The 44,392-nt window shown below is 69.1% G+C and carries 42 protein-coding genes; 10 read left to right on the top strand and 32 right to left on the bottom strand.

Features of this window, described 5'->3' with window-relative positions; all coding sequences use genetic code 11:
- Positions 1-68: 68 nt before the first annotated feature.
- Positions 69-668, bottom strand: coding sequence for a class I SAM-dependent methyltransferase (locus ACLFRB_RS05700; protein WP_411068040.1), 600 nt, complete (start codon positions 666-668; stop codon positions 69-71).
- A gap of 143 nt (positions 669-811) precedes the next feature.
- Here ACLFRB_RS05700 and ACLFRB_RS05695 point away from each other — a divergent pair, with 143 nt between their 5' ends.
- On the top strand, positions 812-1,768 hold the full coding sequence (locus tag ACLFRB_RS05695) for a transposase (protein ID WP_411068039.1): 957 nt from the start codon (positions 812-814) through the stop codon (positions 1,766-1,768).
- 22 nt (positions 1,769-1,790) lie between these two features.
- Here the strand turns inward: ACLFRB_RS05695 and rfbA are convergent, their stop codons facing one another.
- Together rfbA and rfbB are read right to left on the bottom strand one after the other, a co-directional pair.
- The gene (gene rfbA / locus ACLFRB_RS05690; protein ID WP_411068038.1) at positions 1,791-2,672 is read right to left on the bottom strand and encodes a glucose-1-phosphate thymidylyltransferase RfbA; all 882 of its coding nucleotides are present in this window, start codon (positions 2,670-2,672) and stop codon (positions 1,791-1,793) included.
- Positions 2,673-2,738: 66 nt separating this feature from the next.
- Complete coding sequence (gene rfbB, locus ACLFRB_RS05685) at positions 2,739-3,812, bottom strand: dTDP-glucose 4,6-dehydratase (protein WP_411068037.1); 1,074 nt, start codon at positions 3,810-3,812, stop codon at positions 2,739-2,741.
- 536 nt (positions 3,813-4,348) lie between these two features.
- Between rfbB and ACLFRB_RS05680 the strand changes: the two genes are divergently transcribed.
- On the top strand, positions 4,349-6,244 hold the full coding sequence (locus tag ACLFRB_RS05680) for an ATP-binding cassette domain-containing protein (RefSeq protein ID WP_411068036.1): 1,896 nt from the start codon (positions 4,349-4,351) through the stop codon (positions 6,242-6,244).
- 85 nt (positions 6,245-6,329) lie between these two features.
- On the opposite strand, the gene ACLFRB_RS05675 is transcribed toward ACLFRB_RS05680, so the two are convergent.
- The gene (locus ACLFRB_RS05675) at positions 6,330-6,782 is read right to left on the bottom strand and encodes a YaiI/YqxD family protein (protein ID WP_411068035.1); all 453 of its coding nucleotides are present in this window, start codon (positions 6,780-6,782) and stop codon (positions 6,330-6,332) included.
- Between the two features lie 77 nt (positions 6,783-6,859).
- A complete protein-coding gene (locus ACLFRB_RS05670; RefSeq protein WP_411068034.1) occupies positions 6,860-7,741 on the bottom strand; it encodes a diacylglycerol/lipid kinase family protein in 882 nt (293 codons plus the stop codon).
- Positions 7,742-7,916: 175 nt separating this feature from the next.
- Between ACLFRB_RS05670 and ACLFRB_RS05665 the strand changes: the two genes are divergently transcribed.
- Positions 7,917-8,615: an HAD family hydrolase gene (locus ACLFRB_RS05665; RefSeq protein WP_411068033.1), complete on the top strand. Its 699-nt coding sequence runs from the start codon at positions 7,917-7,919 to the stop codon at positions 8,613-8,615.
- A gap of 13 nt (positions 8,616-8,628) precedes the next feature.
- On the opposite strand, the gene ACLFRB_RS05660 is transcribed toward ACLFRB_RS05665, so the two are convergent.
- Positions 8,629-9,804 (bottom strand): NAD(P)/FAD-dependent oxidoreductase, encoded by a 1,176-nt coding sequence (locus ACLFRB_RS05660; RefSeq protein ID WP_411068032.1) that lies wholly within the window; start codon positions 9,802-9,804, stop codon positions 8,629-8,631.
- A gap of 166 nt (positions 9,805-9,970) precedes the next feature.
- Between ACLFRB_RS05660 and ACLFRB_RS05655 the strand changes: the two genes are divergently transcribed.
- Complete coding sequence (locus ACLFRB_RS05655) at positions 9,971-12,067, top strand: molybdopterin-dependent oxidoreductase (protein ID WP_411068031.1); 2,097 nt, start codon at positions 9,971-9,973, stop codon at positions 12,065-12,067.
- Positions 12,068-12,071: 4 nt separating this feature from the next.
- On the top strand, positions 12,072-12,944 hold the full coding sequence (locus ACLFRB_RS05650) for a hypothetical protein (protein WP_411068030.1): 873 nt from the start codon (positions 12,072-12,074) through the stop codon (positions 12,942-12,944).
- 23 nt (positions 12,945-12,967) lie between these two features.
- On the opposite strand, the gene ACLFRB_RS05645 is transcribed toward ACLFRB_RS05650, so the two are convergent.
- The 3 genes from ACLFRB_RS05645 to ACLFRB_RS05635 all read right to left on the bottom strand — a co-directional run bounded on the left by ACLFRB_RS05645 (position 12,968) and on the right by ACLFRB_RS05635 (position 15,867).
- On the bottom strand, positions 12,968-13,540 hold the full coding sequence (locus ACLFRB_RS05645; protein WP_411068029.1) for a hypothetical protein: 573 nt from the start codon (positions 13,538-13,540) through the stop codon (positions 12,968-12,970).
- The gene (locus ACLFRB_RS05640) at positions 13,537-14,598 is read right to left on the bottom strand and encodes an AI-2E family transporter (RefSeq protein WP_411068028.1); all 1,062 of its coding nucleotides are present in this window, start codon (positions 14,596-14,598) and stop codon (positions 13,537-13,539) included. The genes ACLFRB_RS05645 and ACLFRB_RS05640 overlap by 4 nt, the downstream gene beginning before the upstream one ends.
- Before the next feature lie 69 nt (positions 14,599-14,667).
- Positions 14,668-15,867 (bottom strand): diguanylate cyclase, encoded by a 1,200-nt coding sequence (locus ACLFRB_RS05635; RefSeq protein ID WP_411068027.1) that lies wholly within the window; start codon positions 15,865-15,867, stop codon positions 14,668-14,670.
- Between the two features lie 173 nt (positions 15,868-16,040).
- Between ACLFRB_RS05635 and ACLFRB_RS05630 the strand changes: the two genes are divergently transcribed.
- Positions 16,041-16,772, top strand: a complete 732-nt coding sequence (locus ACLFRB_RS05630) for a DUF3108 domain-containing protein (RefSeq protein ID WP_411068026.1) — start codon at positions 16,041-16,043, stop codon at positions 16,770-16,772.
- A gap of 27 nt (positions 16,773-16,799) precedes the next feature.
- Here ACLFRB_RS05630 and aat read toward each other — a convergent pair whose 3' ends face one another.
- The 20 genes from aat to ACLFRB_RS05530 form a co-directional block, all read right to left on the bottom strand.
- Positions 16,800-17,531: a leucyl/phenylalanyl-tRNA--protein transferase gene (aat, locus tag ACLFRB_RS05625; RefSeq protein ID WP_411068025.1), complete on the bottom strand. Its 732-nt coding sequence runs from the start codon at positions 17,529-17,531 to the stop codon at positions 16,800-16,802.
- 82 nt (positions 17,532-17,613) lie between these two features.
- Entirely contained in the window at positions 17,614-19,884 is a 2,271-nt protein-coding gene (clpA, locus tag ACLFRB_RS05620) for an ATP-dependent Clp protease ATP-binding subunit ClpA (protein WP_411068024.1), read from the bottom strand.
- A 6-nt stretch (positions 19,885-19,890) separates the two neighbouring features.
- A complete protein-coding gene (clpS, locus tag ACLFRB_RS05615) occupies positions 19,891-20,211 on the bottom strand; it encodes an ATP-dependent Clp protease adapter ClpS (RefSeq protein ID WP_411068023.1) in 321 nt (106 codons plus the stop codon).
- A gap of 53 nt (positions 20,212-20,264) precedes the next feature.
- Positions 20,265-21,071 (bottom strand): 16S rRNA (adenine(1518)-N(6)/adenine(1519)-N(6))-dimethyltransferase RsmA, encoded by an 807-nt coding sequence (rsmA, locus tag ACLFRB_RS05610; RefSeq protein ID WP_411068022.1) that lies wholly within the window; start codon positions 21,069-21,071, stop codon positions 20,265-20,267.
- 7 nt (positions 21,072-21,078) lie between these two features.
- A complete protein-coding gene (gene pdxA, locus ACLFRB_RS05605) occupies positions 21,079-22,083 on the bottom strand; it encodes a 4-hydroxythreonine-4-phosphate dehydrogenase PdxA (RefSeq protein WP_411068021.1) in 1,005 nt (334 codons plus the stop codon).
- Positions 22,080-22,349 carry a S4 domain-containing protein gene (locus ACLFRB_RS05600; protein WP_411068020.1) on the bottom strand — a complete coding sequence of 90 codons (270 nt, stop codon included), beginning with the start codon at positions 22,347-22,349 and terminating at the stop codon, positions 22,080-22,082. The genes pdxA and ACLFRB_RS05600 overlap by 4 nt, the downstream gene beginning before the upstream one ends.
- Before the next feature lie 110 nt (positions 22,350-22,459).
- Positions 22,460-23,791, bottom strand: coding sequence for a peptidylprolyl isomerase (locus ACLFRB_RS05595; protein ID WP_411068019.1), 1,332 nt, complete (start codon positions 23,789-23,791; stop codon positions 22,460-22,462).
- Positions 23,792-23,844: 53 nt separating this feature from the next.
- On the bottom strand, positions 23,845-26,013 hold the full coding sequence (locus ACLFRB_RS05590) for an LPS-assembly protein LptD (RefSeq protein ID WP_411068018.1): 2,169 nt from the start codon (positions 26,011-26,013) through the stop codon (positions 23,845-23,847).
- Between the two features lie 142 nt (positions 26,014-26,155).
- The gene (locus ACLFRB_RS05585; RefSeq protein WP_411068017.1) at positions 26,156-26,917 is read right to left on the bottom strand and encodes a hypothetical protein; all 762 of its coding nucleotides are present in this window, start codon (positions 26,915-26,917) and stop codon (positions 26,156-26,158) included.
- A 107-nt stretch (positions 26,918-27,024) separates the two neighbouring features.
- A complete protein-coding gene (gene lipA / locus ACLFRB_RS05580; RefSeq protein ID WP_411068041.1) occupies positions 27,025-27,933 on the bottom strand; it encodes a lipoyl synthase in 909 nt (302 codons plus the stop codon).
- 70 nt (positions 27,934-28,003) lie between these two features.
- Positions 28,004-28,696 carry a lipoyl(octanoyl) transferase LipB gene (gene lipB / locus ACLFRB_RS05575; protein ID WP_411068016.1) on the bottom strand — a complete coding sequence of 231 codons (693 nt, stop codon included), beginning with the start codon at positions 28,694-28,696 and terminating at the stop codon, positions 28,004-28,006.
- The gene (locus ACLFRB_RS05570) at positions 28,653-28,928 is read right to left on the bottom strand and encodes a YbeD family protein (RefSeq protein ID WP_411068015.1); all 276 of its coding nucleotides are present in this window, start codon (positions 28,926-28,928) and stop codon (positions 28,653-28,655) included. The genes lipB and ACLFRB_RS05570 overlap by 44 nt, the downstream gene beginning before the upstream one ends.
- A complete protein-coding gene (locus ACLFRB_RS05565) occupies positions 28,925-29,806 on the bottom strand; it encodes a D-amino acid aminotransferase (RefSeq protein WP_411068014.1) in 882 nt (293 codons plus the stop codon). Before ACLFRB_RS05565 ends, ACLFRB_RS05570 begins: the two co-directional genes overlap by 4 nt.
- 4 nt (positions 29,807-29,810) lie before the next feature.
- Complete coding sequence (locus ACLFRB_RS05560) at positions 29,811-30,959, bottom strand: D-alanyl-D-alanine carboxypeptidase family protein (RefSeq protein ID WP_411068013.1); 1,149 nt, start codon at positions 30,957-30,959, stop codon at positions 29,811-29,813.
- A gap of 156 nt (positions 30,960-31,115) precedes the next feature.
- Positions 31,116-31,850, bottom strand: a complete 735-nt coding sequence (locus tag ACLFRB_RS05555; RefSeq protein WP_411068012.1) for a septal ring lytic transglycosylase RlpA family protein — start codon at positions 31,848-31,850, stop codon at positions 31,116-31,118.
- A 162-nt stretch (positions 31,851-32,012) separates the two neighbouring features.
- Positions 32,013-33,098 (bottom strand): rod shape-determining protein RodA, encoded by a 1,086-nt coding sequence (rodA, locus tag ACLFRB_RS05550; protein WP_411068011.1) that lies wholly within the window; start codon positions 33,096-33,098, stop codon positions 32,013-32,015.
- The gene (mrdA, locus tag ACLFRB_RS05545) at positions 33,098-34,918 is read right to left on the bottom strand and encodes a penicillin-binding protein 2 (protein WP_411068010.1); all 1,821 of its coding nucleotides are present in this window, start codon (positions 34,916-34,918) and stop codon (positions 33,098-33,100) included. Before mrdA ends, rodA begins: the two co-directional genes overlap by 1 nt.
- A gap of 66 nt (positions 34,919-34,984) precedes the next feature.
- Positions 34,985-35,464 carry a rod shape-determining protein MreD gene (gene mreD / locus ACLFRB_RS05540; protein ID WP_411068009.1) on the bottom strand — a complete coding sequence of 160 codons (480 nt, stop codon included), beginning with the start codon at positions 35,462-35,464 and terminating at the stop codon, positions 34,985-34,987.
- Positions 35,461-36,336 carry a rod shape-determining protein MreC gene (gene mreC / locus ACLFRB_RS05535; RefSeq protein WP_411068008.1) on the bottom strand — a complete coding sequence of 292 codons (876 nt, stop codon included), beginning with the start codon at positions 36,334-36,336 and terminating at the stop codon, positions 35,461-35,463. The genes mreD and mreC overlap by 4 nt, the downstream gene beginning before the upstream one ends.
- 39 nt (positions 36,337-36,375) lie before the next feature.
- Entirely contained in the window at positions 36,376-37,422 is a 1,047-nt protein-coding gene (locus ACLFRB_RS05530; protein ID WP_411068007.1) for a rod shape-determining protein, read from the bottom strand.
- Between the two features lie 342 nt (positions 37,423-37,764).
- On the opposite strand from ACLFRB_RS05530, the gene gatC reads away from it, so the two are divergent.
- The 3 genes from gatC (at position 37,765) to gatB (ending at position 41,236) form a co-directional block, all read left to right on the top strand.
- Positions 37,765-38,052, top strand: a complete 288-nt coding sequence (gatC, locus tag ACLFRB_RS05525) for an Asp-tRNA(Asn)/Glu-tRNA(Gln) amidotransferase subunit GatC (RefSeq protein WP_411068006.1) — start codon at positions 37,765-37,767, stop codon at positions 38,050-38,052.
- Between the two features lie 81 nt (positions 38,053-38,133).
- Positions 38,134-39,591 carry an Asp-tRNA(Asn)/Glu-tRNA(Gln) amidotransferase subunit GatA gene (gatA, locus tag ACLFRB_RS05520; protein ID WP_411068005.1) on the top strand — a complete coding sequence of 486 codons (1,458 nt, stop codon included), beginning with the start codon at positions 38,134-38,136 and terminating at the stop codon, positions 39,589-39,591.
- Between the two features lie 199 nt (positions 39,592-39,790).
- Entirely contained in the window at positions 39,791-41,236 is a 1,446-nt protein-coding gene (gene gatB / locus ACLFRB_RS05515; RefSeq protein WP_411068004.1) for an Asp-tRNA(Asn)/Glu-tRNA(Gln) amidotransferase subunit GatB, read from the top strand.
- 182 nt (positions 41,237-41,418) lie between these two features.
- On the opposite strand, the gene ACLFRB_RS05510 is transcribed toward gatB, so the two are convergent.
- Positions 41,419-41,832, bottom strand: coding sequence for a globin (locus tag ACLFRB_RS05510; RefSeq protein WP_411068003.1), 414 nt, complete (start codon positions 41,830-41,832; stop codon positions 41,419-41,421).
- A gap of 299 nt (positions 41,833-42,131) precedes the next feature.
- Between ACLFRB_RS05510 and ACLFRB_RS05505 the strand changes: the two genes are divergently transcribed.
- Positions 42,132-42,797: a protein-L-isoaspartate(D-aspartate) O-methyltransferase gene (locus ACLFRB_RS05505; protein ID WP_411068002.1), complete on the top strand. Its 666-nt coding sequence runs from the start codon at positions 42,132-42,134 to the stop codon at positions 42,795-42,797.
- A 114-nt stretch (positions 42,798-42,911) separates the two neighbouring features.
- Here the strand turns inward: ACLFRB_RS05505 and ACLFRB_RS05500 are convergent, their stop codons facing one another.
- Both ACLFRB_RS05500 and ACLFRB_RS05495 read right to left on the bottom strand, forming a co-directional pair.
- Positions 42,912-43,721: a hypothetical protein gene (locus ACLFRB_RS05500; RefSeq protein WP_411068001.1), complete on the bottom strand. Its 810-nt coding sequence runs from the start codon at positions 43,719-43,721 to the stop codon at positions 42,912-42,914.
- 280 nt (positions 43,722-44,001) lie between these two features.
- Positions 44,002-44,392: TIM barrel protein (locus ACLFRB_RS05495; RefSeq protein WP_411068000.1), on the bottom strand; the 391-nt coding region annotated here is incomplete at its 5' end.

The following is a 44,392-nucleotide window of genomic DNA, read 5'->3' as shown; positions in this document are numbered from 1 at the left end:
TCTCGAGCATGTAGACCACCCATTCCCCGCTCAAAGGCAGCTCCAGGAAGGCGCGGCCCAGGGGGCGCCTAGCGCCGGCAGCGGTAGACGAAGGCCGGGGGGAGGTTGCGCCACACCACGGGGCTGCGCTCCACCCGGGAGAAGTACTCGGGCAGCAGGCGCTGGAAGCGGTGCGCCCCGGGGACAACGAAGCCGCTCAGGTAGGCGAAGGTGGCGAAGTAGCCGCCCTCGCGCAGGACCCCCGCGGTCTGCTCCAGGAGGCGCCGCTGCAGGTCGGGGGGGAAGCTGGCCCAGGGCAGGCCGCAGATGACCGCGTCGAGCCCCTCCAGGCCCTCCCGCTCGCAGAGGGCCGCGATGTTCTCCACCGAGTCCCGGTACAGGGGGGTGCCGGGGAAGCGTTCCCGGAACCGCCGCGCCAGCCCCGCATCCCGCTCCACGGCGAAGAAGCGGTCCTCCTCCCCCAGGCGGTCCAGGATCTGGGGCGTGAAGGCCCCGGTCCCCGGTCCGTACTCCGCCACCCGGTCCACCTCGGACCAGTCGATCCACGTCACCATGGCCCGCGCCAGAGCGGAGGAGCTGGGCGCCACGGCGCCCACGGCGGACGGGTCGGTGGCGAACCGGGAGAAGAACCGGATGGACTCGGCAAGGGGCGTGGGCTTCGTCTGCATGGTCCCCGGCGGGCTCCTGATGCGGTAAATGATTACTGGGCTTAGGGACCGCCCTAATGTACCGAATTTTCCGCCCGAACCGCCAGCCATGGTCTTGACGTCGTGCTTTTACGTGCCGCTAACGGCCCTGCTAGCTTGGGTCTATGGCCAGGACACCCCGTATCCACGTTCCGGGTGGGTTCTACTACGTCACGCTTCTCGGCAACGGGGAGCAGACGGTGGTGGCCGACGAGGCGGAGCGCGCCCACCTGGAGGATCTGGTGGGCGAAGGCACCTATCGCTTCGGGCACCGGATCCACGCCTACTGCTGGGAGCCGAGCCGGCTCCACCTGCTTCTGGAGGTGGACGAGGTCCCCCTGCCCAAGATCATGCAGAATCTTTCCTTCCGCTTTACCCGCCGGGCGAACAAGCACCGCGGCCGCTCCGGCCACCTGTTCCAGGGCCGGTACAAGGCCCTGCTACTGGACCCGGAGGCCTACCTGCTGCAGATGGTCCGCTACATCCACGCCCGTCCGGCAACCGCCGGTCTGGCCACGGATCCGGCCTCCTATCCCTGGAGCGGACACCGGGCCTACCTGGACGAGGAGCAGGTGGGGTGGCTGACCCGGGAGCGGGTGCTCGCGGAGCTGGCGGACCGGCCGGGGCGCGCGCGGCGGGAGTACGCGCGCTTCGTCGAGGAGGGCCTGGCGGGGCCGCAGTGCTCCTGGTCGCCCCTGGAGGCGGCGCAGGGGGGGTGTCTGGGGGGCGCGGACTTCCGGACCCGCCAGGGCGATCCCCCGGAGCCTCCGCAGCCCCTGGCGGGACGCATCGCTGCCGTGGAGGCGGCCGTGTCCGGGTATTTCGGCCTGTCGGTGGAGCGCTTGCGCTCGGGGGACCGGGGGCACCTGGCCAGCCGGGCCCGGGCGGTGGTGGCCTATCTGGCCATCGAGACGGGGGCCTCCACCCTGAGCGAGGCGGCGGAGCGCATGAACCGGGACGTGGCCACCATGAGCAATGCCGTGGGGCGGCTGCGGGGCCGACTGGCCTTCGACCCGAGGTTCGCCGCGGAGGTGGACCGCCTCCGGGAGCACCTCCACCAGGCCGCCGGGGAGGAGGCCTGAGCCCGGCCCCTCCCCTCGCTGCCTAGAAGATCCGCTCCTCGACGATGTCCAGGAGGTAGCGTCCGTAGCCCGTCTTGGTCAGGGGCCGGGCCAGCTCCCGGACCTGCTCAGCGTCGATGAACCCCATGCGGTACGCGGTCTCCTCGGGGGCGCAGACCTTGAGCCCCTGGCGCTTCTCCAGGGTTTCGATGAAGGTGCTGGCGCGCATGAGGGCCTCGTGCGTTCCGGTGTCCAGCCAAGTGGTGCCCCTGCCCAGCGCCTCCACCTGCAGGCTGCCCCGTTCCAGGTAGGCGCGGTTGAGGTCCGTGATCTCCAGCTCGCCCCGTTCCGACGGCTCGATCTCCCGGGCCAGCTTCACGGCCTCGGTGTCGTAGAAATACAGGCCGGTCACCGCGTACCGGGAGCGGGGAACCGCAGGCTTCTCCTCCAGGCTCACCGCGCGACCCTCCTCGTCGAAGGCGACCACGCCGTAGCGCTCCGGGTCGCTCACCGGGTAGGCGAAGACCGTGGCCCCTTCGGTTCGCTCCGCGGCCCGGCGGATCAGGGGGCGCAGGTCGTTGCCGTGGAAGATGTTGTCCCCGAGCATCAGGGCGCTGGGGTGGCCGTCGAGGAAGTCCTCGCCAACCAGGAAGGCCTCGGCGAGGCCGTTGGGCTCCTTCTGCACCGTGTAGTGCAGCCGGATCCCCCACTGGCTGCCGTCGCCCAGCAGGTTCCGGAACAGGGGCGTATGCTCCGGGGTGGAGATGATCAGGATGTCCCGGATGCCGGTGAGCATCAGCGTGGACAGGGGGTAGTAGATCATCGGCTTGTCGAACACCGGCAGCAGCTGCTTGGAGACCGAATGGGTCACCGGAAAGAGCCGTGTGCCGCTGCCGCCGGCCAGGATGATGCCCTTGCGTTCCATGGTGCCGCTTCTCCCGGCTCGGTGCATTGAGGCCGTCCGGTTCGCGCCGAACGGGTCCGGTCGTCCTCAGCCGGTGGCCTCCCGGCCATAGGCCTCCCCGGCCGCCCACCGGTCGGGGGGGCCGTGCAGAACCCGCTCCATCCAGTCCCGGTGGTCCAGGTACCACCGCACGGTCTGGGCCAGGCCCGACTCGAAGGTCTCGGCGGGACGCCACCCCAGCTCGCTGGCGAGCCGGGTGGCGTCCAGGGCGTAGCGGTGGTCGTGGCCGGGCCGGTCCGGAACGAACCGGATGAGGCGCTCGTAGGAATATTCCGGGTGCGGGGCCAACCGGTTCAGCTGGGCGCACAAGGCATGAACCACCTCCAGGTTGGTGCGCTCGCTGGCGCCGCTGACGTTGTAGCTGCGGCCCGGCCGCCCCCGGGCCAGGACGTGGCGGAGGGCCCGGGCGTGGTCCTCTACGTACAGCCAGTCCCGGCTTTGCTCGCCGGTCCCGTAGACGGGCAGGGGCTCCCCCCGCAGGGCCTTGTGGATCACCAGGGGGATGAGCTTCTCGGGATACTGGTAGGGGCCGTAGTTGTTGGAGCAGTTGGTGAGCAGGACGGGCAGCCCGTAGGTGCGGTGCCAGGCCTGGACGAGATGGTCGCTGGAGGCCTTGGAGGCGGAATAGGGCGAGCTCGGGGTATAGGGGGTGTGCTCCGTGAAGGGCGGGTCCTCGGGCCCCAGGTCGCCGAACACTTCGTCGGTGGAGACGTGCAGGAAGCGGAAGCGTTCGCGCTCCGGGCCGGTCAGGTCCTCCCAGTGGACCCGGGCGGCCTCCAGCAGGTTGAAGGTGCCCTGGATGTTGGTCCGGACGAAGGCCCCGGGGCCGGCGATGGATCGGTCCACGTGGGATTCCGCGGCCAGGTGGATCAGGGCGTCCGGGCGGTGCTTTTCGACCACGCGCCGCATCTCCTCCGGATCGCAGATGTCCGTGCGCTCGAAGGTGTGCCGCGGATGGAAGCGAACCGCGGCGAGGGATTCGAGGTTCCCCGCGTAGGTGAGCTTGTCAACGTTTATGACGGTGCTGTCCGTCTCGGTCACCAGCTGGCGGACGAGGGCGGAGCCGATGAAGCCCGCGCCGCCGGTTACCATGATCCGCATGTCAGGCCTCTCTCGGCAGATGGAGGATGTGGCGCCGCCCGGGCGGACATCCGGACGGCGCGCCGGACCGGGCCGGGGTCCCGAAGGCTCCGGAGGGCCGCCATCCCGGTGGTCACGGAAGGAACCGCAAGAAGGGTGCCAAGGTCCGAGGCCGGGGAAGGGGGAATGGTAAGTACCCTATTGGCAGGGGATATCGGCCCCCCTCGCACCGGAGGCGGGGAACGGCGGCATGCCGAGGGCCGGACGGGGCGGGCGTCCTGTAAAGAAATGCCCCGGCGAACGGCCCGGGAGCGAAGGGCCCCACCCGGCTCGCCTGCCCGGGGGGATGGTGTGAGTTTGTTAGAAAAAACAGGTTATTATGTTGTATGCGAGAGGCGCTGAGGGCGGCCATCCCGGCCGTTTCGCATGTAAATTCTGACAATGCCCGGTGCCGCTTTCGGCGAATTCGGGAAAAGCGGGTACCATGCCCTCCCCGGTGCCTCGGCCCGCGGGGAGGCGCGCCCTCCGACACCTTGGCTGCACAACGGTATTGCCCCATGTCCCTGATCACGCTTACGAACGTCGAGGTGAACGTCGGCGGCCCCTATCCCCTTCTCGAGGGGGCCGACCTGGCCGTGGAGGCCGGCGAGCGGGTCTGCATCGTGGGTCGCAACGGGGCCGGAAAGTCCACCCTGCTCAGGGTCCTGGCCGGGGAGGTGGAGCCGGAGGAGGGGGAGGTGCGGCCCCGGCCCGGCCTGCGGATCGCCAAGCTCACCCAGGAGGTGCCCCAGGGCACGGAGGGCACGGCGTACGACGTGGTGGCCGGGGCGCTGGGGCATCTGGGCGACCTGCTGGCCGAGTTCCACCGCCTCAGCCAGAACCTGGCCACCGCCGAGGACGCCGAGGCCCTGGGACGGGTACAGGCGCGGCTCGACGAGGAGAACGGCTGGGACGTCAGCTCCCGGGTCAGCGAGGTGGTGACCCGTCTGGGCCTGCCCGAGGACGCCGACTTCGCCACCCTGTCCGGGGGCATGAAGCGGCGGGTGCTGCTGGGCCGGGCCCTGGTGCAGGGGCCGGACCTGCTGCTGCTCGACGAGCCCACCAACCATCTGGACATCGACAACATTCTCTGGCTGCAGGACTTCCTGAAGGGCTTCGGCGGGGCGCTGGTGTTCGTTACCCACGACCGCAGCTTCCTGCGTGCCCTGGCCACGCGCATCGTGGAGATCGACCGCGGCGAGATCACCAGCTGGCCGGGGGACTACGACAACTACCTGCGCCGCCGCGAGGAGCGGCTGAACGCCGAGGCCCAGGAGCGGGCCCGCTTCGACAAGAAGCTGGCGGAGGAGGAGGCCTGGATCCGCCAGGGCATCAAGGCCCGGCGCAAGCGCAATATGGGCCGGGTGCGCCAGCTGCAGGAGATGCGCAAGGAGCGGGCCCAGCGGCGGGAGCAGCAGGGCAGCGTGCGCATGGAGGCCTCCCGGGCGGAGAAGACCGGCAAGCGGGTGGTGGAGGCGGAGGGGGTTACCTTCGGTTACGAGGGCCAGCCCATCGTGCGGGACTTCTCCACCATCATCGGCCGCGGCGACCGCATCGGCATCGTCGGCCCCAACGGCTCCGGCAAGACCACCCTGATCCGCCTGCTGCTCGGCGAGCTGGAGCCCCAGCAGGGAACCGTGGAGACCGGCGCCAACCTGCAGGTGGCCTACTTCGACCAGCAGCGCGCCCAGCTCGACGAGGGCGCCACCGCCGCCGACAACGTCACCGACGGCGGCGAATACGTGACCGTCAACGGCAACCGCCGCCACGTCATCGGCTACCTGCAGGACTTCCTGTTCACGCCCGACCGGGCCCGGGCCCCCATCACCCGGCTATCCGGCGGCGAGCGCAACCGCCTGCTGCTGGCCCGGCTGTTCGCCACCGACTCCAACGTCCTGGTCATGGACGAGCCCACCAACGACCTGGACATCGAGACCCTCGAGCTGCTCGAGGACCTGGTGGCCAACTACGAGGGCACGGTGCTGATCGTCTCCCACGACCGCGCCTTCCTCGACAACGTGGTCACCAGCCTGCTGGTGATGCGGGGCGACGGCCGGGTGGACGAGTTCATCGGCGGCTACAGCGAGTACCTGGAGCGCCGGCCGCAGGAGGAGACCGCCCCGGCCAAGGCCAAGAAGGACAGCGGCGCGAAGGCCCCCAAGCCCCAACCGGCGCGGGAAAGCCCCGAAGACCGCAAGCGGCTCAGCAACTGGGAGCGCAAGGAGCTGGCCGAGCTGCCCGAGCGCATCGAGGATCTGGAGGGGCGCATAAGTGCGTTGACCGAGCGCCTCGCCGACCCGGCGATTTACCAGGATCCGGCGGTGGACCTGAAGGCCCTCAACGACGAGCTGGCCGCCGCCCAGGAGGAGCTGGAGGCGGCCTATCGGCGCTGGGAGGAGCTGGAAGCGGGCTGAACGGCGCCTCCATGAAGGGATAGGGGGCCTGGGGGGGAAGCGCGGCGGGGACCGCCGCTCCTGCCGGAGTCTGTACCGGGGAAGCTCAGTCCGGACCTTGCTGGGCCAGCCAGCGGTCCAGGGCGTTGGCGAAGGCTTGGCGATCGCGGTTGCTCTGCGGGGCCGGGCCGCCGCCGGCGAGACCCGCGCCCCGCATCTGCTCCATGAAGTCGCGCATGGAGAGCTTTTGGCGGACGCTTTCCGCGGTGAAGGTCTCGCCGCGGGGCGACAGGGCCGTGCCGCCGTTTTCCACCACCTCGGCCGCCAGGGGCAGGTCGGCGGTGACCACCAGGTCCCCTCGCGCCATGTGCTGGGCGATGTAGTTGTCGGCCACATCGGCCCCCGCCCCCACCCGCACCGTGGAGGCCTGGGGCGCCTTGGGCTCGGGCAGCTCCCGGTTGGCCACCAGCACCACCGGGGTCTCCGTGCGCTTGCTGGCGCGCAGGACGATCTGGCGGATGTCGTTGGGGCAGCCGTCGGCGTCGATCCAGATGGTCATCGGGGCGCTCTGCTGGGGATGGACGCGGCCATTCTAGCAGGCCGCGCGAAGGGGGGCGGCCCTTCGGCCGGCCCGTTTCAGGAGGGTCCGGCCACGAAGCGCAGCGCCCCGGCTCGCGCCCGGAAGCGGACCTCCATCTCCCGGCGAGACTCGCCGTCGGTGCTGAACAGGATCCCCCGGTCGCTGGATACCTCCACCGAGCGTGCCCTGCGGGTCGCCACCAGCTCGCTGTTGGTGTAGTCACCGGCCAGCAGCCGGAGCACCAGCGGGACCAGGTCGGGACGGGGTGCGTTCTGGACCGTGACCACCTCCAGCAGGCCGTCGCGGGGATCGGCCTGCGGGGCCACCATGATGCCGCCGCCGGCGGTTCGGCCGTTGGCGACGATCAGGTTCAGGGCGTCGTAGCGCCGGGGGCGCTCGTCCTCGAAGCGCAGGGCGATCTCGTGGCTGGGCAGCTCGGTGGCCGTGCCGGCGGCCTGGCGCAGATAGGCCAGGGGCCCCCAGGTCTGCTTATCCCCGCTGTCCACGGCCTCGGTCACCTCGGCGCTGAAGCCGCCGGCGCAGACGTTGACGCCGTACCAGGTCTCGGTTGGGGAGGTCACTTCCAGGAGGTCCAGGGGTCGGGGGGTGCCGGTGAGCGCCAGCTCCAGCGCCGCCCGCGGGTCTCCGGGGAGGGCGAGGGTGCGGGCCAGGTCGTTCCCCGTCCCGAGGGGCAGGAGGGCCAGGGCCGGGTGGCGGAGGTCCCCGGTCATGCCGTTGACGACCCGGTGGACCGTGCCGTCGCCGCCGGCGATGATCAGGCGGTCGCACTCCTTCCGGGCCGCGCCCAGGAGGCGGCGCAGCTCCGCCGAGTCGCCGGGGCTGAAGACCTCCACGCCCTTGCGCCGGAGGTCCGCGTCGAGGTCGGCCAGCCGTTGGGCCGCCCCGGAATGGGGGTTGGTCAGCAGCCAGAACCGCATGAGGGACTCCGGGCGCGAGGGGACCCCGCGGGCTGCGCCGGGGGACCTCTCCCTTTAAAGCACGGCAAGGCCGGGGAGGGAATTGGGGAAAGGGCGGGGCCTTCTCCTAGTTCGGGGAACCCTCGGACCCGCAGCCCCTCCAAGGAGCAGCCCGCAATCGCCGCAAAGCGGAGTCATGGAACAGCCACCACGCGCATTGACCTTCGACCTCGACGAGACCCTCTGGCCCTGCGAGGACGTGATCGCCCGGGCGGAGGGGGCCGTGTACCGCTGGCTGGCCGGGCACTGCCCGCGGATCACCGCGGAGTTCGACCAGGAAGAGATGCGGGCCGTCCGTCTGGAGATGGCCGAGCGCCACCCCGACCTGGCGGCCGACATGACCGCCCTGCGCGTGGCCTCCCTGCGCTGGCACGCGGAGCGGGCCGGCTATTCCCCCGGCGTGGCCGAGGCCGCCATGGAGGTCTTTCTCGCCGAGCGCAACCGCGTCACCCCCTTCGAGGAGGTGCCGGGGATTCTGGAGCGCCTGGGCGCCCGGTACCCCCTCGTGGCCCTGACCAACGGCAACGCCCACGTCCCCCACACGCCCCTGGCGGGGGTGTTCGATCTGGTCCTCTCCGCCGCGGACGTGGGCGCTCCCAAGCCCCATCCGGCCATGTTCCGGGCCGCCTGCGGCGAGCTGGGCGTCCCCGCCTCGGCCGTGGTGCATATGGGCGACGACCCGGTGCGAGATGTCCAGGCGGCGCGGGACGCCGGGGCCCGGGCCGTCTGGGTCAACCGCGCCGGGGCCCCCTGGCCCGCAGAGCTGCCCCGGCCCCACCACGAGCTGTCCTGCCTGCGCGGGCTGCCCGCCCTGCTGCAGGGCGGGGGCGCCTGAGCGTCACCCCCCGCTAGACCGCCTCCCCCGCGGCGTGTCCGGAGGCCCAGGCCCACTGGAAGTTGTGCCCGCCTAGGTGGCCGGTAACGTCCACCACCTCCCCGATGAAATAGAGCCCCGGGACCCGTTTCGCCTCCATGGTCTGCGAGGAGAGCTCCCCGGTGTCCACGCCGCCCCGGGTCACCTCCGCCGTGGCGTAGCCCTCGGTGCCGGCGGGGGTGAAGGTCCAGCGGTGCAGGTGGTCGGCGGCCTGCTGCAGGTCCGCCCGGGAGAGCTGGCCCAGGGGCTTGTCGGGCACCCGGTGGGCGCACCAGTGCTGGGCCAGCCGTCGGGGCAGGAAGTCGGCCAGCAAGTTCCTCAGGCGGAGGTTGGGGTGGTTGCGCCGGGCCGCGGCCACGGTCTCCTCGAGGTCCAGGTCCGGCAGGAGGTCGATGGTTACGGGCTCCCCGGGCGCCCAGTAGGAGGAGGCCTGGAGGACGGCCGGACCGGACAGGCCCTGGTGGGTGAACAGCACCGCCTCGCGGAAGCTCGTCCCCCCGCAGCGCACCTCCGCTTCCAGGGAGATCCCGGATAGCTCGGCCAGCTCTTCGCGCAGGCCTCGCGGCAGGGTGAAGGGCACCAGGGCGGGCCGGGGCGGCTGCACGGCCAGGCCCAGCCGCTCCGCCAGCTCCAGGCCGAAGGCCGTGGCGCCCATGCGCGGGATGGACAGCCCGCCGGTGGCGATCACCAGGGAGTCGGCGGTGAATTCCCCCAGGTCGGTGGCGAGCCGGTGGGGGGTGTCCACGGTGAGGTGCCGCACGGCGCACTTGGTGCGGATGGTTACTCCGCCCGCCCGGCATTCCTCCAGCAGCATGCCAAGGATGTCCTTGGCCTTGCGGTCGCAGAACAGCTGGCCGGCCTTCTTCTCGTGGTAGGGGATGCCGTGCCGCTCCACCAGGGCGAGGAAGTCCCACTGGGTGTAGCGGGCCAGGGCGGACTTCATGAAGTGGGGGTTGGCGGAGAGGAAATGCTCGGGACCGGTGTGGAGGTTGGTGAAATTGCAGCGCCCGCCGCCGGACATGAGGATCTTCTTACCCACCTTGTTGGCGTGCTCCACTACCAGCACCCGCCGGCCGCCCTGTCCGGCGGTGGCGGCGCACATGAGCCCGGCGGCGCCGGCGCCGATGACGACCACGTCGTAGTGGGGCAAGCCTTCCTCCGACCGTGTGGGGAGTCCGCTCCGGGAGCGGTCGAGAGGATACCACGGCCCGTGGCCCGGAATCCGGCCCGCCCTCTCGCACGGCGGCCGGATATGCCAGAATGCCCGCCTTTTTGGATCGGGCAAACGGCACCCCCTTTCGCGAAGGGGGGTATCCATGGAAAGGGAGGTCATGGGGGCGGACGGAACCACCTGGAAGCGCACCACCTGCTACGAATGCGACGCCAACTGCGCCTTCGACGTGGCCGTCGACGGCGCCGGCCGGGCCGTGGACCTCAGCGGTCCCGACTGTCCCCGGGGGGCCGCCCAGCTGGAGCGGCAGTACCACCCGGAGCGGCTGCTCCAGCCGCTCCGGCGGGTGGGCCCCAAGGGCAGCGACCGCTTCGAGCCCATCTCCTGGGACGAGGCCCTGGACACCATCGCCGCCCGGCTGGCGGAGATCCGTGAGCGCCACGGGGGCGAGCAGGCGGCCTTCTTCGCCGGCTACACCAAGGAGGCGCGGCCGCAGCTGCAGCGCCTGGCCCACGCCTTCGGCTCGCCCAACTACCTCACCGAGTCGGGCTGCTGCTTCTCCGCCACCCTGGCGGCGGAGAAGCTGACGCTGGGCTATCGGCTCAAGTCCGCCAGCCTGCTGGAGGCGGAGCAGACCCGCTGCCTGCTGGTGTGGTCCACCAACCCGCCGGCCTCGGTGGTGCCTTTCGAGGCGCACCACGTGGCCCGGCCCAAGGACGGCCGGGCCATGGTGGTGGTGGACCCGCGGCGGACCGAGACCGCGGAAGCCGCGGACATCCACCTGCAGATCCGTCCCGGCACCGACGGCGCCCTGGCGCTGGCCTTCCATAACCTCATCTTCGAGAACGGCTGGGCGGACGAGGCCTTCCTCAAGCGCTGGGCCCTGGGCTGGAACAGCCTCCGCGACTACGCGCGGGAATTCCCGCCGGAGCGGGTGGCGCGCATCTGCGGGGTGGACGCCGGAGCCATCCGGCGAGCCGCGGAGCTGTACGCCATCTCCGGGCCGGCGCAGATCGCCCTGTCGCCCACCGCCACCGTCCAGCACAGCAACGGCTTCCAGAACCACCGGGCCATCGTCGTGCTGCCGGCGGTCACCGGCAACCTGGACATTCCCGGCGGCAACCGCTTCTTCCTGGACAAGGTGCGGCCCCGGCCCATCGATCTGTTCCGCGAGACCATCGACGAGCTGCCCCCGCGCCTCGGCGAGGAGACCTACCCCATCTGGACCCGCTACTGGCCGGCGGGCCAGAGCATGCTGCTGCCCGACGCCATCCTTACCGGCGAGCCCCAGCCCATCCGGGCGCTCTTCGCCATCGGCATCAACGCCTCCATGTGGCCCAACAGCGGCCGCATGCGCGCCGCCCTGGAGGCCCTGGAGTTCTTCGCCTGCTCGGACTTCTTCCTCACCGAGACGGCCAAGCGGGCGGACGTCGTGCTGCCCGCGGCCACCAACCTGGAGCGGGAGGCGCTGGTGGCCTATCCGGGCTGCCAGTTCCGCGGCGAGGTGCGCCATCGCCATTCCGTGCTGGCGCCCCGCGGCGAGGCCCGCTCCGACGCCCAGGTGGCCCTGGACCTGGGGGTGCGCCTGGGCATGGCGGAGCGCTTCTGGCACGGCGACCTGGCGGCCTCCTGGGCGGAGGCCGCCGAGGGGCTGGCCCCGGAGGTGCGCCGCCAAGCCTACGAGGATCCGGACGGGGCCATGGTCTTCGCGGACGCCCTCGACGAGGAGGCCTTCGAGGGCGAGCGCCTCTACGAGGTGCGGGGCTTCCCCACCGCCAGCGGCAAGATCGAGCTCGACTCCCAGGAGCTGCGCGAAGCCGGTTATGACGGCCTACCGGTCTATCGCGAGCCGGCGGAGAGCCCCCTGGCCACGCCGTCCCTGGCGGAGGAATATCCCTTCGTGCTCACCAGCGGCGGCCGCAGCAAGTACTACACCCACTCGCAGCAGCAGCGGTTTCCCTCCCTGGCGGCCCGGGATCCGGTCCCCCGGGCCCAGCTCCACCCCTGGGACGCCGCGCCGCTGGGGATCGCCGACGGCGCCCCGGTGGAGGTGCGCACGCCCCGGGGGGCGGTGGCCTTCACCGCCGAGGTGACCGAGGCGGTGAAGCCCGGGGTGGTGCACTGCTTCCACGGCTGGGCCGGGGCGGACGTCAACCGCCTCACCGACCACGCTCATCCCGATCCCATCAGCGGCTTCCCGCCCTTCAAGTCGGGGCTGTGCGCGGTGGAGCCCAAGGAGTAGGCCTGTGCCCTTCCATGGCGTCTCCCCCGAGCGCCGCTTCCTGTTCGCGGCCGCCGAGCCCGCCGCCGACATCGGCGTCAGCGACGGCGCGGCGTGGCGGCTCAATCCCGCCCACCGCTGGGTCTACAACAAGCTGGAGCTGGCCCTGTCCCAGGGCCTGGTGGCCGCCCCGGCGGGGGTGGAGCCCGCCGAGCTCGGCCTGGGGCCCGAGGAGCCGGTGTTCGTGCGTCCCATCACCAACCTGGCGGGCATGGCCATTGGCGCCCACCGGGCCCAGGCGGGCGGGATGGCGCACGTTCCGGGCACCTTCTGGTGCCAGTACCTGGAGGGGGAGCAGAGCAGCACCGACTGCCTGGTGCGCGACGGCGAGGTCCTCTGGTTCGCCCACACCGTGGCCGGCGACGAATGGGAAGACGGGCGCCCCGTGTTCTGGCGCATCGGCGTGGCCCGCCCCGCCAACGAGCGGGTGCTCACCGACTGGGTGGCGGCCAATCTCCGGGGCTATACCGGGATCTGCAACTTCGAGCTGATCGGCGGGACCATCATCGAGGCCCACCTGCGCGGCTCCAACGGCTTCTTCGACTTCTACGGGCCGGATTTCCTTCGGGCCTGGGTGGCCCTGGTGGACGAGGGCGTCTGGCGGGATCCGGGCCCGCCGCCCGGAGGATACCTTTTCTCCCTGTTCAGCCGCAGCGGGGAGGCGGTGGCCCTGGATCTGGGCGCGGTCCCGGGCGTGGGCGAGGCGGGCGTTACCGTGGCCCTGGACCTGGATGGCACCGGGCGCCCCGCCAACGGCCGCGTGGCCGTGGTGCGCAGCCGGGACTACCGGGGCGGACGGCGGGTCCTGGAGCGGCTCCGGGGCGCCCTTGGGGCGTAAGCGCCGGGGGGCCCTGGGCGACCCTAGAAGGCCTCGGCGGGGGATTTTTCCGGCTCCCGGGCCGACTGCTCGGCGAGCAGGATCTCCGTCCCGTAGGTGAAGCCTTTCCGCCACAGCAGGAGCTGCGCTACCCGCTCTCCCTGCGTCCACTGGTGGGTCACCACCCGATCGCCTTCCTCGAAATCCCGAGGCGCCACCTCCCGTGGCTCCAGGAATTCCTGGTCGGGCTCCCCGAAGCGGGCGCTGAAGGTCGAGAGGCCGAATGCCAGCTGCTCGTGGATCAGGGGATCCACGTCGTTGGAGGATGCCTGCTCGCGGAACTGCAGAGTGATCTCGGTGAGGCGGTCGTCTTGAAAGCGGGGGTGCACGTGGAATTCGTGGTCGCCCAGGGTCACCTCGTAGAGGGGGAAGCCCTCGAAGTGCCTGGCGGCGATGCGGCGGAAATGCTCGTCGGCAGCCAGGGCCTCCTCGGCCCGCTCCCGGCTCTGGCCGAGCTCCAGGCTGTAGACGCCCCGGATCTCGGATTCGGCTGGGGCGGAACCGGTCCAGAGGACGGTCGCCAGGGCGAGCAAGCCGGCAAGTGCGCGAGTGCTCATTGGGGGGCTTCGGTCCATTCTCGCCACACGGTCATGAGGACGGACAGGATGATGGGGCCGATGAACAGGCCGATGAGGCCGTAGGCCAAGCCGCCCCCGATCACCCCGAAAAATACCAGGAGGAAGGGGATCCGGGTGGATGCAGAGATCACCATGGGACGAATGAGGTTGTCCACCCAGCTCACCACCAGCATCCCCCATAACAAGAGGCCGATCCCGCCCATCCAGTCGCCCTGGGCGATCAGGAAGAGGCCGGCGGGGACCCAGATGATGGGCGCTCCGAAGGGGAGCACGGCCAGCAGGGCGGTGGCGGTGCCCAGCAATGCGGGTACGGGGAGGCCTACCACAGCGTAGGCGATTCCGGCCAGGAGCCCTTGGGCCAGGCTGGCGAGAATGAGTCCGAACATGACGGCGTTCAGAGTTCGCGTGACCGCAGGCAAGTATTCCCAAAGGCGGTCGAAGCCGAGGCGCAGACCCGCACGCCGGGTCTGTTCCATCAAGGTCTGGCCGTGCAGGTAGAAGAAGAAAACCGTAAGCAGGGTCACCCCGAGCTTGCCGATGTTCCTCGCTACGTCGCCCGCCCATTCCTGGAGCATGCCCGAGGAGCGTTGGGCCCACTCCACGAGGGTCTCCTGGAGGATCTGGGGATCCTTGATCAGGGTTTCCACCTCTCCGGCGATGGCGGGTCCTACCAACGGAATGCCGAGCAAGGGTTCCATCAGCGGGGTTTGATCCTGGTGGGAGAACTCCCGCAGTGCCTCCACCACGGCGGCGGACTCCGCCGCCAGTGAAAGGCTCAGAGCCGTTGCCGGGCCAAACAGGAGTAGGATCAGCCCCAGGGTCATGGTCAGGCTGTTGAGGATCGGCCGGTTGGGGAATCGGGCCGCCAGCCGGCGAAAGATGGGTAGGGTGGCGTAAACGAGGATGGCCGCCCAAAGGATGGGGACCACGAACGGCTGCAGTACCAGATAGGCCCCCACCAGCAGGACGCCCAGGCCCACCAGGGCGGCTACTTTCTGGGCGAAGGACAGGGGTGCTCCCTCCGCACCGTTGGTCACGCTTTTCCCCTCCCGGCTTGCTCGCAGGAAGCTCAGAAATGGAACGAATCTCCGAGTCAGGACCCTAGGCTAACCGTTCCCTTCGGAAGGGGAAAGGTGGGCGGCCCATCCGGTGGCGGGGGAGGCGGGGACCTCCGCACGGGCCACCACCCGATCCCGTCCGGCCTCCTTGGCCTGTAGCAGGGCCTCGTCGGCCCGGTGGAGCAGGTCCTCCAGGGGCTCTTCCGCCCAACCGGTGCCTACGCCGATGCTCACCGAGTAGGGCAGGTCGCCTTCGGACGTGGGAGCGGGGCTTTCCACCACCGCCCGGCGGATCCGTTCCGCCAGGGCCGTGGCGCCCTCGGTGTCGGCGCCCATGGCCAGCACCACGAACTCCTCGCCGCCGTAGCGCCCCAGCAGGTCCTCGGCCCGGCTCTCGCGCTCCAGAATGCTTCCGAGGTGGTGGAGCACGGCGTCCCCCACCCGGTGCCCCCAGTGGTCGTTGATGCGCTTGAAGCGGTCGATGTCCAGGAGCAGCAGGGAGACCGGGCTCCCGTGGCGCCGGGCCCGCGCCAGCTCCGCCTCGCCTTGGCGGAACAGGGCCCGACGGTTGAACAGGCCCGTCAGCGGGTCCCGGGTGGCCTGGCGGTAGAGGCCCAGGAGCATGTGCAGCTGGGCCGACTGGGCCCACAGGGCGATGCCCGAAAGGAGCACCAGAAGCCACAGGGTGCCGAGAAAGGGGAGCGTGAACAGGGTGCCGGCCTGCCAGCCCACCGCGAGAACGGACAGGTACACCACCGCGATGATCCCTCCGCCCTCCAGGAAGGTGAGAGGGAAGAGGGCGCTACCCGCCAGCAGCACGAAGGGCAGGAAGGTGTAGCCCACCAAGGCCCCTTCCATGGCTTCCTCCCCCAGGATGACGCGGGAGGCGAGGTAGAACAGGGCGGGGATGGCGATCAGGGCCGCCAGAGCCACCCGGGCACGGGCGAGGCTACGTCGGCGTGTGCCGACCAGGGCCAGCAGCAGGAAGAGGGAGCCGGTCAGGGCCCGCAGCCCGCCCATGGCCGCCAGGCTCTCCGACGGCAGCAGCCACATGTCCACGGGCAGCCAGAGGGGGGTTGCCACGCCGAACAGTAGAGCGAACAATTTCACCCGCACCAGGAGGTAATCGGAGCGGTAGAAGGTGAAGTCCCTGGAATGCTGACGGGCGGTCAGCAGGTCCTCCAGCCGGAAGCTGCGCACCAAGTCCGGGATGCGGCTGGTCCGCTCCGGGGAAGGGGGCTGGGACATAGGGCGCTCTTTCCGCGTTGGGGGGGACGTATACCATGGGGTCCGCACAAGGACGGTTGCGCGCACGGCGCGCCGGGTGCCTCGCAGGTCCACAGCTGTTCAACCGTAAAGCAATTAGGGTTTTTGCGCGACCCCTGTGGTCCACCAGCCTGGTCCTTGGGCTCGTCGGACTGGTGCCGTACGGCCCGGCGTCGGCCACTGGATACGGCTGGGACGGGGACTACGAGCACTTGCAATTCCGGGTGGAGTGGGGGCAGGTCCCCGCCGGGCGGGCGGTCATCCAGGCCCGGCCAGCCAATGCTGGTCAGGCGGAGCTCCGCATCGAGGCCTGCACCAACGCGCTCGTGGACGGTGTCTACAAGGTGCGCGACCGCATCACGGCACGGACCCGGCTGACCGGCGGAGGCGTGCGGGCCCTTAGCTACCAGGTGCGGCGCCGGGAGGGAGGGGAGCGGGAGACCCGAAGGGCGCGCTTCGCCCAACGGGGGGTGGCCTACACGGAGGATCTGGAATCGGGCCGAACCGACTACTTCCCCGTGGACCCGGACACCATGGATGTGGTGACCGCCCTGTACGCCACGCGCGCCCGGAGCCTCGAGGTGGGGGAGCGGCTCCGCATCCCGGTGTTCGACGACGGTCGCGGTTACGAGCTGACGGTGGAGGTGGTGGATCGGGAGCGGCTGGATACCGTGCTCGGCGAGGATACGCCTACGGTGAAGGTCCGCCCACGCCTGGAGACGGACGGCGTCTTCGCTCGAGAAGGCGGGCTGTGGGTCTGGTTCACCGACGATCGGCGCCATCTGCCGGTGCGCATGGAGTCCCGGATCGGCATCGGGGCGGTTACCGCCCGGCTGACGGCCGTGGAGCGGGAGCCGGGTCAGGGAGGTTCGGCGCCCTGTCGCTGAGCCCGGGGCGCCCGGTTCGGGCGGGAGCTATGGGCCTCCCGGGGTAGCCCGCACGGGCTCGCCGGGATGGGGCCACGGGCCGGCGGGCTCGGGGCCGGCCAGGCAGCGGTCGAGCTCGGCGAGGAACCGGTTCCGGGCAATCTCCCGGGCGCCGAACTGGGCCAGGTGGTCGGAGTATACTTGGCAGTCCACGAGCCGGTAGCCGGCCTCCCGAAGCGCTTCCACCGTATGGACGAAGGCCATCTTGGAGGCGTCCGTCACCCGGGTGAACATGGACTCGCCGAAGAAGGCGCGGCCCAGCGCCACGCCGTACAGGCCGGCCACCAGCCGCCCTTCCCGGTCCCAGGCCTCGGTGGAGTGGGCCAAGCCGTGCGCGTGGAGGCGCTCGTAGGCGGCGATCATCTCCCCGTTCAGCCAGGTTCCCGCGGATTCCGGGGTGGTGCCCCGCGGCTCCGCGCAGCCCCGCACTACCCCGGAGAAGTCCCGGTCGAAGGTAAAGGTCAGGTCGCCGCGGCGGAGGGCCTTGCGGAGGCTGCGGCTGACGTGCAGCCGTTCCGGGTAAAGCACCAGCCGGGGGTCCGGGCTCCACCACAGGATGGGCTCGTACTCGTTGTACCAGGGGAAGATGCCCTGCCGGTAGGCCTGGATCAGGCGGTCCACGCCCAGGTCCCCGCCGATGGCGACGATGCCCTCGGGGCTCGAGGCGTGCCGCGGGTCGGGGAAGGTGGGGAAGGGTGCGTTGGGGTCCAGGAGGTACACGGCTCCCTCCCTCGGCTGAAGGGTAGGCCCGGTGACGAAAAGGGCGGGCCCCCCGGGGTCCGCCCTTGCCTGGCCGGTGGCCCTAGGCCTCCATAGGCTCCGTAGCCTCGGGGGTCTGGGGGAAGGAGAAGGTGAGCTCGTCACCTTCCAGGCTCACAACGACCTTGCCGCCGTCGGCCAGCTTGCCGAAGAGGAGCTCGTCGGCCAGGGGCTTCTTGATCTGCTCCTGGATCACCCGGCCCATGGGACGGGCGCCCATGGCGGGATCGTAGCCCCGCTCGGCCAGCCAGTTGCGGGCGGCCTCGTCCACCTCGATCTCCACGCCCTGCTCGGAGAGCTGCTGCTCCAGCTGGCTGACGAACTTGTCCACCACCTGGGCGACCACCTCGCGGGCCAGCGGCTGGAAAAACACCGTGGCATCCAGCCGGTTGCGGAACTCCGGGGAGAAGGTGCGGTTGATGGCGTCCGCGCCGGCGCTCTCGGTGGAGGATTCGATGAAGCCCACCGACTTTTTGCTCATGGCCTCGGCGCCCGCGTTGGTGGTCATGATCAGCACCACGTTGCGGAAGTCGGCCTGGCGGCCGTTGTTATCCGTGAGCTTGCCGTAGTCCATGATCTGCAGCAGGACGTTGTACAGGTCCGGATGGGCCTTCTCGATCTCGTCGAGCAGCACCACCGAGTGGGGATTGCGGTTCACCGCCTCGGTGAGCAGGCCGCCCTGGTCGAAGCCCACGTAGCCCGGAGGCGCGCCGATGAGCCGGGAGACGGTGTGCGCCTCCATGTACTCGCTCATGTCGAATCGGATCAGCTCCAGGCCCATGGTGGAGGCGAGCTGCCGGCTCACCTCGGTCTTGCCCACGCCGGTGGGGCCGGCGAACAGGAAGGAACCGATGGGCTTCTCCGGCTCGCGCAGGCCGGACCGAGACAGCTTGATGGCCGTGGAGACCTGCTCGATGGCCTCGTCCTGGCCGAACACCGCCAGCTTGAGGTCCCGGTCCAGGTTCTTGAGGGCCTCGCGGTCGTCCCGGGAGACGCTCTTGGACGGGATGCGCGCCATCTTGGCCAACACCTCCTCCACATCCTTGGGCCCCACGGTCTTGCGCTTCTTGGCCTTGGGTCGCAGCCGCATGGCCGCACCCACCTCGTCGATGAGGTCGATGGCCTTGTCCGGCAGGTAGCGGCCGTGCAGGTAGCGGTGCGACAGCTCGGCGGCCTCGTGCAGCGCCGGCTTGGTGTAGCGCACCTGGTGGTGCTTCTCGTAGCGCGCCTTGAGCCCCTCCAGGATGGAGATGGTCTCGTCGACGGAGGGCTCCTCCACGTCGATCTTCTGGAAGCGCCGGGACAGGGCCCGGTCCTTCTCGAAGTAGTTGCGGTACTCCTCGTAGGTGGTGGAGCCGATGCACTTGAGCTCGCCGGAAGCCAGCGCCGGCTTGAGCAGGTTGGAGGCGTCCATGGTGCCGCCGCTTGCCGCCCCGGCGCCGATCACTGTATGGATCTCGTCGATGAACAGAATGGCGTGGGGCTGCTTCTTGAGCGCCTTGAGCACCGCCTTGAGCCGTTCCTCGAAATCGCCCCGGTACTTGGTGCCGGCCAGCAGGGCGCCGATGTCGAGGGCGTAGACCACGGCATCCTCGAGCAGCTCCGGAACCTCGCTCTCGGTGATCTTCAGGGCCAGGCCCTCGGCGATGGCGGTCTTGCCCACGCCCGGCTCGCCCACGAACAGCGGGTTGTTCTTGCGCCGGCGGCACAGGATCTGGCTGGTGCGAGAGATCTCCGAGTCGCGGCCGATGACGGGATCGATCTTGCCCGCCGCCGCCTTTTCGTTGAGGTTGGTGGCGAAGCGCTCCAGCGGGCTGCCGCCGCGGGACTTCTCCTCGCCCTCCTCGGCCTGGCTTTCCTCCTGCTGCTCGGACTCACTGCTCTTGGTCTTGGTGATGCCGTGGCTGATGTAGTTGACCGCGTCCATGCGGGTCAGGCCGGCCTGCTGCAGGAAATAGGCAGCGAAGCTGTCCTTCTCGGAGAAGATGGCCACCAGCACGCGGTTGCCGGTCACCTCGCGGAGGCCGGCGCTCTGGGCGTGGTGCACCGCGCGCTGGATGACCCGTTGGAAGCCGTTGGTGGGCCGGGTCTCCGCCGGGTTGCCGCTGCCCGAGGGGACGGACTCGTCCAGGAACTGATCCAGCTTGCGCTCCAGTGCGGGGATCTCGACGGCACAGGCACGCAGGAGCTCGGCCGCGGAGGGGTTCTCCAGGAGCGCGTACAGGAGATGCTCCACGGTCATCAGCTCGTGGCCGCGTTTATGTGCCTCTTGGAAAGCTCGGTTGAGCGTGAATTCGAGCTCGTCGCTTATCATCGCAGCCTATTCCTTTTCCATCGTGCACTGGAGGGGATGCTCGTTGCTGCGGGCGTAATCCACAACCTGGTTCACTTTGGTCTCGGCGATGTCGTAGGGGTAGACTCCGCAGACCCCCTTGCCGTGATGGTGCACCTGCAACATGATCCGGGTGGCCGTTTCGCGGTCCTTCCCGAAGAATCGTTGCAGAACCTCCACCACGAACTCCATCGGGGTGAAATCGTCGTTGAGTAGGAGCACCTTGTAAAGGGAAGGTCTGCCGACCTCCTCCTCTGCCTCGGGCTCGACCGGGTTATGCGTCAGGGTCGATGGGTCCTCGGTGCTCATCGCTTGCTCCCTGCCTGCATCAAGGAACCCTTCGGTTTGACCATGGGGTCGGTTCAAGATTCCGCCGGCCACCCCGCGCCTTCGGTGACGCGGTCCGCCAACCGGATGAAGTCCTCCACCGCGAGCGATTCCGCCCGTAGTTGGGGATCGATGTCCGCCGCTTCAAGGTAGGAGGGGTCGCAAAGGCCGCGAAGCGCGTTGCGCAGGGTCTTGCGCCGGGCCTGGAAGGCACGGGTCACCACCTCCGCGAAGCGGGTCCGGTCCCGGGGGCGGGGGGCGTCTTCCGGCCGCAGGCGGAGGCGGACCACGGCCGATTCCACCTGCGGTACGGGATAGAATGCACCCGGTGGAACCCGAAATAAAGAGGTAACGGCGCAGTCCAGCTGGGTCATCACGGACAGGCGGCCGTAGGCCTTGGTGCCGGGGGCCGCCGCCAGCCGGTCGACCACCTCGCGCTGCAGCATGAAGTGCATGTCCGCCAGGGCCTCGCGCTGGTCCAGGAGGTGGAAGAGCAGCGGGGTGGAGATGTTGTAGGGCAGGTTGCCCACCACCCGCAGGCGCCCGCCGCGCTCTGCCGCCAGGGCGCGAAAGTCGAAGGCCAGGGCGTCGGCGGCGTGGATGCGCAGCCGCTCGCCTCCGGCCAGGCCCTCCAGGGTCGGGATGAGGTCGCGGTCCAGCTCGATGGCGTCGAGGCGCTCCAGCCGCTCCAGCAGCAGCCGGGTCAGGGCGCCCTCCCCGGGGCCGATCTCCACCATGGGGTCGGCGGGGTCCGGGGCCAGGCTGTCGCGGATCTTGCGTGCGATGTTGCCGTCGCGCAGGAAGTTCTGGCCGAAGCGCTTGCGGGGGCGGTGCCTTTCCATTGCCCGCCTATCCGCCGGCGCGGCCGCGGTTGGCCGCCAGGGTGCGGGCCAGGGCGATGGCCTCGCGGAAGCTGCCGCCGCCGGCGTTGCCGGTTCCGGCCAGGTCGAAGGCGGTGCCGTGGTCCACGGAGGTGCGCACGAAAGGTAGCCCCAGGGAGACGTTCACGGCCCCGCCGAAGGCCTGCTGCTTGAGCGGCCCCAGCCCCTGGTCGTGGTACATGCAGATCACCGCATCCGCCTCGCGCAGGCAGCGCGGGGTGAAGGCGGTGTCTCCGGGGACGGGGCCCTCCACGTGGGCGCCGGCCCCCAGCTCGGCGCGCACCGCGTCGAGGGCGGGCCCGATGATCCGCTGCTCCTCGTCCCCCAGGTGGCCGCCCTCGCCGGCGTGGGGATTGAGCCCTGTAACCAGGATGTGGGGCTCGAGCACGGCGAAGTCGGTAGCCAGCGCCTCGGCCACGGTGCGCACGGTGCGCGTCACCCGCTCCGGGGTGACGGCGTCGGGAACGGCGCGCAGGGGGAGGTGGGAGGTGACCAGGGCCACGCGGAGGTTGCCTCCCACGAGCATCATGACCGGGTGGGAGACCCCGGCGCGTTCGGCCAGGTATTCGGTGTGGCCGGAGAAGGGCCGCGAGGTCCCCTCGCTGATCACGGCCTTGCTGATGGGGCCGGTGACCAGGCCCTGGCAGTGGCCTTCCAGGACCGCCTCTACCGCCCGGTCCAGGGCGGCCAGGGTGGCGGGGGCGTTGGCCGGATCCGGTCGGCCGGGCTCGGCGGGCCGCGCCAACGGGACCGGATGCACGGGGAGGCCGGTGCGGGGAAGCGGCTCGCGGGGGCGCCACTCGTGGAGGCTCACCACCAGCCCGAGCTCCCGAGCCCGGCGGGCCAGGGCCTCGGGATCGGCGAAGACGGCCAGCCCGCCCGGCCAGGCGGCGTCGGCCGCGGTCTGGAGCACCAGGTCCGGACCGATCCCGGCGGGGTCGCCGGGGGTGACGGCCATCGGTGGGGCGGTCATGCGCCGGCCTCCCCTTCGTCGGCGGAAAGGACGCGGATGTAGTGGTCCACCTCGTCCTTGCGCACCTGCTTTGGCGGTTCGGCAAGGACCTCCACTTCAACATGCCGGTTGGCGAGGTCGATGACCAGACGGTCGCCTGCCTTGACCTCGTCGCCGGCCTTGGCCGGGCGGCCGTTGCGCGTAATGCAGCCGGCCTCCGCCGCCTCCTTGGCGAGCGGGCGGCGCTTGATGAGGCGGGTGGTCTTCAGGAACAGGTCGAGTCGCATGGCGGCCCTAACCGGCCAGTGGGGGGGAAACCGCCTGGACTTTCAGGAATGCCTGGGCAAACCCTGTCGCGCCGGGAGCGTCCTCCGGGCCGTGCGTCGCCCGCCCGGGCCTACTGTTCATCGAGGCGGATGTCCACAAAGGCTTGGGCCCGCAGCTGGCGGAGCCACTGGTCCATGCGCTCCCGGGTCTTGCGGGTGCGCAGGGCGTTCTGGGCGGCCTTCTCGCGGTCCTCGGGGTCGATGGTCTTCTCCCTCTTGTCCTGGATCTCGACGATGTGGATGCCGTCCTGGGTCTGCACGGGCCCGCCGTAGGTGCCGGGCTCCTGGGAAAATACCAGCTCCTCGAAGGGCTGCACCATCTCGCCGCGGCTGATCCAGCCCAGCGCCCCGCCGTCCTGGGCCGAGGGTCCGTCGGAGAACTGCCGGGCCAGGTCCGCGAAGTCGGCCTCTCCGGTGCGCACCCGCTCCAGGAGATCCTCCGCCAAACGCTGGGCCTCTCGCTCGGTGCGCCCTGCGTCGGTGTGCAAGAGGATTTGGCGGGCCTTCACCTGGCTCTCCTCCGTGGATTTCACCTCCCGCCGGTCGGTGACCTTGAACAGGTGGAAGCCGCTGGGGGTCCGCACAACACGGGACAGGTGTCCGGGCTCCACGGCCTCCACCTCGGCCAGAACCGGCGCCGGGAGCTCCCCGGGCTGGAGCCAGCCCAGCTCGCCCCCCTCAAGGGCGTTCTGGCCGTCCGATTCGGCAGCAGCCACCTTGCCGAACTGCTCGCCATCGCGGATGCGCTCCCGGAGCTCCTCGGTCTTGTCCCGCAGCCGATCCGCTTCCTCCGGGGAGGCCTCCTCCGGAACTTCCACCAGGATGTGCTGCAGCTGGTACTCGTAGCGCTGAGGTCCGCCCTGCCCCTGACGGGCCAGGTAGCTCTCCACCTCCTCGTCGGTGACCTGAACCTTCGAGCGGACCTCCCGGTCCTGGAGGCGGCTGCGCAGGATCTGCTCCTCCAGCTGCTGACGGTATTGGGCGAAGTCGATCCCTTGGCTGCGCAGGGCCTGGCGGAACTGGCCGGGGGCCATGTTGTTCTGCTGGGCCACGCGGCCGATGGCTTGGTCCACCTCCTGGGCCGAAACCTGGATGCCCTGCTCCCGGGCCCGCTGCAGCTGGATCCGGTCGATGATCAGGCGGTCCAGGATCTGGCGGCGCAGCACTTGGCGCGGGGGTAGGTTCCCCGGGCCCATACGCTGGCGGAGTTCGGAAATGGCCTGCTGAAGGGCCTGTTCCAGCTCGGTGGCGGTGATGGCCTCGTCGTTGACCACCGCCACGATCCGGTCCACGGGCTGGGCGGCCGGAGCGGGGGAGGATGCCCAGAACGTCGCCCCCAGGGCGAGCGTCAGGAACAGGGATCGGCCCAGGCGGCGGATCCGGAAACCGGGGTTCGCTGGCATGGTTGGCAACTGGTCGGACTCCCGCAAGCTGGCGTCACTGATGGGTGAAGGGGCTACCGGAGGTCGCTGGGATCGGTGCCGAATTCGAACTCGCCGAGGGTCCGCAGGCGGACCGTTAGGTACACGGTGGTATCGCGCTCGCCCGCCTCGCTCCGGCGCAACAGACGGTCCTGGTAGGCGAGGCGGACGCCCCAGCACCCGGCATGATAGTCCAACCCGATTTCCTGCTCCAACGGTTCCCGGTTCAGGGCCGAATACCGATAGCTGCCGAAAGCGTCCCAACTGGGTCCGAGGTCCAGCTGGGCGGCGGCCCGGTATTCCTCGGTGACGGGTTCGGGGGAGCCATCGGTAAAGGCGTTACGGGCCAGATACCGGGCGCTGAACCGGTGGCCGGACGGGTGAGAGGCTGTGAGCTGAGACTGGAAATAGTCCATTTGGTTCAGGGCGAAGGCCGGCCGGTCCGGATCATACTCCAGGGCCCCCTGGAGGGCGACCTCCGGGATAGGCCGGAGGCCGAACTCGGCGAAGTAGTTGGAGGTGGCGCTGGTAGCCCGCTCCGTCCCCGGATCCAGTGTGACCCGGCGATCCTGGAAATAATGGATCTGTCCCAGGCGCAAGAGGCCGGCCTCCCAGTGCCGCTGTCCCCGCTTGGCGTCCACGCGGTTGGTCAGGGCGGTGGTGAGCTGGTTGGCGTCGTTGATGCGGTCAATGCCGGAGAAGCGGTTCATTTCGAACAGGTCGTCGAAGCGCAGGGGCGAGTCCTTGGTGTCCAGGACCGGAAGCTCGTCCTGGTCCTCATAGGGAATGTAGAGGTAGAAAAGCTCGGGCTCGATGGAGTGGCGAAGGGCCCCGCCGTCGAGGTTCCAGATGCGGTGGACCCGGCTGTCCGCCCGCAGGCTGAAATGGGGCAGCGTGCGTGTCTGGTCCCGGTCACCCGTTCCGGGGGTGCTTCCGGAACCCCGATAGGCGGTGGCGTGGACACCTGCCCGGGGCTCGATGGAGCCATAGCGGGTATCCAGGGGAAGGCTCAAGGAGGGATCCAAGAAGGAGCGGTGATACCGTTCGCCCTCCTCCCGATAGAAGTTGACGTACTCGCCCTCCAGCTCCAAGTAGCCGGGCAGGGTTCCGAACAGGGGCTGGTCGCCCTGCAGGCTCAGCCGGGGCAGTTCCTGCAGGGTGTCGGGGGCGTTGAAGTCCTGCAGGTCCTGTAGGTAGGAGAAGCTTGCGTCGGTCCGGAAGTTTCCCCAGCTCCGCGACAGGGAGAGCACTGAGGGGAGGTAGCGCTGGGAGCCTCGGTCCAGGTCGCGGCCGAACAGGGACAGGTATTCCGGGTCGCTGACCCGCTCCGCGTCCAGCAGATAGCTCACCTCGCCCGGGAGCGTTCCACGCTGCTCCGCCGCGTAGTAGTAACGGTCGTCGCCCGTCACCTTGTCGTTGGCCAGGTGCTCACCGTACAGGCGGGTTTCCACGTCCTCCCCCAGATGGCGGAGCTCCACCTGCGGCATGAGGCCGTGGGCGGTCATGTTGCGCAGGCCGATCGTGGCGTCCATCTGGGGGGCAATGTTCCAGTAGAAGGGCACCGTTATGTCCGTGCCACGGCTCCCGGAGAACTCCACGGAGGGATAGAGGAAGCCCGTGTGCCGCTCTTCGTCGGTGTAGTGCCCGAAATAAGGGGTGTAGAGCACCGGCCAGCCGGCCAGCTCCAGGCGGGTGTTCCAGTGGTGGGCGAATGAGGATTCCTGGTTCACGTTAATGGTGCCGGAGCGCAGGGCCCAGGGCGGGGCGTCCGGGGCGCAGGCGGTGTACATGGCGTTGTCCATGCGGAACCGTTCGGGGGCGTAGCGTTCCAGGCGCTCGCCCAGGATCCAGGCATCGCTGTCCAGGAGGTGGAGCCGTGGCTCCCGGATCTCCCCCAGTCCCGTCTCCTGGTTCAGGCGAGCCGAGGGGGCGGTGGCCTCGTAGCCGGTATCGCGGACCCGAATGTTGCCCTCTAGGTCCACCCACCCGGTATCCCGCCGGTAGGTTGCGCGGTCCCCGGCCATTCGGGTTTCCCCCCGTCGTGCCCGCACATTGCCGCACGCCTGTACCTGCGGCCCGTCCAGGGAGATGCGGTCCGCCTCCATGGTGACCGGACCTTCCTCGCCCTCTTGGGCCGGGGCCGGGGTCGCCATGAGCGGGAGCGTGACGAGGGCGAAAAGGAGCCGTTGAGGGGACCGCTTCATCGGACCTCGCGAAAGGCGGGCTAGGGGCCGGCAGAACCTGGGAGATCTCCCGGAGTGTCTGGAGAGGCTGAAGGATTACACAACAAACCGCCCCCGGGGAAGGCCCGGGGGCGGCAAAAGAAAGCCTGATTGTCAGGCCGACCTATTCCGTCTGGCCAGCGCCGCCGCCCTGCGGGGCCTGGCCGCCACCCTGCGGGGCCTGACCGCCGCCCTGCGGAGCCTGACCGCCGCCCTGCGGAGCCTGACCGCCACCTTGCGGGGCCTGGCCGCCACCCTGGCCGCCACCGGGGCCGGAGAAGCGCTCGGACATCATCTCCTGGAAGTCCTTCTGGGTCTGCTCCAGATCCTTGATGAGCTGCTCCGCCTTGGGGTCCTCTTCCTTCATGGCACCGAGCAGGTCATCGCGGAATTCCTCCCGGGCCTCCTGGACCTCGGAGTCTTGCATGGCCTGCTGCTGGGCCTGCTGGAAGCCCTGGGCCTTCTGTTGGAATTCCTGCATGAGCTCGCGGCGCTCATCCTCCGCCATGTCCTCGTTATCGTTCAGGTCCTCGCGGATCTCCTTCATGCGGTCGAGGTCTTCGTCCGGAGCGGTCCCCTCGTCCTGCATCTTTTCCTTGAGCAGGGCCTCCAGATCCTCCTGCTGCTCCTGGAGCTCGGGATTGTTATCGAGGGCCTCCTGCTGGATCTCGCCGAGCCGCTGCTGGAGTTCTTGTACCTGCTCCTGGGCCTTTTGGAGCTCCTGGCGATCCTCCTCGCTCATGGAAGGCTGTTGTTGTCCCTCCCCAGGAGCCCCGGCGCCGCCTTCTTGCCCCATCTGCGCGACGGCGGATCCCGTGAACAGGGCCCCCGTCATGGCTACGATCAGCATGGCCCGCAGGCTGGCTCGGTGGGTAGGTACGGTCATTCGGTTTTCCATGAACTCTTCCTTCGCGCGGTTTGCCCGGGCGCCCGGCGCCCGCAGGCGGTTATAAAAGTTGGAGCTTCAGCGTATCAGGCCAAAGCGGCGGACTGTCAATCGGAAAGCGGCGAGGGCCGCTCGGGAATGTGGTCTCCCGCGTGGTAGGAGGAGCGCACCAGGGGGCCGGCGTTGACGCTAAGAAAGCCGAGCTCCAGGGCCTCCTCCTCCAGTCGTTTGAAGGTGTCGGGATGGATGTAGGCCCGCACCGGGTGGTGGTGGCCGCTAGGCGCCAGGTATTGGCCCAGGGTAAGGATGTCCACCCCACTGGCGCGCAGATCCACCATTACCCGGCGTACTTGGTCGAGCTCCTCCCCGAGGCCCAGCATGAGCCCCGATTTGGTGGGTACATCCGGAACAACCTCGCGGAAGCGGCGCAGCAGGCCCAGGGAGCGGTGGTAATCGGCGCTGGGGCGCACCGTGTAGTAAAGCTCCGGCACCGTCTCCACGTTATGGTTGAAGACGGTGGGCGGGTGCTCCGCCAAGCGGGCCAGCGCTTTCTCCTCGCAGCCCCGAAAATCAGGGGTGAGGACTTCGACCCCCGTGCCCGGGCATTGTTCCCGTAGCAGGCGTATCACCTCGGCGAACTGGGTCGCACCCCCGTCGGCGAGGTCGTCCCGGTCCACGGAGGTAATCACGGCGAAGTCCAGGCCCATCGCCGCCACCGCGGCGGCGAGGCGGGCGGGCTCCAGCGGGTCCGGCGGCGCCGGCCGCCCCGTGGCCACGTCGCAAAAGGAGCAGCGCCGCGTGCACACCTCGCCCAGAATCATAAAGGTGGCCGTTCCCCCGCCGAAGCATTCCCCCAGGTTGGGGCAGGAGGCCTCCTCGCAGACGGTGTGCAGCTCGTGGTTGCGGAGAATGTCCTTGATCTCCTGGACCCGGGGGTCGGAGGGGGAGCGCACGCGCAGCCAGCGCGGCTTGCGGCCCAGATCCTCCTGGGTGCGGTCGAAGCGCGCCTTGCGCATCTTGTACTCGCCCTTGCCGGGGTGGGGGTGCGCGGGCTCCTGCCCGGGGGCGGCCCCGGCGTCCCGGCGGCTATCGGCCATGGACGGACTCCTGGGATGGATGGAATTGGTGGAGAAGGGCGGACGTGAAGGCGCCTCTGGCGGCCCCTGCGTCCAGCCCGGGAACGTGGTCAGCGAGGCGGGTAACGGCCATGCCGGCGTATCCGCAGGGGTTGATCATGGTGAACGGCTCAAGGTCGTTGGTAAGGTTCAGGCTCACCCCATGGTACGTGCAGCCCCCCCGCACCCGCAGCCCGATGGCCGCAACCTTGGGCAGACCGGGGCGGTCCAGGTAGACCCCCGGGGCGCCTTCCTTGCGAACCCCGGCCAGCCCGTACCCGGCGAGCAGGTCGATTACGGCCTGCTCCAGGGCCGCCACGTAGTGGCGCACTCCCCAGCCGCGTCGGCGCAGGTCGAGCAGGGGATAGGCCACCGCCTGGCCGGGGCCGTGGTAGGTGACCTGGCCGCCCCGGTCGGTCTCCACCACCGGGATGCCGGTGATGTTCAGCAGGTGCTCCGGGCGCCCGTTGCGGCCCTGGGTGAACACGGGCGGGTGCTCCACCAGCCACAGCTCGTCGGGGGTGCCGGCCGTCCGCTCGGCCGTGAAGGCGCGCATGGCCGCCCAGACCGTTTCGTACTCCCGGCGGCCGAGGTCGCGGACCCGGGGCTCCGCTCCGTCCTCAGAGGGCGGCGAGGACGTCGGGATCGGACTGGAGGTCGGCATAGATGGCATCCAGCTGCTCGCGGCTCTCGGCCTGGAAGGCGCAGGAGACACTGATGTAGCGGCCGTTGCGGCTCTCCCGGGTGTGCACCGCGTGCGCGCCCAGGACGGCGTGGTGCTCCACCACCCGGCGCACGCGCTCGGGAAAGCCGGCGTCGTTGGCGCCGAAGGCCTTGACGGTGTAGGGGATGGGGTACTCCACTTGGGCCCCACCGAGCGGGCATTGCGCGCTCATGGCTGTTCCTCCTCGGCTCGGGCCCGCAGCTCCCGGATGCGGGCCCGGTAGGCGTCCAGCACGGTCCGGAAGAGGGGGCCGGGGCGCCCCGCGCCCACCGGCTGGCCGTCCAGCCGGGACACCGGCAAAACCTCCTTGGTGCTGGAGGTGATCCAGATCTCCTCGGCCTGCGGCAGGTCCGCCGCGGCGATCTCCCCCGAAGCCACCGGTAGATCCTGCTCGGCCGCCAGCTCCAGGACCACGTCGCGGGTGATCCCGGGCAGGACCCGGGATCCGTCGGACGGGGTCACGGCCCGGCCGCCGAACACGGCGAAGACGTTGGAGGCCGCGCCCTCCATGACCCTCCCCTGGTGGACCCAGAGGGCCTCGAAGGCCCCGGCCTCGGCCGCCTTCTGGCGCATCATCACGTTGGGGAGCAGGGCGATGGACTTGATGTCGCAGCGCGCCCAGCGAATGTCCTCGGCCGTGATCACCGAGACCCCCTCGCGGGTCCACGCCTCGGGCACCGGGGTGACCGGCGTGCAGGTCATGACCATGGTGGGATGGACCGCGTCGGGGAAGGGATGGTTCCGGGGCGCCTCCCCACGAGTGACCTGGATGTAGGCCTGGCAGTCTTGACCCCCGTTGCGCGCGATCAGCTCCTCCACCTGTTCCCCCAGGTCGTCCCGGGCCATCGGGGGCTCCATGCCGATCTCCCGGAGGGAGCGCTCAAGCCGGGCCAGATGGGCGTCCAGGCGAAAGGGCCTGCCGCCATACACGGGGATGACCTCGTAAACGCCGTCTGCAAACTGGAAGCCCCGGTCCAGAATGGATACCCGGGCCTCCGACAGGGGCAGGAAGGTCCCGTTCAAATAGGCGATGGATGTGGGCTCGGACAAAGCGCTACTCCGTCGTGAACCAGGCCCGGAAGCTGTCGAGGGCACGCCGGAAGAAGCTCCCAGGGGGAACCTCCTCCAGGGTGGTCAGGGGCGCGGTGGCCAGTGTACGGTCTTCCAGCGTGGCGGTTAGGCGGCCCACATCCGACCCCTGCGTTACGGGGGCCGTCAGGGGTGTGGTGAAATCGAGGGTCACCTCCAGCCGGTCGCGCTGGTCCTGGGGCAGGGTGACGTAGAGGTCCTGCGGCAAGGCAACTTCCACGTGATCCCGGTCGCCCTTCCAGACCCGGACATCGTGCAGGGGCTCCCCCGCCTCGTATAGCTTGAAGGTGCGGAAGTGCTGGAAGCCGTAGTCCAGCAGCTCCTGCGATTCCTTGGCCCGCTCTCGCTCGCTGTCAGTGCCCATCACCACCGAGATCAGGCGCATTCCCTCCCGCTTCGCCGAGGCCACCAAGGCGTATCCCGCCGCCTCGGTATGGCCGGTCTTTAGACCGTCGACCGTCTCGTCCCACCAAAGGAGGCGGTTGCGATTGTACTGCGTGACGTCGTTGTGGGTCATCTTGCGGACGGAGAACATGGAGTAGCGGTCCGGGAAATCCCGGATCAGGGCCGCCGCCAGGTGGGCCATATCACGGGCGGTGGTCTTCATCCCCTTGGCGGGCAGGCCGGTGGCGTTGGCAAAGCGGGTGTCCTCCAGCCCCAGCTCCCGGGCGTGCTCGTTCATGAGCTCCACGAAGGCCCGTTCGGAGCCCGCCACGTGCTCGGCCAGGGCGACGGAAGCGTCGTTTCCGCTCTTCACCGCGATGCCCTTCAGGATCCGCTTCAGGGGAACCTCGTTTCCCGCCTCCAGGAACATGCGCGACCCCTTGGTGCTCCAGGCCTCCTCGCTCACCCGGACTTTGTCGTCGGGGGCGATGAGTCCCTCCTCCAGGGCGGAGAAGGCGGTATAGAGGGTCATAAGCTTGGCCAAACTGGCCGGGGGCCAGGCCTCGGACTTCCCTTGGCTGGCCAGGACCCGTCCGGAGTGGACGTCCATCAGGATGGCGGAGTGGCCTTCCACCTCCGGCGGTTCGGGAACCTCGTCCCCCGTGGCGGGCAGGGCGAGGAGCAGAAGGACGGGCAGCAGCCACCGGATGCGGTTTCGGAGATGGATCATGGCACGTCGATTCCGTCGGTTTGTTGTTCCACGGCCGGAGCCCCGACGCGGAAATGCGCTTTCTTTTGGATCGAACTGGGTCGGCTCGGGGCGAGGGGCCCGCCATTTCGCACCTCGGGATGGCGCCGGTCGAGCGGTGGGCGGCTTGAGGCGGGGCTAGTCCCGGACCAGGTGGCCCGTAGGCAGACCCTTCCGGTGGAGTCGCTGGGCCAGGTCGTCGGCCTGGCCCACCCCGGGCAGGGGCCCGATCCGGACCTGGAACATGGGGGAGCCGTCTCGCTGGGAACTGGCGATCTCCACCGCGTCGAGGTCAAGGTCCCGGAGGCGTTGCTTCAGCCGTTTGGCGTTGCCCTCCTCCTGGAAGGCCCCCACCTGCAGGTAGACCCGGTTTCCGCCGTCTTTCAACTCGTTCCGGGCGCTTTCCGGCCCTTTCTCCCCCGACTCGCCGATGGCCTCCACCCGCACCTGCGCCACCCCTTGCTTGTCCATGCCCAGGCGCTTGGCTGCGGCATAGGACAGGTCAATGATCCGGTCCGGGGTGTCCACGAAGGGCCCGCGGTCGTTTACCCGCACCTGGGTGGAGCGGCCGTTCTCCAGGTTGGTGACGCGGACCATGGTGGGTAGGGGAAGGGTCCGGTGCGCCGCTGTGGGCAGGTGCATGTCGAACTCCTCCCCGTTGGCGGTGGGGCGGCCATGGAACTGGTCGCCGTACCAGGAAGCAAGGCCTTCCTCCTGGTATCCCTGAGCACTCCCGAGGGGCCGGTACCAGTCGCCGTCCACCTCGTAGGGGCTGGTTTTGTCCCCTCCGGACGCGGAGGCTTTTCCCTCCCGCCCCTCCCCGTGATGGGTGGCGCAACCGGCCGCCAGGAAGGCCAGGAGGGCCCCCAGCAAGGGGAGCCCCGAACGGCCACGGCCCCCAGGGAGTCCGGAGACTTGGATGCAAGGCGATGGCAGGAAGGCCATGGTCGGGTCGCGCAGGATCCTGGGCTGACGAATGGACATGCGGCGACAGGCGCCGGATGACATGGATATTACCACGGCCCGTGTCCCCCTTCACCGTCCCCGACGCATGCTGATGCCCATCACCAGACCCAGGCCGCCCATCAGGGCCAGGAGGGAGGAGCCCCCATAGCTCACCAGGGGCAGCGGAACCCCGACAACCGGCAAGAGCCCCGTGGTCATGCTTATGTTGATGACCACGTAAAAGAAAAAGATGGTGGAGAGGCCGCTGGCCACCAGCCGGCTGTAGATGTCCCGGCTGCGGAAGGCGATCACCAGGCCCCGCATGGTGAGAAGCAGGTACAGGCTTAGCAGGGCCACCCCCCCGATCAGGCCGAATTCCTCGGACATCACGGCGAAGATGAAATCGGTGTGCCGCTCGGGCAGGAAGTCCAGCTGGGCCTGGGTGCCGTTGAGCCACCCCTTGCCGGTCATGCCGCCGGAGCCGATGGCGATCTTGCTCTGGATGATGTGGTACCCCGTGCCGTGGGGGTCGGCTTCCGGGTTCAGGAAGCCGAGGACCCGCTGGCGCTGGTAGTCGTGGAGCATGTACCAGGCGGAAGGCAGGGCCGCCAGGACCAGGCCCCCAAGACCCGCGAAATATCCCCAATGCGCGCCGGAGAGGAACAGGATGACCAGACCCGAGGCCCCGATGAGTACGGCGGTGCCGAGGTCGGGCTGCATCATGACCAGGCCGGTGGGAAGCAGGATCATGGCCAAGCAGGTGGCCAGAACAGTCGGTTTGGGGGGATATTCCTGGTGGCTCAGGAAGGCCGCCAGGGCCATGGGCAGGACCAGCTTGATGATCTCCGAGGGCTGAATCGTGATTGGCCCAAGCTCGATCCAGCGCTGGGCGCCCATACCGGAACTTCCGATGAAGGGCACCAGAACCAGAAGCAGGAGCGTCCCAGCGTACAGGTAGGGCGCCAGTAGGGCATACAGGCGTGGGGGAACGGCGGCGGCCAGGAAAAAGGCACCCAAGGCAATGGACATGCGGGCCGCCTGTCCCAGAACCAGTCCCGCATCCTGTTCGCCGGCGCTGTAAAGGACGACGAGGCTGATGATGGCCAGGCCCAGGATGGGCAGGAAGAAGGGCCAGTCGAACCGGCGCCAAGGGCTGTCCGCGCTGAGGAGGGCCATCAGGAGTCCACCTCGAAGTAGCTATCGATGATGTGCCGGGCCACCTGGGCGGCCGATTGACCGCCACTAATGCCGTGCTCCACCACCACCGCCACGGCGATCTGCGGATCCTCCACGGGGGCGAAGGCGAGGAACAGGGCGTGGTCGCGGAGCTTGCGCGCCTTTTCCTCGGGGTCAAGCTGCTCCTCCCTGTCCCGGTCGATGCGGACCACCTGGGCCGTCCCCGTCTTGCCGGCCACCGGGATCCAGCCCCCGGCGATGGAGTGGGCCGTGCCGCTGTCGGAGGCCACCACTTGGCGCATGGAGTCCCGAACCACCTGGAGGGATTCCTCGTCCACCAGGTCGATGGGGGTTTGCTCCGGCTCGCGGTAGTCCACTTCCTTGGTGACCGGATCCTGGGTTCCGTGGACGAGGTGCGGCGTGACCCGTTTCCCGCCGTTGGCGAGGGCTGCGGTAAGACGGCCGAGCTGCAGTGGGGTGGCTTGCATGTAGCCCTGCCCGATGGAGGTCATGATGGTTTCGCCGGGGTACCATAAGCCCCCCTGAGTACGCCGCTTCCACTCGGGGTCGGGGTTGGTTCCCCGGCGTTCTCCCGGAAGGTCCACTCCCGTCGGAGCACCCAGGCCGAAGGCATCCAGGGCCTCGTGGATGGGACCGATTTCCAGCCGGTCGGCCAGCTTGTAGAAGTAGACGTCGCAGGATTCCGCCACCGCCTGGTCCAAGGTCATGGGGCCGTGGCCGCGGGTTTTCCAGCAATGAAAGGTGTGGTCATCCTGGCCGGTATTGAAAGTCCCGTTGCAGGTCAATTCCGTGGAAGGATCCACCGCCTCCTCCCGGAGGCCTGCCAGGGCGAGGACCGGTTTGATGGTGGAGGCCGGTGGATAGAGCCCCCGGATGGTGCGGTTCACCAGGGGCTCGTCCGGGTCCTGCTGGAGCTTTTCCCAGGTCCCGGAAGTGAAGCCCCCGATGAACTCGTTGGGATTGAAGGTGGGGCGGCTGGCCATTGCCAGAATGCCCCCCGTTTCCGGGTCCAGGGCTACTGCGGAGGCCTCCTGGTACGGGGCCAGGGCCTCGTGGACGGCCGCTTGCAGGTCCTGGTCCATGGTCAGGATCAGGTTTCTGCCGGGCTCCGGGGGCTCGGTGGAGATCTCCCGAACCACGCGGCCGAAGGCGTCGGTCTCCACCTCCCGCAGGCCTGGGGCACCGTGCAGGATCTCCTCGTACTCCCGTTCCAGTCCCATCTTTCCCAGCCGGGACCCGGGGGGATACAGGTCCGGGTCGAATTTCTGGAAGTCCCGCCGGTGTGGGCTACCGAGGTAGCCGAGAACATGTGCGGTCTGCGAACCCTTCAGGTAGTTGCGCTGGGAGCGCGCCCGGATCTGGATGCTGGGGAAGCGGTGCTGCTGAGCGGCGAACTTGGAGACCTGCTCGGTGGTCAGCTTTTCCAGCAGGACTGCGGGCTGAAAGCGGGGGCTCTCGGCGAGCCGCTTCTCCATTTGGTCCCGGAGGGCGGACGCCTCGGGCAGCACCTCAACCAGCCGGTCGAGGACCCGGGAGGGGTCGTCCACATTCTCGGGGTACAGCTCCAGGGCGAAGGCCGGCTGGTTCTCCACCAGGAGCCGCCCGCGCCGGTCGTAAATCAGCCCGCGGGGAGGAGGGACCGGGCGCACGGTGACGCGGTTTTCGTCCGCAAGGGTCTGGTAGTGGAAGAACTGCTCGATCTGCAGGTAGAACAGGCGTCCCATGAGCAGGAGGCCGAGGCCTAGCAATACCAGGCCCACCAGCCGGGTGCGGCTCTCGAAATGAGAGAACTGCCGCATCCGGGAGGAGAGCGGGGCGGAAACCGAACCGCGGCGTCCGAGGGGAGAGGGGAGGCCCATGGCAGGTCAGGCGATGGCGAAGCGCTGCCGGAGGCTGCGCAGGAGCAGGAACACCGGCGACCAGAACAGGGCGGTGGTCACGGCCGGGACCACCGCCCAGAGGTTGGGGGCGAGGTCTTCCATCGGCCCTTCCACCCAGACCTGAAAGAGTATGCTGACCAGGGCCAGGAAGAAGAGAACCAGCGTCTGCCCCCAGAGGTGGAGGAGACGAAGACGGAGGTGGTTCTCGATGATCAGGTACATGGCCAGCACGTAGGTCAGCGCGTGGAGCCCGAGCAGGGTGGCCGAGGAGACGTCCTGCAGCAGTCCGGCGGCGAACGCGACCCCCAGCCCGTAGCGGTGTGGGGCGGCCAGGCCCCAGTAGGAGATGGTCAGCAGCACCCAGTCGGGCCAGAGGTAGGCGATGGAAGGCGCCAGCGGCAGCCCCCCGAGACCCAGGGCCACCGCGATGCTCAAGGCGACAACCAGATGTCCCTTTAGGTTCAAGACGCCTCCTTGTCCTGGCTCTTCGTCCGTTCCTGTCCCGCCGGTTTCTGGGTATCCAGATCGAGCAGCAGCACATCCTCCAGCCGGGAAACGGGGACGGTGGGGCGTGCTGTGATCTCGGCGAAGGGGGAATGGGGGTCCCGGACCACCTCCTGGACCCGGGCTGCCTTGATCCCCTTGGGGAAAACTTCCCCGAGCCCAGAGGTTACCAGAATGTCCCCGGCCTCCACCCGGGCGCTGGAAGGGACATAGCGCAGCTCCAGCTTGTCCTTGCTTCCCGTGCCCGCGAGGATGCCACGGACACGCGAGTCCTGCACCAGGACGGGGATGGCGCTGTTGGGATCAGTAAGGAGGATGACCTGCGCGCTGAGGGGAGAGCGGCTGCGAACCTGCCCCACCACCCCTCGCGGGCTCAGAACGGGCTGTCCGGGATGGACCCCATGGCGCTCTCCGCGGCTGACGGTCACCGTGTGATGGAAGGGGTCCGGGCTCTCGGCGATGATCTGCGCCGCACTCACCGAACGCTTCAAGCGCTGGGCTTCGTTGAGGAGCTGGCGGAGACGGTCGTTCTCGCGACGCAGCGCCTCCAGCTCCTGGTTCTCCACCTCCAGATTCTCAAGTCGCTCCCGCAGAACTTCGTTCTTGCGGTGAACCTGGATGTGGCTCTCCACCTCCTCGGTCACTACCTGGGTGAGAAGGACGGGGGCGCTCACCAATCGCTGCACGGGGTATAGAGCCGAAAGCAGGGCGCTGCGAATGCCTTCGGTCCAGTCCAGCCGGCTGTCCGCGCCCATGAGCAGGACCGCCAGGGCCGCCAGCACGATGGCGGCCACGCCGGGCCTGGATTGGCGGGTGGAGGCATGGAATCCCATCGGCGACCTGTGTTGCCGGTTCCCGAAGGGCCGGGAGCGCTATTCGCGGGCGAAGACGTCGCGGAAGGTGTCGATCTCCTCCAGGGCGCGTCCGCCGCCGAGGGCCACGCAGTTTAGAGGGTTCTCGGCCACCACCACCGGCAGATCGGACTCATCCATGAGCCGTTTGTCCATGGAGTGGATCAGCGCCCCGCCGCCGGTAAGGACCAGGCCCCGCTCGGCGATGTCGCCGGCCAGCTCGGGCGGGGCCTGCTCCAGGGCCACCTTAACCCCCTCGACGATGGTGTTGAGGGGCTCCTCGAGGGCCTCGAGGATCTCGTTGGTGGTGAGGTTCAGGGTGGTGGGGATGCCGCGCGCCAGGTCGCGCCCCTTGACGCTCATCTCCTTGTTGTCGGCCTCGGCCACCCGGGAGGCGCTGCCGATCTCGATCTTGATGCGCTCGGCGGTGCTTTCGCCGATAATGACGTTGTACTTGCGGCGGATGTAGCCGACGATGGCGTCGTCCATCTTGTCCCCGCCCATGCGCACGCTCTGCGAGTAGACGATGCCGCCGAGGGAAATGATGGCCACCTCGGTGGTGCCGCCGCCGATGTCCACCACCATGGAGCCCCGCGCCTCGCCGATGGGCAGGCCGGCGCCGATGGCGGCGGCCATGGGCTCCTCGATGAGGAACACCTGGCGGGCCCCCGCGCTCTCGGCGGATTCCCGGATGGCGCGCCGCTCCACGGGGGTGGACCCGTAGGGCACGGAGACGATGATGCGCGGGCTCGGCCGCATGATGCGGTTGCTGTGGGCCTTGCGGATGAAGTGCTTGAGCATCGCCTCGGTGACCTGGAAGTCGGCGATGACGCCGTCCCGCATGGGCCGGATGGCGGTAATGCTGCCCGGGGTGCGGCCGAGCATCTCCTTGGCCTCGTTGCCCACGGCCTGGATGCGTTTCATGCCGCGCTCGCCTTCCCGTATGGCAACCACGGAAGGCTCGGAAAGGGCGATGCCCTTGCCGCGGACAAAGATGAGGGTGTTGGCCGTGCCCAAGTCCACGGCGAGGTCGCTGGAGAAGGCCCCCATGAGGCGATCGACAATCATCCGCGTTCCATCCTCCGTTCGGTCCCGCGCTGGCGGCAACCGGTCGGTAGCATAAGTTAATACTGACTCACGTGGTGCCGTAGGGTAGCAGGGGCCGGGGACATCGGCAATTTGGAAATCCCGGCGCCCGGATGCGCGCTCATGCTACCACCCTTGCGCCCCCCCTTCGAGGCGCGGGACTGGTTCCAAACGGGGCGGCGGCTGCCTCCGCCATCCCCCCCTTTCCCTTGTGGCGATTGGGGACTGTACGGGATAAAACCGCTTTTGTGGAGCACCTCCCCCAACTTGAGGCCCGGTGGGGCGTGTGGTAGCTTCGCTCCTTTCAATGCAGGAGGCGCGCCGATGGCTCTGGATCGGGATACCGCCGAACAAGTCGCCCATCTCGCCCGTCTGCGCCTGGAGCCCGGGCAGGCGGCGGACGTGGCCGAGGACCTCTCGCGGGTCCTGGACCTGATCGATCAGATCGAGCAGGTGGACACCGCGGAGGTGGCGCCGCTCGCCCACCCGCTGGATCTTTCCCAGCCCCTGCGGGCGGACGCGGTCACCAGCGAATGGAGCCGGGAGGAGCTGCAGAAGAGCGCCCCCGATGTGGTGGAGGGCTACTACCGGGTGCCCCGCTCGGTGGAATAGCCCGTCCCCGCTTCCCGCCGCACGCCGCGCCCGCCCGGGGCGCGGTCCGCCCGCCGAACAATCACCGAATAAGGGGTTGTCGTGGTTCGCGAACTGACCCTGAGCCGGATCCGGCAAGGCCTGCGGGACAAGGAATTCTCCAGCCGCGAGGTCACCCAGGCCTATCTCGATCGCATCGAGGAGCTGGATCCCCGCCTGAACAGCTTCACGCAGTCCTTCCGGGAGGCCGCCCTGGCGGCCGCCGATGCAGCTGATGCGCGCATCGCGCGGGGCGAGGCGCGGCCCCTGGAAGGGGTGCCCGTTGCCCACAAGGACCTGCTGGCCACCGTCGAGGGCCGCACCACCTGCGCCTCCAAGATGCTGGAGGACTACCGGTCGCCCTTCGACGCCACGGTGGTGGAGCGCCTCGCCGCGGCCGGCGCTGTGGTGGTGGGCAAGACCAACCTGGACGAGTTCGCCATGGGCTCGTCCAACGAGACCAGCCACTTCGGCCCGGTGCGCAACCCCTGGAACACGGAGACGGTGCCCGGCGGCTCCTCCGGCGGCTCCGGGGCGGCGGTGGCAGCGCGGCTGTGCGCCGGCGCCACCGGCACCGACACCGGCGGCTCCATCCGCCAGCCGGCGTCGCTGTGCGGCGTCACCGGCCTGAAGCCCACCTACGGCCGCTGCAGCCGCTACGGCCTGGTGGCCTTCGCCTCCAGCCTCGACCAGCCCGGGCCCATGGCCGTGACCGCCGAGGACTGCGCGCACATGCTCGCGGCCATGGCCGGCTTCGACGAGCGCGACTCCACCAGCGTCGACCAGCCGGTGGACGACTACGCGGGTGCCCTGGAGCAGGGCTTGGCCGGCAAGGTGATCGGGGTGCCCGCGGAGTTCTTCACCGAGGGCCTGGCCCCCGACGTGGAGCGGGCGGTGAAGGCGGCGCTGGAACAGTACCGGGAGCTCGGCGCCGAGATCCGCGAGATCCACCTCCCGCACTACCCGTACTCGATCCCCACCTATCAGGTGATCTCCGCCGCCGAGGCCAGCTCCAACCTGGCCCGCTTCGACGGCGTGCGCTACACCCACCGCACGCCGGAGCCGGAGAACCTGGTGGACATGTACGAGTCCACCCGCGCCGAGGGCTTCGGCGCCGAGGTGCAGCGGCGCATCATGGTGGGCACCTTCGTGCTGTCGGCGGGCTACTACGACGCCTACTACTTGAAGGCCCAGAAGGTGCGCACGCGCATTCGCGATGACTTCGCCAAGGCCTTCGAGGAGGTGGACCTGATCGCCGGACCCACTAGTCCCACGGCCGCCTTCGGCATCGGCGAGAAGGCCACCGACCCCATCGCCATGTACCTCTCGGACCTCTACACCACCGCCGCCAACCTGGCCGGGGTGCCCGGGATCTCCTTCCCCTGCGGGTTCTCCGAGGACGGGCTGCCGGTGGGCATGCACCTGATGGCGAACTTCTTCCGGGAGGACCTGCTGCTGAACGCGGCGCACCAGTACCAGCAGGCCACCGACTGGCACACCCGGATCCCCGAGGGCTTCTAGCGTCCTGTTGCGGAAATCCGGGTAATGGGGAAATAAGCCGGGAGGCGGGGTAAGGCCGTAGGGCGACCGAAGGGATGGCCGCAGGCCAGGGACCCCTTGGAGCCCGGAGGCCTTGCCCCGCCTCTCGGCGAACCCGGCTCCCTTTAACCCTGAATCTCGGGACCGAGCACTGGCCCCGAAATCGGAGCAGGCACCAACCATGGAATTCGAACCGGTCATCGGACTCGAGGTCCACGCGCAGCTTTCCACCCAGTCCAAGCTGTTCTGCGGCTGCTCCACGGAGTACGGGGCGGAGGCCAACACCCAGACCTGCCCCGTGTGCCTGGGCATGCCCGGCACCCTGCCGGTGCTCAACCGCGAGGCGGTGCGCATGGCGGTGATGATGGGGCTGGCGGTGGAGGCGGAGGTGCGGCCGCGCTCCGTGTTCGCCCGCAAGAACTACTTCTATCCGGACCTCCCCAAGGGCTACCAGACCTCCCAGTACGAGCTGCCGCTCATCGAGCACGGCCGGCTGCGTACCGAGCCCGAGGACGGCGAGCCCAAGGTGGTGGGCATCACCCGCATCCACATGGAGGAGGACGCCGGCAAGTCCCTGCACGAGGGCTTCGGCGAGGGGGTCACCGCCATCGACCTCAACCGCACCGGCACGCCGCTCATCGAGATCGTCTCCGAGCCGGACATGCGCTCGCCGGCCGAGGCGGTGGCCTACCTCAAGAAGCTGCACTCCATCGTGCGCTACCTGGAGATCTGCGACGGCAACATGCAGGAGGGCTCCTTCCGCTGCGACGCCAACGTCTCCATTCGGCCCAAAGGCAGCGAGGAGTTCGGCACCCGCGCCGAGCTGAAGAACCTCAACTCCTTCCGCAACGTGGAGCGCGCCATCACCTACGAGATGGCCCGCCAGCAGGAGGTGCTCGAGGACGGCGGCCACATCACGCAGGAGACCCGGCTGTGGGACGCCGACAAGGGCGAGACCCGATCCATGCGGACCAAGGAAGAGGCCAACGACTACCGCTACTTCCCGTGCCCGGACCTGCTGCCGCTCGACGTCCCCGAGAGCCTGGTGGAGGAGGCCCAGGGCTCCCTTCCCGAGCTGCCCGACGCCAAGCGCGAGCGGTTCATGACCGAGTTCGGCCTCAAGGACTACGACGCCTCCGTGCTCACCACCAGCCGCGAGCTGGCCGGCTACTACGAGCGGGTGGTGGCCACCGGCGCCGACGCCAAGCTGGCGGCCAACTGGACCATGGTGGAGCTGCTCGGCGCCCTGAATAAGGACGGCCGCGACATCACGGAATCGCCCATCAGCGCCGAGAACCTCGGCCTCCTCGTCCAGCGCATCGAGGACGAGACTATCTCGGGCAAGATCGCCAAGCAGGTCTTCGAGCCCATGTACGCCGAGGGTGCCGACCCCGACACCATCGTCGAGCGCGAGGGCCTCAAGCAGATTACCGATACCTCCGCCATCGAGGGCGTGGTGGACGAGGTCATCGGCGAGAACGAGGGCCAGGTGCAGCAGTACCTCGACGGCAAGGAGAAGGTGCTCGGCTTCTTCGTCGGTCAGGTCATGAAGAAGACCTCTGGCCGTGCCAATCCCCAGCAGGTGAACCAGATCGTCAAGGAGAAGCTGGACGCCAGGAAGGGGTAGGGGGCAGGCACCAGCCCAAGCGTCAGGATGAAACAGGAAGCCCCCGGCCTTGGGCCGGGGGCTTCCTGATTAATGGGCCGTCCCGGGCGCCTCGGGCCTTCGCGGCTTGTTTCGCTCATCCGGAATTGTGGGCGCTCTTCCCGGAACTGCCAGGGACCAGGTGGATCCGCGGTCGGGCCGCGTCAGTCCTCGTGGTACCCGGCCATGACGAACTCGGTGCCGTTGTTCAGCACGTTCCTCCAGCTCTGCTCCAGGAGGGGATCGAAGTCCGGGTCGAACTGGCCGACGGCCTGGATCATGGCCTCCACCCAGTGGCCGTAGAGGTCCGGGGGGATGTTCAGGCGGGACCGGCCGTGGGTGTAGCGGATCCGCTCCAGGACCGATTTGGCGGTGAAGCTTTGGTCGTAGAAGGCGATGACGTTGTTCACGCCGTTGCGCAGGAGCTTTTTCTGCTCTTCCATGTCCGTGTTGGCGAACAGCTCCGGGATGCGGGGATCCCGCTGCAGGAAGATCTGGTAAAAGGTACCGAAGACATCACCGTGATGCAGGCAGCGGCCCAGGCTCTTCTTCACGGCCTCGGTGGTGTCGCTGGGCATGGGGGAAATTTCCTCCACGGCAGAAGTATAGGGTGAAGTAGTTTCCCCTGTATTGTACCTTTAACCCCGCTTTCTCGCGACGGTCGGGCTCTGGACCATCCGGCTGTCCTTCCTCCCTTCGGCGTCCGCCGCTATGCGCTTCTCCTGGAAATTTTCCGGGCCCCATCCACGATATCTGTCCCGGGGACGTCCGGATGCCTTCCTTGGGGACCTCCCTGCCGAATCGCGACGGGTCGGTACGGTCCAAAGGATATGAAGGGAAGTTCCGCCACCAATCCCGGGGGCCGGGGAGGGCAGGCATGCAGGAAAAGGCAAGGCTGCTCCGGGAGATCGAGGAGGAGTTCCGCGCCACGGCGGGGTATACCGGACGCCGCCGCCTGAGCCCCATGGTGCGGGAGGCGCTGGCCGCGGTTCCCCGCCAGGAGTTCGTGCCCCCCGAGCTGAGGGAGGAGGCCTACGGCAACGTTCCCCTGCCAATCGGGCACGGACAGACCATCTCCCAGCCCTACATCGTAGCCCTGATGACCGACCTGCTCGACCCCGCGCCGGCGCACCGGGTTCTGGAGGTGGGGACGGGCTGCGGCTATCAGGCCGCGGTCCTGGCCGAACTGGTGGCGCAGGTATACTCCGTAGAGGTGGTGCCGGACCTCGGGGAGGCGGCCGCGGCCCGGCTGCGGCGGCTGGGCTACGACAATGTATCCGTGCGCCTCGGCGACGGCGGCCAGGGCTGGCCGGAGGCCGCTCCCTTCGACGGCATCCTGGTCACCGCCGCCGCCGACGCCATCCCCGAGGCCCTGGTGGCCCAGCTGGCGGCCGGAGGCCGCATGGTGATCCCGGTGGACGGCCCCGATGCGGGCCAGGACCTGCTCCTGGTGACGAAGGGAGACGACGGGGCGGTGCGCAGCGAGCCCGTGCTCCCCGTGGCCTTCGTCCCCCTGGTTCGGCCCCGGGCGTCGACGGACTAGCCGGAAATGCGAAAAGGCCCCCTCGGAAGGGGGCCCTCGCCGCCGGCCGTGAGGCGGGTGTGGGGGGAGGAACGCTCCCGCACCAGAACGGCAGGCGGCGAACCCGGGTGAGATTCAGCCCTCCTTGCGCCGGCGGAAGGAAAGCCCGGCCCCCAGGGTGCCCACGGCCAGCAGGGCCAGGGTTCCGGGGATGGGGATATCGTTGCCGTTATCCCCGTTTCCGCCATTGCCTCCGTTGCCCCCGTTCCCGCCGTTGATGGCGTCGGGGCGGGCGATGTAGTGGAGCTCCTCCTCGGAGTCCCGGTTGCCGTACCCGGTGTTCCAGAGCAGGGTCGTATTGCCGTCGTACTCCTCCGCGGTGAGGAAGTCGTCCGCATCCATATCCGTCAGATTCCCGCAGGTATCGTTGGCGGGTCCCTGTCCGGGCTCCCCGACCCCATCCTTCAGGCAGAGATCGCCCCAAACCGGGGAACGGTTGGAGGTGAAGGTGTACTCGGCCCGTTCCGCGTCGAACTTAACCCCCAGGTTCTCGTAGTCCTCCGGCGACCCGCCCGGATCCTCCGCCAACAGGTCCACCCACTCGGTGTCGGTGTTGGCGTCGGTGATGGCGTCGGGGTCGCCGTAGGCGTCGTCGGTCACGTCCAGGTCGAAGTGGCTGATGTCAGGGGCGCCTTCGGGAATGGTCCAGGTGTAGGTGTAGTCCCAATTGTCCCCGTCCGGGGCGATTTCCCAACTGAGGAGTATGTCGGAATTGCTCCACCTGTGAGACGCCTCCAGTCCGCCAACGTCGAAGGTGTCGCGGGTGCCGGTCAAATCCGCCTCCTCGCCGTAGATGCCCGCCAGGGCGCTGCCGGAAAACAGGAGCAGGCCGGGCAGCGCCAGGAACAGGCCGCCCTTCGCGGGTCGCTTGGCAGGGATTTCCATGGGAGCCCTCCTTAAAGAGGTAATGGTTGGTAGGAAGACCTAGCCCTTACTGGGCGTTCCCCCATCCCTAGGCAAGGCCCGTGCCATTTATTTATTTGTTTGTTTTTGAACGGAAAAATTAGGAATCCCGAAAGCCGGGAGCGGCACCTGTATTGGGGGGTGACGGCCCTGTCCGGATGCCGTTTCGGACGCGGGGCCGGATGGCGGGGACAGAGGGACGACGCTACCCGCCGTGGGGGGGTCCGGAACGGCCCCGTAAAGGTGGCGGACAGACTCTGCCTTACCGACCGGGGACTCCCCCGCGGTCCCGGAGATTGGAATGCGGCCCCGTCCCTTGGGGGTCGGCGGCCTCGACGCGCAGCCAGGCGGTCTCCTCCTCCCAGGCGGGGGTCCCGCCAGGGGTTTCCAGGAACAGGGGCACCCGGGACGTGCGGCGGTCGGTCACAAGGCGGCGGAACGGCTCGGTTCCCATCTCCCCGTGGCCCAGGTTGGCGTGGCGGTCCTTTCGGGAATCGAAGGGTACCGCGGAGTCGTTGACGTGGATCGCCGCCAGCCGCTCCAGGCCCACCTCCCGGTCGAGCTCCGCCCAGGTGGTCTCCCAGCCCTCCGCGCTGCGCAGATCGTAGCCGGCCGCGAAGGCGTGGGCCGTATCCACGCACACGGCGAAGCGC

It is taken from the genome of Thiohalorhabdus sp. (assembly GCF_046545655.1).
Lineage (GTDB): Bacteria > Pseudomonadota > Gammaproteobacteria > Thiohalorhabdales > Thiohalorhabdaceae > Thiohalorhabdus.
Note: the sequence above shows the minus strand (reverse complement) of the source record. Positions and strands in the feature narration are given on the sequence as shown.

Excerpts from the sequence above, each read along its gene's own strand:
- ACLFRB_RS05700 (WP_411068040.1), bottom strand. The coding sequence starts at position 668 with ATGCAGACGAAGCCCACGCCCCTTGCCGAGTCCATCCGGTTCTTCTCC.
- ACLFRB_RS05695 (WP_411068039.1), top strand. The coding sequence starts at position 812 with ATGGCCAGGACACCCCGTATCCACGTTCCGGGTGGGTTCTACTACGTC.
- rfbA (WP_411068038.1), bottom strand. The coding sequence starts at position 2,672 with ATGGAACGCAAGGGCATCATCCTGGCCGGCGGCAGCGGCACACGGCTC.
- rfbB (WP_411068037.1), bottom strand. The coding sequence starts at position 3,812 with ATGCGGATCATGGTAACCGGCGGCGCGGGCTTCATCGGCTCCGCCCTC.
- ACLFRB_RS05680 (WP_411068036.1), top strand. The coding sequence starts at position 4,349 with ATGTCCCTGATCACGCTTACGAACGTCGAGGTGAACGTCGGCGGCCCC.
- ACLFRB_RS05675 (WP_411068035.1), bottom strand. The coding sequence starts at position 6,782 with ATGACCATCTGGATCGACGCCGACGGCTGCCCCAACGACATCCGCCAG.
- ACLFRB_RS05670 (WP_411068034.1), bottom strand. The coding sequence starts at position 7,741 with ATGCGGTTCTGGCTGCTGACCAACCCCCATTCCGGGGCGGCCCAACGG.
- ACLFRB_RS05665 (WP_411068033.1), top strand. The coding sequence starts at position 7,917 with ATGGAACAGCCACCACGCGCATTGACCTTCGACCTCGACGAGACCCTC.
- ACLFRB_RS05655 (WP_411068031.1), top strand. The coding sequence starts at position 9,971 with ATGGAAAGGGAGGTCATGGGGGCGGACGGAACCACCTGGAAGCGCACC.
- ACLFRB_RS05645 (WP_411068029.1), bottom strand. The coding sequence starts at position 13,540 with ATGAGCACTCGCGCACTTGCCGGCTTGCTCGCCCTGGCGACCGTCCTC.
- ACLFRB_RS05635 (WP_411068027.1), bottom strand. The coding sequence starts at position 15,867 with ATGTCCCAGCCCCCTTCCCCGGAGCGGACCAGCCGCATCCCGGACTTG.
- clpA (WP_411068024.1), bottom strand. The coding sequence starts at position 19,884 with ATGATAAGCGACGAGCTCGAATTCACGCTCAACCGAGCTTTCCAAGAG.
- clpS (WP_411068023.1), bottom strand. The coding sequence starts at position 20,211 with ATGAGCACCGAGGACCCATCGACCCTGACGCATAACCCGGTCGAGCCC.
- rsmA (WP_411068022.1), bottom strand. The coding sequence starts at position 21,071 with ATGGAAAGGCACCGCCCCCGCAAGCGCTTCGGCCAGAACTTCCTGCGC.
- pdxA (WP_411068021.1), bottom strand. The coding sequence starts at position 22,083 with ATGACCGCCCCACCGATGGCCGTCACCCCCGGCGACCCCGCCGGGATC.
- ACLFRB_RS05600 (WP_411068020.1), bottom strand. The coding sequence starts at position 22,349 with ATGCGACTCGACCTGTTCCTGAAGACCACCCGCCTCATCAAGCGCCGC.
- ACLFRB_RS05595 (WP_411068019.1), bottom strand. The coding sequence starts at position 23,791 with ATGCCAGCGAACCCCGGTTTCCGGATCCGCCGCCTGGGCCGATCCCTG.
- ACLFRB_RS05590 (WP_411068018.1), bottom strand. The coding sequence starts at position 26,013 with ATGAAGCGGTCCCCTCAACGGCTCCTTTTCGCCCTCGTCACGCTCCCG.
- ACLFRB_RS05585 (WP_411068017.1), bottom strand. The coding sequence starts at position 26,917 with ATGACCGTACCTACCCACCGAGCCAGCCTGCGGGCCATGCTGATCGTA.
- lipA (WP_411068041.1), bottom strand. The coding sequence starts at position 27,933 with ATGCGCAAGGCGCGCTTCGACCGCACCCAGGAGGATCTGGGCCGCAAG.
- lipB (WP_411068016.1), bottom strand. The coding sequence starts at position 28,696 with ATGCCGACCTCCAGTCCGATCCCGACGTCCTCGCCGCCCTCTGAGGAC.
- ACLFRB_RS05570 (WP_411068015.1), bottom strand. The coding sequence starts at position 28,928 with ATGAGCGCGCAATGCCCGCTCGGTGGGGCCCAAGTGGAGTACCCCATC.
- ACLFRB_RS05560 (WP_411068013.1), bottom strand. The coding sequence starts at position 30,959 with ATGATCCATCTCCGAAACCGCATCCGGTGGCTGCTGCCCGTCCTTCTG.
- rodA (WP_411068011.1), bottom strand. The coding sequence starts at position 33,098 with ATGGCCCTCCTCAGCGCGGACAGCCCTTGGCGCCGGTTCGACTGGCCC.
- mrdA (WP_411068010.1), bottom strand. The coding sequence starts at position 34,918 with ATGCGGCAGTTCTCTCATTTCGAGAGCCGCACCCGGCTGGTGGGCCTG.
- mreC (WP_411068008.1), bottom strand. The coding sequence starts at position 36,336 with ATGGGATTCCATGCCTCCACCCGCCAATCCAGGCCCGGCGTGGCCGCC.
- ACLFRB_RS05530 (WP_411068007.1), bottom strand. The coding sequence starts at position 37,422 with ATGATTGTCGATCGCCTCATGGGGGCCTTCTCCAGCGACCTCGCCGTG.
- gatC (WP_411068006.1), top strand. The coding sequence starts at position 37,765 with ATGGCTCTGGATCGGGATACCGCCGAACAAGTCGCCCATCTCGCCCGT.
- gatB (WP_411068004.1), top strand. The coding sequence starts at position 39,791 with ATGGAATTCGAACCGGTCATCGGACTCGAGGTCCACGCGCAGCTTTCC.
- ACLFRB_RS05510 (WP_411068003.1), bottom strand. The coding sequence starts at position 41,832 with ATGCCCAGCGACACCACCGAGGCCGTGAAGAAGAGCCTGGGCCGCTGC.
- ACLFRB_RS05505 (WP_411068002.1), top strand. The coding sequence starts at position 42,132 with ATGCAGGAAAAGGCAAGGCTGCTCCGGGAGATCGAGGAGGAGTTCCGC.
- ACLFRB_RS05500 (WP_411068001.1), bottom strand. The coding sequence starts at position 43,721 with ATGGAAATCCCTGCCAAGCGACCCGCGAAGGGCGGCCTGTTCCTGGCG.